We start from the raw sequence: 50504 nt of genomic DNA on the forward strand, positions 1-50504 counted from the left end.
AAGACCGCCGCCAACAAACGACGCCCTCTTGACACCTCACACCCCATACAAGGATGACGGACAGAAAGCTCACCCCTTCCGGTTCCTCGCATTCACCGCGATGGCTGCTGCCGCCGTCCGGTTCTCCACGCCGAGCTTCGAATAAATCTGCTCGAGATGCTTATCCACGGTCCGCGGGCTCAGGCCCAGGATCTGCGCGATGTCGCGGTTGGTCTTGCCCTTGGAGAGCCAGGACAGCACCTCGCCCTCGCGGGTGGTGAGGCCGAGTTCAGAGGAGAATTCAGCCGGCATGTCGCCGCTGGTGTCCTTGGCGAGCCGTAGCAGGAATTCGTTGGGGCCGAGCTTGCCCATATATTGCAGGCGAAGCTGTTCGTTGCCGGGGAACGACGCCATGGTCGCGGTCTTGGTCCCCGATTTGCCTTTCTGCGCCTGGTCGAGCCATTGCGGCATCGGGTCGGGCAGCGCGAAATCCTCGGTGTCGGCTAGCGTGTCGGACAGCAGCCTTTGCGCCTGCGGCGTCGCCCATAAGAGCTTGCCCGCGCTGTTGACCGCAAGCAAATAGCGGCCGGAGACGTCGAGCGCGGCACGCGCGCTCTGGGTCATGCGCGCGTTGGCGAGATGGACGCGGATGCGCGCCAGCATTTCCTCGACCACGATCGGTTTTGTCACATAGTCGACGCCGCCGGCCTCCAGCCCGCGCACGATGTGCTCGGTCTCGGCCAGCCCCGTCATGAAGATGATCGGCACGCCGTCGAGCCCGGCGTCGCGCTTCAGCCGCCGGCAGGTCTCGAAGCCGTCCATGCCCGGCATCACCGCGTCGAGCAGCACGATGTCAGGCGTGATCTGGTCGACGATCCGCATCGCGGAGGCGCCGTCGAGCGCCACCATCACGGTCATGCCGGCGCCGTCGAGCGCGTCGGTAAGCAGACGGAGCGTTTCGGGAGAGTCGTCGACGACGAGCGCGACGTCGCGCTTCTTTTGTTCAATGGTCATAGCTGTGCAATGTCTTCAACGTCGCCATGTATTGGTCGAGATCGAACCGATCGATCAGCGCGCGCATCTGCGCGACGAAATCGGCATGTTCGGGGTGGTCATTGCCGATCTCGTCGAGCTTGAGCTGGATCGCCCTGATATAGCCGAGTTGCCCGAGGCCGATCAGCTCCTCGACATATTTCACCGGCGGCCGCGCGCCGGTGTCCGGCTTCCATTGCGGGGGCGCGACCGGCTCGGCCTCGTATTGCCATTCGATCCTGAGCAATTGGCGGATGGTTTCGAGCAAGCGCGGAATATCGATCGGCTTCATCAGGTAGCCGTCGTGGAACGGCTGCGCCAGCGGCGCACCGTGCGCCTCCAGCGCGCTCGCCGAGATCATCAGGATGCGCGCCTGGTGATGGCCGGCTGCGCGCAAGGTCTCGGCCACAGTCCAGCCGTCCATGCCGGCCATGGAGATGTCGAGCAGGAACAAATCGGGCCGGCAATGCTGCGCCAGCGCGAGGCAACCCGGCCCGTCGGGCGCGCTAAGCAGGATGAAGCCGAGCGGCGCCAGCACCTCGCGCAGGAGGTCGCGGTGGGTCGGATCGTCGTCGGTGATCAGGATGGTCTTGCGCGGGCCGTGATAGCCATAGACGGTCGCGTCGACCGGAGCCTCCCGGCGCGGATTGGTGACCTCGGAGAGCAACAGCTTGACGCGGAACGTGGAGCCGGCGCCGACGGTCGAGGTCACCTTGATGTCGCCGCCCATCACGCCCGCGAGCAGGCGGCTGATGGTTAGCCCGAGCCCGGTGCCGGTCTGCGGCTGCGCAACGCCGAGCGCGCCGCGCTCGAACGGCGCGAAGATGCGTTCGAGATCGTCGGGCTGGATGCCTGGTCCGGTGTCGGTCACCTCGAACTCGGCGACCGGACTGCGATAATGCACGATGAATTGCACGAGCCCGGTCTGCGTGAACTTGATCGCGTTCGACAGCAGGTTGATCAGGATCTGCCGCAGCCGTTTCTCGTCGGCATAAACCACGAGCGGCAGCACCGCCGGCCGCTTGAACACGAAGTCGATGCCCTTGGCCGCGGCCTGCAGGCGGAACATGCCGACGAGCTGGTCGAGGAAATCGCTCAGGCGCACCTCGTCGCGGGAGAGATAGAGGCGGCCGGCCTCGATCTTGGAGATGTCGAGGATGCCGTCGATCAGCCCGGACAAATGGTCGGCGCTGCGGCGGACCACGCGGACCTGATCGCGTGGCCGCGCCTGCAAGCTGGTGTCCTGCTCCAGCAGTTGCGCATAGCCGGATATGGCGTTTAGCGGCGAGCGCAGCTCATGGCTTAAGCCCACGACATAGCGGCTCTTGGCGAGGTTGGCTGATTCCGCGACCTCCTTGGCGCGCTGCAGCTCGGCGTCGGTGCGCTTGTGGGCGTCGATCTCCTGGATCAGCAGCGTGGTCTGCCGCCGCGTTTCGGCCTCTGCCGCGCGCCGGCTCTGCTGCGCCAGGACGAACAGCCACGCCACCACGCCGATGATGAGGATCAGCGCAAAGAACACCTTCCGCAGCACGTCGGCGAGCAGCTCGTCGGCGTGCACGGTCGCCGATGTCTGCAGATAGATCAGGCCGAGCACCAGCCCGACGAGGCCGGCGGAGACCGCGAACACGCCGAGGTAATGGCCGAGCTGCGAGTTGATGCGGGCGTAGATCGGCTGCGGCATCAGCTTGCCCAAGGTCTCCGCCACCTGCGCGCCGATCCGCGCATGCGGCTTGCAGAGGTCGTGGCAGCGCGCGTCGAGCGAACAGCACAGCGAGCAGATCGGGCCGGCATAGGCCGGGCAGGAGGCCATGTCCTCCGGCTCGAACGAGTGCTCGCAGATACAGCACTGGATCGATTCAATGTTCTGCCAGCTCCGCTTCGGCTTGCGCGCGATGTAATACTTGCCGTCGGTGGCCCAGGCGATCAGCGGTGCGGCGATGAAGGCGACCGCGAGCGCGACGAAGGCCGACAGCGCCTTCGCGGTCGGCCCGAACAGGCCGTAGAATGCGCTGATCGAGACGATGGTTGCGATCGTCATCGCGCCGACGCCGACCGGGTTGATGTCGCAGAGATGCGCGCGCTTGAACTCGATGTGCTGCGGGCGCAGGCCGAGCGGCTTGTTGATGACGAGGTCGGCGACCAGCGCGCCGACCCAGGCGATCGCGACGTTTGAATAGAGCGCGAGCGTCTGCTCCAGCGCCTTGTAGACGCCGATCTCCATCAACAGCAGCGCGACCACGACGTTGAACACCAGCCAGACCACGCGGCCGGGATGCGAGTGGGTGAGGCGGGAAAAGAAGTTCGACCAGGCGATCGAGCCGGCATAGGCGTTGGTGACGTTGATCTTGACCTGCGACAGGATGACGAAGGTGCCGGTCAGCGCCATCGCGAGATCCGGCTGCGACAGCACGTAGCGGAACGCCTCGAGATACATGTTCGCCGGCTCGGCGGCGTGCTCGGCGGGGACGCCGTGGCTCAGCGCGAAGAACGCGAGGAAGGAGCCCGCGAGCAGCTTCAGCGCACCGAGCACGATCCAGCCGGGCCCGGCGGAGAGCAGCGCGATCCACCAGGCCTTGCGCGAGGTGCGGCGGTCGCGCGGCAGGAAGCGCAGGAAATCGACCTGCTCGCCGATCTGCGCCACCAGCGCGAACACGACCGAGGCCGCAGTGCCGAACAGCAGGAGATCGAGATGGCCGCCGGCATCGCCATGCTCGCCGGCGAATGTGCGCCACTCCGCGAACGAATGCGGATTGGCCCAGGCGATCGCCGCGAACGGCATGATGTGGAGGATGACCCAGAGCGGCTGGGTCCAGAGCTGGAAGCGGCTGATCAGCGTGATGCCGTAGATCACGAGCGGGATGATTACGACTGCGCTGATCAGGTAGCCGATCGGCCGTGGGATGCCGAAGCACATGTCGAGCGCGCTCGCCAGGATCACGGCCTCGATCGCGAAGAAAATGAAGGTGAAGGAGGCGTAGATCAGCGAGGTGATGGTCGAGCCGATATAGCCGAAGCCGGCGCCGCGGGTCAGCAGGTCGATATCGATGCCGCATTTGGCGGCGTGATAGGCGATCGGCAGTCCGCACAGGAAGATGATGACGCTGACGACGAGGATCGCGGCGGATGCGTTCATCGCGCCGTAGTTCAGCGTGATGGTGCCGCCGATCGCCTCCAGCGCCAGGAAGGAGATCGCGCCGAGCGCAGTGTTGGCGACGCGGGCGGCCGACCAGCGCCGCGCGCTCTTGGCCGTGAAGCGCAGCGCATAGTCTTCCAGCGTCTGGTTCGCAACCCACTGGTTGTACTGGCGTCTGACGCGGTCGATCCGCTGCCGCCCTGCCACTGTGCCTAGCTCCTGATCCGGGATTGCCCGCGTTTGTTGCTGGCAAATCCCGTACCAGAACCTACGTCGCTATTTTGCGGTGCAGTATACGCGATCTCACGTATCAGTGCGCTGCACAAAACTGAGCAATCCTCGCCCCACCAATAAGCGTTGTCGAACCAATGGGGTGCTCATGTCAGACGTATCAAAACCAGGCCTGCAGTCTCCGCTCCGCCGCAAGCTCTTGATGGGAATGGCCGCGCTGCCGGCCGTCTCGATGTTGTCCCGTCCCTCATTCGCGGACGTTCCCGCAACCGCCGTGGTCAATACGACTGGTCTTGCAGTCACAGATAGTGAAGTGACCGTCGGCATCCTCCATTCCGTCACCGGCACCATGGCGATCTCGGAGACCGGGTCGGTGGAGGCCGAGAAGCTCGCGATCGAGCAGATCAACGCCGCCGGCGGCGTGCTCGGCCGCAAGATCAAGTTCATCCAGGAAGACGGCGCCAGCGACTGGCCGACCTTTGCGGAAAAGGCCAAGAAGCTCTTGGTCAACGACAAATGCGCGGCCGTGATGGGCTGCTGGACCTCGGCATCGCGCAAGGCCGTGCTGCCGGTGTTCGAGCAGTACAACGGCATGCTCTATTATCCGACCTTCTATGAGGGTCTCGAGCAGTCCAAGAACGTCATCTACACCGGCCAGGAGGCGACGCAGCAGATCATCGCCGGGCTCGACTGGGTGCAGAAGACCAAGGGTGCAAAAACCTTCTATCTGCTCGGCTCCGACTACATCTGGCCGCGCACCTCGAACAAGATCGCGCGCAAGCACATTGAGGGCCATCTGAAGGACTCCAAGGTCGTCGGCGAAGAATACTTCCCGCTCGGCTCGACCCAGTTCAACTCGGTCATCAACAAGATCAAGCTGACCAAGCCCGACGTGATCTACGCGATCATCGTCGGCGGCTCCAACGTCGCCTTCTACAAGCAGCTCAAGGCGGCCGGCATCGATCTGTCGAAGCAGACGCTGCTCACGATCTCGGTGACCGAGGACGAGATCGACGGCATAGGCGGCGAGAACATCGCCGGCGCCTATGCCTGCATGAAGTACTTCCAGTCGCTCGATAACGCCAACAACAAGGCCTTCGTGCCCGCCTTCAAGAAGATGTGGGGCGAGAAGACCGTGATCGGCGACGTCACCCAGGCCGCCTATCTCGGCCCGTGGCTCTGGAAGCTGACGGTGGAGAAGGCGGGAAGCTTCGACATCGACAAGGTCGCGGCGGCCTCGCCCGGCGTCGAGTTCAAGGGCGCGCCGGAAGGCTATGTCCGCATCCACGAGAACCATCATTTGTGGTCGAAGACCCGCGTCGGTCGCGCCAAGGCGGACGGCCAGTACGAGCTGATCTACGAGACCGCCGATCTCGTCGAGCCGGATCCGTTCCCCAAGGGCTACCAGTGAGAGCGCGCGCTTAAGGCGCGCTCCTCTCCCTCAACGCACCACGGCGTGGACGGCAGCGTCCACGCCCCTGATCAGGCGTCGCGGCATCGTCGCGACGCATGCTCCCGGAATGACGGAGGACCACATGTTCGGTGACTATTCGATCGGCGATCTCGGCGCCATCCTGGCGATGCAGGGATTTGCCGGGCTCATCCTGTTCTCCGTCTACGTGCTGATGGCACTGGGGCTCGCCATCATCTTCGGCCAGATGGGCGTTATCAACATGGCCCATGGCGAGTTCATGATTCTCGGCGCCTACGTCACCTGGATGACGTCGAACGCGGTCCAGCATGTCGCGCCCTGGCTGTTTCCCGGTTACTTCTTCATCGCGATGATCTTGGCGTTCATCGCCTCGGGCTCGCTCGGCATGCTGGTCGAGTGGGGGCTGATCCGTCATCTCTACAAGCGCCCGCTCGATACGCTGCTCGCGACCTGGGGGCTGAGCCTGATCCTGCAGCAAGCCTACCGCTCGATCTTCGGCGCCCGCGAGGTCGGCGTCGAGCTGCCGGAATGGATGATGGGCTCCTGGCAGGCGACCGACTCGATCCAGATCCCGATCAACGGCATGTTCGTGATGGCGCTGACCATCCTGATTACCATTGCAGTTGCGTATGTGCTGTTCTGGTCGAGCTGGGGCAAGCAGGTGCGCGCCGTGGTGCAGAACCGCGTGATGGCGGGCGCCGTCGGCATCAACACCGAGAAGGTCGACCGCTACACCTTCGGCCTCGGCTGCGGCATTGCGGGTATCGCCGGCTCAGCCTTCACCATGATCGGCTCGACCGGGCCGACCGCCGGCCAGCTCTACATCGTCGACACCTTCCTGGTCGTCGTGTTCGGCGGCGCCGCCTCACTGTTCGGCACCATCGCCTCCGCGTTCTCGATCTCACAGACGCAGTCGACGCTGGAGTTCTTCATGTCGGGATCGATGGCCAAGGTCATCACGCTGCTTGCGATCGTCGCGATCCTGATGATGCGTCCGCAGGGGCTCTTCGCGCTCAAGGTCCGCAAGTAGGAACAAGCAGGCTGGTCATGATCATCAACTCGCGCTTCTTCAATCACTCCGAACTGGTCGGCTTCCTTGCGCTCGCAGCTCTCCTGTTTGTGATCCTGCCGCTGTCGCTGGATATCTTCCGCCTCAACCTCGTCGCCAAATACCTGACCTACGCCTTCGTCGGCATCGGTCTCGTGCTGTGCTGGGGCTATGGCGGCATTCTGAGTCTGGGGCAGGGCGTGTTCTTCGGTCTCGGCGGCTATTGCATGGCGATGTATCTCAAGCTCGAGGCGTCGTCGGTTGCGAACACCAAGATCCAGTCGACGCCGGGCATTCCCGACTTCATGGACTGGAACCAGCTCACCGCGCTGCCGTTTTTCTGGAAGCCGTTCCACAGTTTCCCGGTCGCGCTGATCGCGATCATCCTGGTTCCCGCGATCTTCGCCTTCATCATCGGCGCCGCGATGTTCAAGCGCCGCGTCGGCGGCGTCTACTTCGCGATCATCACGCAGGCGATCGCGGCGATCATGACGATCCTGATCGTCGGCCAGCAGGGCTACACCGGCGGCATCAACGGGATCACCGACCTGCGCACGCTGCATGGCTGGGATATCCGCACCGATCACGCCAAGTACATCCTCTATTTCGTCGAGGTGGTATTGTTGTTCGGTTGCATCTTCGCCGCGCAGTTCATCCGTCTGACAAAACTCGGGCGCATCCTGGTTGCGATGAGGGAGCAGGAGGACCGCGTGCGTTTCTCCGGGTACAGCGTCGCCAACTTCAAGATCTTCGCCTTCTGCGCGGCTGCGGTGTTCGCCGCGATCGGCGGGGCGATGTTCACGCTCGAGGTCGGCTTCATGTCGCCGTCCTTCGTCGGCATCGTGCCGTCGATCGAGATGGTGATCTACACCGCGGTCGGCGGCCGGATGTCGATCTTCGGCGCAGTGTGGGGTTCGCTGCTCGTCAACTTCGCCAAGACCGGTCTCTCGGAATCCTTCCCGCAGCTCTGGCTGTTCGGGCTCGGCGCGCTGTTCATCGCGGTGGTGCTGGCCTTCCCGAACGGGCTCTCCGGCATCTGGGCCGATCACGTCCAGCCGCGCATCGATCGCCTGCTCGCGTCACGCAAACCGAAATCGGCGGCCGGCTACGTCGCCGACGGCGCACCGGCGGAATAAGGGGAGGCGATCATGTTCATCGGCCATCAGCCAAAGGACTTCCTGCTCGCCGTAAGCGGCCTCACCGTCTCCTTTGACGGCTTCAAGGCGGTCAACGATCTCTCCTTCTATGTCGAGGAGAACGAGATCCGCGTCATCATCGGCCCGAACGGTGCCGGCAAGACCACGGTGCTCGACCTGATCTGCGGCAAGACCCGGGCCACCTCGGGCTCGATCCAGTTTCGCGGCCAGGAGCTGACGAAGCTCCGCGAGAACGAGATCGTGCAGGCCGGTGTGGGGCGCAAGTTCCAGACGCCGTCGGTGTTCGAGGACCTCACCGTGTTCGAGAACCTCGAAATCTCCTTCCCGCGCGGCCGCACCGTGTTCGGCTCGCTGACCTTCCAGCGCGACGAGGCCGTCAAGCAGCGCGTCGAGGAGGTCGCCGAGATGATCTTCCTGAAGGATCGCCTCAACACCTCTGCCGACCAGCTCAGCCACGGCCAGAAGCAGTGGCTCGAGATCGGCATGCTGCTGATCCAGGACCCGGACCTGCTGATGCTCGACGAGCCCGTCGCCGGCATGAGCGTCAGTGAACGCGCCAAGACCGCCGAGCTGCTCAACCGCATCATCAAGGACCGCTCGGTGCTGGTGATCGAGCACGACATGAAGTTCGTCGAGGACATCGCCCACAAGGTCACGGTGCTGCATCAGGGGCAGATCCTGTCCGAGGGGACGATGGAGCACGTCAAGAACGATCCGAAGGTTGTTGAAGTTTATCTCGGCCATTGAGGGGCGCATCGATGCTGGCAATCTCCGATCTTCACGTCGCCTACGGCCAGAGCGAGGTGCTGCACGACCTCAACGTGTCAGTCGCGCCGAACGAGATCGTCGCGATCATGGGCCGCAACGGCATGGGCAAGACCACGCTGATGAAATCGCTGATGGGCATCCTGCCGGCCAGGAGCGGCAAGGTGACCATGGACGGCACCGAGCTCGGCGCCATGAAGAGCTACGAGCGGGTGGCAAAAGGCCTCGCCTATGTGCCGCAAGGCCGCATGATCTTCTCGACCATGACGGTGAAGGAGAATATCGAGACCGGGCTCGTCGTCTCCGGCGGTTCCGAAGTGCCCGGCGATATCTATGAGCTGTTTCCGGTGCTGTTGGAGATGAAGGGCCGCCGCGGCGGCAACCTCTCCGGCGGTCAGCAGCAGCAGCTCGCGATCGCGCGCGCGCTCGCGACCAAGCCGAAGGTGTTGCTGCTCGACGAGCCGACCGAAGGCATCCAGCCGTCGATCATCAAGGACATGGCGCGGACCTTGAAGCGCATCCGCGACGAGCGGGGCCTGTCGATCGTCGTCTCCGAGCAGGTGTTGAGCTTTGCGCTCGACATCGCCGACCGCGTGCTCGTCATCGAGAACGGCGAGATCGTCCGCGACGATCCGCGCAACAGCGTCGATGCCGCGCAGATCTCGAAATATTTGTCCGTCTGACCACAAACATTCACGCAGCTAGTAACCCAAGGGGAGCATCTCGATGCCAGAGACACTGATCAAGGTCGATCTCACCAAGTCGGCCTACGAAAACGACAAGGTCCATAATCGCTGGCATCCGGATATTCCGATCGTGGCGTGGGTCAATCCGGGCGACGACTTCATCATCGAGACGTATGACTGGACCGGCGGCTTCATCAAGAACAACGATTCCGCCGACGACGTGCGCGACATTGATCTCTCGATCGTGCACTTCCTGTCCGGCCCGATCGGCGTCAAGGGCGCCGAGCCCGGCGATCTGCTCGTGGTTGACCTGCTCGACGTCGGTCCCCTGAAGGAGAGCCTGTGGGGCTTCAACGGCTTCTTCTCCAAGCAGAATGGCGGCGGCTTTCTCACCGATCACTTCCCGCTGGCGCAGAAGTCGATCTGGGACATCAAGGGTCTCTACACCTCGTCGCGCCACGTGCCCGGAGTCAACTTCGCCGCCCTGATCCATCCCGGCCTGATCGGCTGTCTGCCCGATCCGAAGATGCTCGCGACCTGGAACGCGCGCGAGGCCGAGCTGATCGCGACCAACCCGACCCGCGTGCCGGGCCTTGCCAATCCGCCGTTTGCGCCGACCGCGCATGCCGGACAAGCCAGGGGCGACGTCAAGGCGAAAATCGGCCTCGAAGGCGCCCGCACCGTGCCGCCGCGCGAGCACGGCGGCAATTGCGACATCAAGGATCTCTCGCGCGGCTCGAAGATCTATTTCCCGGTCTATGTGCCCGGCGGCGGGCTGTCGATGGGCGACCTGCATTTCAGCCAGGGCGACGGCGAGATCACCTTCTGCGGTGCGATCGAGATGGCCGGCTGGCTGCATTTGAAGGTCGAAATCATCAAGGACGGCGTCGCGAAATACGGCATCAAGAACCCCGTGTTCAAGCCATCGCCGATCACGCCGAACTACAAGGACTATTTGATCTTCGAAGGCATCTCGGTGGATGAAGCCGGCAAGCAGCATTACCTCGACGTCCACATCGCCTATCGCCAGGCTTGTCTCAACGCGATCGAGTATCTGAAGAAGTTCGGCTATTCCGGCGCCCAGGCCTATTCGATCCTCGGCACCGCGCCGTGCCAGGGCCACATCTCCGGCGTGGTCGACGTGCCCAACGCCTGCGCCACGCTGTGGTTGCCGACGGAGATTTTTGACTTCGACATCATGCCGTCGTCGGCGGGTCCAGTGAAGCACATCAAGGGCGACGTGCAGATGCCGATCTCGCCGGACAAGTGATCCCTGCGCGAAGGGTGCGGGACGGCTGCGTTCCTGGCCGCCCCGCATCCATCGCCGGAGGCTCACGCACGAACGCGCAAGGATTGAAAATGCCCGTCTACGAATATCTCTGCAACGATTGCGGCCCGTTCACCGATATGCGGCCGATGGCCGAGTGCGACCTGCCGCAGGACTGCCCGCAATGCGAGGCGACGTCGCCGCGCGTCATCCTGACCGCGCCGGCGTTCTTCTGCATGCCCCAGGACAAGCGCAAGGCGCACGCCACCAATGAGCAGAGCCGCCATGCGCCGAAGACGCTCGATCAGTACAAGGCCGCGCACGCCCCCGGTTGCGGCTGCTGCTCGACCGGCAGGAAGAATCCGGCGCGGTTGACGACCAAGACGAAGAGCGGCGCCAAGGGCTTTCCAACCGCACGGCCCTGGATGATCAGCCACTGAAGTGTAGGTGGGTAAGGCGACAGCGCGCCCACCTTCACACGTGCGGCCAGAAGTGGTGGGCACGGCGCAATGCTCCCCGGCCTACCCTGTTCCCGGAGTTCCCTATCCAATATGGGGTTAACCCGCATGGGTTAATGCACGCTCCGTTGTCCGCAGAATTATGAGTCGGAATTCCGATTGTGCGGCCGTTAAAGTAAGTATTTAAGGTTGCCGTGCGGGGACAGCGTGCGCAATAGGAGGCCACCATGGGGCGGCTGTACCTCGGCATCACTGTTACCAGTACATACGCCCTCGTCACGATGGCGCTGATCCTGGCGTTTATGCGATAAGGCCGCCTCGGTTGGCGGCCTTCTGTTTTTGGCGCTTGTGGCGTTTACGCCATAATACCGCGCGTCTGGCCAATGCCGGCAACGCATACCCGATTCAACGCCCGCGCCGCGCTCGGCGCAGTTCATCCAAAAATGGGTATGTGAAACGTGCCAGCAGCGAGCGATGTCGCTGACCGCACGGATGGCATATAATCGGCATCGAGTTGCCAGTTGGACGTGCCGAAGTCTCCCTTTGATATCAAATGGCAACGACGCATGCCGTCGGCGGGCATCGATCTCGGCCCCGATATCGGGTCCATCCCAATCTTAAAGTGCATCTTCAGACAACCGTGATACGGAGGAGAAAATGCCTTTATTCGTCACCTATGCCTCATATTCCAACGCCGGCATCAAGGGCATCATGGACAAGCCGATCGATCGCACCGAAGCGATCAAGGCAGTCGTGGAGAAGGCAGGCGGCAAGCTCTTGGCCGCCTACATGACGACGGGGCCGCATGACGTCGTCGTCATCACCGAAATGCCCGATGGGTCAGACGCGGTCGCCGTCGGCATGGCCGCAAACGCGAGCGGCGCCGTGGCCAAGATCGAAACGGTACGCGCATGGACGCTCGGCGAATTCAAAGGCATTGCCGAGAAGGCGTCGCGCTATGCGACGGCATACGTTCCGCCGGGGCGTTGATCGCGCGGTAATGTAGGGTGGGCAAAGCGAAAGCGTGCCCACCTTAACGCGCACCGAACGAGAATGGTGGGCACGGCGCAAGCGCGCCTTCGCCCACTGTACATGCGCCTTTGCCGCGACATCGCCTCACACTTCCTTTATGGTCCGCGCGGCTTCCTTGGACGAACGAGGCGATCGTGCAAACAAGAAAATTCGGCGGAGGCGGCCCACAGGTCGCGCTGATTGGGCAGGGCACCTGGTATCTCGACCGCGCCGACCGCAAGGCCGCGGTCGCCGCGCTCAAGCGCGGCATAGATGCCGGCATGACCCATATCGACACCGCGCAGATGTATGGCGACGCCGAGCTCGTGATCGCGGATGCGATCGCGGGCCAGCGCGACAAGCTCTTTCTTGTCTCGAAGGTGCTGCCGAGCAACGCGTCGCGGCGCGGCACCATCGCCGCCTGCGAGCGCTCGCTGAAGCGGCTGAAGACCGATCGTCTCGATTGCTATCTCTTGCACTGGCGCGGCTCCTATCCGCTCGCCGACACCGTCGCGGCGTTCGACGAGTTGATCGCCGCCGGCAAGATCCGCTCCTGGGGTGTCAGCAATTTCGACGCCGACGATCTCGACGAGCTGCTCGATGTCGCGGGCGAGGGCGCGATCGCCTGCAACCAGGTGCTCTATCATCTCAAGGAGCGTGCGATCGAGCACGCGGTGATCCCCTGGTGCGAGGTGCACGGCGTCGCCGTCGTCGCCTATTCGCCGTTCGGCCACGATGATTTCCCGTCGCCATCGAGCAAAGGCGGCGCGCTGCTGCAATCGATCGCGGAGGCGCACAAGGCAACTCCGCGCCAGGTCGCGCTGAGCTTCCTCACGCGTGGTCCCGCGGTGTTCGCGATCCCGAAAGCGTCGCGTGCGGACCATGCGGACGAGAATGCCGCCGCGGGTGATCTGAAGCTCAGCGACGGCGATATCGCCGCGCTCGACAAGGCGTTTCCGCGCGGGCCGAAGCCGCGCGGATTGCCGATGCTGTAGGGGTGATGAGATTAAGTCGAATTGGCGACCGCGACGACACTGCGCTCCCTCCCCCGCAAGCGGGAGAGGTGAAACGAGTCTGCGGACAGATGATTCAACCCATCGCGCGCTAGCTTCACACAGTTCTTAACGAAATGTTTCAATCGCGGCCGCGCGCGGCCTGCGGCAGGCCGTCGCGTGCGCTGATGCATATCGGAGTCCCGTTTTCGGGCATTGTTCTTGCGGCGGAATTGGCGTTGTGTGGAATCTCGCAGATTCGCTTTGTTTTGCCCTCGAGATTGCCGTGACGCCGCCCCCCGCCGCAGCCGCTAGGCTGGACAGCGCACATTTGCCGTTGCCCGAAAAGAAGACCGCCGCTCGCAAGGCGCCCGCGCGCGCCGACCGGCCGTTCAAGGGCATCGCGCTGATCCTGCTGTCGACGGTGTTCCTGGGAACCTCCGACGTCACCGCGAAATATCTCTCGGCCACGCTGCCTTCGATCGAAATCACCTGGCTGCGCTTCCTGGTGTTCGCGCTGATCATGTCGCCGGCCATGATGCCCGGCTCGCCGCTGTTCGCGATGCAGACCAAGCGGCCGGGCCTGCATCTGTTGCGCGGTGCGACGCTGCTCGGCTCATCGCTGTTCTTCATCTCCGGGTTGCGCTTCCTGCCGATCGCGGAGGCCTCGGCCACCGGTTTCGTCGCGCCGCTGTTCGTCACCGCGCTGTCGATCGTCTTCCTCGGCGAGAAGGTTGGCTTGCGGCGCTGGATCGCGACCGCGGTCGGCCTCGTCGGCGTGCTGATCATCTTGCGGCCGGGCACCGGCGCGTTCCATCCGGCGGCGTTCTTCCCGCTGGTCTCGGCGCTGGCCTGGGCCTGCACGCTGATCATGACGCGGATGATGAGCGGCGGTGAACGCTCGCTCACCATCATGGCCTATTCGTCGATCGCGGGCGTTGCGATCCTCACCGCGCTGGTGCCGTTCGTCTGGGTCACGCCGACCTGGCACGACATCATGTTCGGCATCCTGATCGGCGTCGCCTCCACCGCGGGGCAGTGGATCGTCGTGCTCGCGTTCCGCTATGGCGATGCCTCGGTGCTTGCGCCGTTCTCCTACACACAATTGCTGTGGGTCAGCATCCTCGGCTTCCTGATCTTCGGCGAGGTGCCCGACCACTGGACTATCCTCGGCGCCGCCTTCATCGTCGCCTCCGGCCTCTACACCGCGCATCGCGAGCGGATGCGCCGCTCGCAATTGCTCAACGTTCCGGGCGAGCCGTCGCCGAACGCCTGACAGCGCGTATCCTTTTCGCCACAGCCGCCGGGAATCCTTGCAGCTGCAGGGCCGGCGCGGCGGATTATCCGCACCAGTGCACGGACTGAGAAGACGCCCGCAGCGAATTCGGACTGCGTACCGACAAATCGTTTGCGCCCGACGGCGGCGTGCTCACGCTGCGCGGCCGCGCCGCCTGGGACATAGGGTTAACGATGAGCGCGTGCCCTGCGACATCGTGCGCAGATTGCGAAGTCTGCCTTTGCTAGCGTTGCACGGGTACAACAGATGGCCCGGAAAGACTCCGTTTTCCCGTGTTCAAGCAAGGAATTAGCGACTGATTCCCAGGTCACCGGGGGACGCGCATGCTAGGTTGCAGGCTTTAGCGCCGCAGAGCGCGCGAGGTCATTGGGGCGGTAAGGTGCGTTTTCATTTGTTGTTTCGAGGCCGGCTGCAGCGCGGCGTCACGGCGCTGCCGTTCTGCGTCGCGGTCGCGGCAAGCCTGTTGCCGATGGGGTCGGCGCAAGCCCAGTTCTATACCTGGGCCGGCTCCGGCAGCACGTCTGCGACGTCGGACTACAACCTTGGATCCAACTGGTCCAATCCGCCCGCCGGCGCGCCGCCGACGACGAATGGCCAGGCAGCGATTTTCGACGCGACCGGATCGGCGTCGATCGGCGTGACCAGCACGGTCAAGCCCTATTCCTGGACCTTCACCGCGAACTCGCAATCCTATTCTGTGGGCGGCGCCGACATCAATTTCGGGTCGGGGGTCTGGGGTGTCTTCAACCTGGCCAATGCGGGCCAGTTCATTTCGATCGCCAACAACATTGGTGAATCGGCTCCCGGCGCCCAGGTCGGGCAACTCGGCGCGAGCACGCTGATCCTGTCCGGTAACAACACCTATTCCGGCGGGACGTTGATCGCGGCCGGCACGGTGCAGGTCACCAACAACAATTCGGTCGGGTCGGGCGCGGTGACGCTCGACGGCGGTGCGTTCCAGACCAATGGCGCCGGCGGCCTGACCTTCACCAACAATTTCAACGTCAATACCAATGGCGGCACCGTCGACAATAACGGCGTGATGCTGACGCTGTCGGGCATCATTGCCAACGGCAACGGCGCGACCGGCGTGCTGCAGGTGACCGATTCCAGCGGCGGCTTCGGCACCACGGTGCTGTCCGGCGTCAACACCTATGCCGGCGGCACCCTCGTCAGCGGCGCCACGCTGCGGGTCACCAACAACCAGTCGGTCGGCTTTGGTGCGGTGACGCTGGACCGCGGCACGTTCCAGGCCGTCGGCGCGAGCAGCCTGACCTTCACCAACGGTTTCAAGGTCAACACGGGCGGCGGCACGATCGACAGCAACGGCACGGTCTTGACGCTGTCGGGGGTGATCTCCAACGGCAACGGCGCCACCGGCGTGTTGCACTTGACGGATACGACCGGCGGAGGTGGCCTCACGGTGCTGTCGGGCGTCAACACCTATTCCGGTGGCACCAAGGTGACCGGCACCGCGGTGCAGGTGACCAACAACTCTTCGGTCGGCACAGGCACCGTCACGCTCGATAATGCGTTGTTCCTCGCCGATGGCCTGAGCAATCTGACCTTCAAGAATAATTTCAAGATCGACAGCAGCCTCAACGGCAGCGCGATCGACGCCAACGGCACGACGCTGACGATCGCCGGCAATATCAGCGACGGCATTGGCCACGGCAAGCTGACGGTGGCGGACAGCTCTGTCGCCGGTGGCGGCGCCGTGGTGCTGCTGGGCAACAACACCTATACCGGCGGCACGACGATCTGCGCCTGCGCGGCGCTGCAACTGGGCGATGCGACGCATACGGCCTCGCTCGTCGGCACCGTTGATGTCGAAGGCTTGTTCGGCATCGTTAACGCCAACACGGCGGGGATCACCAAAATCGTCAACGATGGCTTGCTTGGACAGGCCACCACGATGTTCCACAACGCCACCACGGCGGGGACCGCGACCATCGTCAACGTCAACGGCGGCCTCACGGTATTCCGCGACACCAGCTCCGCCGGCAATGCCGTCTTCAAGAACACCAACGGCGGCAGGGTGGTCTTTGGTGATGCGCTCGGTCCGCCCGGCGGCTCGGATGCCAGCACGGCGGGCAATGCGGTGATCGACAATTTCAGCGGGGGCGGTGCGGTGTTCCTGGCGCACACCAACGCCGGTCACGCCACCATCACGAACCACAGCAATGGTGGATCGACACTGTTCTTCGAGTCCGCGTCGGCCGCTTCCGCAATCATCGTCAACTCAGCTGGCGGCTTCACCGGCTTCTTCATGAACAGCACGGCGGGCAATGCGACGATCGACAACAGCAGCCTCACCTATTTCGGCACCTCCGGTTTCAGCCGGACGGAAGCGCCGACCGCGGGCAACGCGACGATTATCAACCGGTCCGGCGGCATCCTGATCTTCGACGCCTATGCGACGGGCGGCAACGCCACGATCACCACCGAAAGCGGCGCCAATGTCAGCTTTACCGGCAACTCGACCGGCGGCGCCGCGCAGTTCATTACCAACGGCTCCGGCTTTGTCGATTTCGGCGGCAGCGTCGGGCCGAACGGCGATCGCCGCATCACCGCGGGCTCGATTGCGGGTTCCGGCAGCTACTTCATCGGTGGTGGCAACACACTCGTGGTCGGCGGCAACAATCACTCGACAACGATGAGCGGCGTGATCGCCGACTTCAACCCGTGCGGCTGCGGCCCGTTGGGGGCGGGCAATCTGGAGAAGACCGGCAGCGGCACGCTGATCCTGTCGGGCACCAACACCTATACCGGCACCACCGCGGTCAATGGCGGTATCCTGCAGGTCGACGGTTCGATCGCGTCGTCTGGGCTCACCACCGTGAACGCGGGTGGCTTGCTCACCGGCGTCGGCACCGTCGGCAACACCACGATCGCGAGCGGCGGCATTTTCATGCCCGGCAACGGCACGCCGGGGAGCTTCACAACCGTCGCCGGCGGTATCAGCCCATCATCCTTCGTGAAGGCGCCGTTATCATAGGAGTTGCGGGGGGCAATCTCGCTTTCCAATCGGGCGCGCTCTATCTGGTGCAGCTCGACTCAACCACCTCGACTTTCGCCAACGTGACCGGCACTGCCTCGCTCAACGGCTTGGTTGGCGCGGCCTTCCTGCCGGGTAGCAACGTGACGAAGCAGTACAGCATCCTGACTGCAGCTCGCGGCGTCAGCGGAACGTTCAGCGGCGTCGACCCGCTCGGCCTGCCGTCAGGCCTGGTTGCCAGCCTCAGCTACGACGCAACGCACGCCTATCTGAACTTCACGCTCGATTACGGCGCGAAGTCGAACCTCAACGTCAAACAGCAGAACGTCGCGACCACGCTGCAGAACTTCTTCAACGCCAATGGCGGCATCAGCGCCGTGTTTGCCGGCCTGACGCCGACCGGGCTGACGCAGGCCTCGGGCGAGGGCGCGACCGGTTCGCAGCAGGCGACGTTCAATGCGATGGGCCTGTTCCTCGGGCTGTTGACCGACCCGTTCGTCGCCGGCCGCGATGGCGGCCTCGGTGGTGGTGCGAGTGCTGTGCCGTTCGCGGAAGAGAGCGCTTCGCTCGTCGATGCGGCGCGCAAGACCGATGCGCGCGACGCCTTCGCCAGCATTTATCGCAAGGCGCCGGCACCGCAGCTCGATTTCGACCAGCGCTGGAGCGTCTGGGCGGCGGGCTATGGCGGCTCGCAGACCACCAGCGGCAACGCGGTGATCGGATCGAACAACACGACCAGCAGCGTCTACGGCACCGCCGTCGGCGTCGACTATCGCGTCTCGCCGAACACGATCACAGGCTTCGCGCTCGCCGGCGGCGGCACGAACTTCAGCGTCAACGGGCTCGGCTGGGGACGCTCCGACCTGTTCCAGGCCGGCGCGTTCGTGCGCCACAATATCGGTCCCGCCTATATCAGCGCGGCGCTCGCCTATGGCTGGCAGGATGTCACGACCGACCGCATCGTCACAGCGGCCGGTATCGATCATCTGCGCGCCGAGTTCAACGCCAACACATGGTCGGGCCGGCTCGAGAGCGGCTATCGCTATGCGACGCCGTTGATGGGCGTGACGCCCTACGTCGCGGGGCAGTTTGCGACCTTCAACCTGCCGAACTACGCCGAAGCCGTCGTCTCCGGCGGCGGCGCCTTCGCGCTCAACTACACCGCCAAGAGCGTCACCGATACCCGCAGCGAGCTCGGCCTGCGCACCGACAGGTCGTTTGCGCTCGACTCTGGCCTGTTGACGTTGCGCGGCCGGGTCGCCTGGGCGCATGATTTCAATCCGGACCGCAACATCGGCGCGGTGTTCCAGGCGCTGCCGGGCACCGCCTTTGTCGTGAACGGCGCGGCGCAGGCGCGCGATTCCGCGCTGACCACGGCCTCCGCCGAGATGAAGTGGCGCAACGGCTGGTCGGCCGCCGCGACGTTCGAAGGCGAATTCTCCGGCGTAACGCAATCCTACGCCGGCAAGGGTGTTATGCGCTATTCGTGGTGATCCCCTGTGCTATGACTGGGCAAAACCCAGTCAGGAGGAACCATGCGCGCAGCCATCTTCAGGAACGGCGAGATCGTCGTCGACACCATGCCGGAACCCAAGCCGGGCGCCGGCCAGGTGCTGGTCAAGTCGCTCGCCTGCGGCATCTGCGGATCCGACCTCCATGCGCGCAAGCACGCCCACCGCATGGTGGAAATGTCGAAATTCTTTCCCGGCCGCAAGCCGATGGATCTGTCGCGCGACGTCGTGTTCGGCCACGAGTTCTGCTGCGAGATCCTCGACTATGGTCCTGACAGCGCCCGCAAGCTGAAGCCCGGCACTAGGGTGTGCTCGCTGCCGGCGCTGGTGACGCCGACGGGGCCGCAGGGCATCGGCTATTCCAACGACAATCCCGGCGCCTATGCCGAGCGCATGCTGCTCAGCGAGCCCCTGCTTCTGGAGGTGCCGAACGGCCTTGCGGCCGAGCATGCGGCGCTGACCGAGCCGCTCGCGGTCGGTGTGCACGCGGTGGCGAAGGCCGATATCAGGGGCGGCGAGGTGCCGCTGGTGATCGGCTGCGGCCCGGTCGGGCTCGCTGTCATCGCTGCGCTGAAGATCAAGGGCCTGCATCCGATCGTCGCCGCCGACTACTCGCCGACGCGGCGCCGGCTCGCGGAGAAGATGGGCGCCGACATCGTCGTCGATCCCGCGAAGACGCAGCCTTACGCGAGCTGGGCCGAGCACGCGCAGATGTCGGATGCGGAAAAGGCCGCGCGGCCGCCGTTCCAGGCCCATCTGCCGGCGCTGAAGCCCGCGCTGATCTTCGAATGCGTCGGCGTGCCCGGCTTGTTGCAGCAGGTGTTCGAGGGCGCGCCGCGCGATGCGCGCATCGTGGTGGTCGGCGTCTGCATGGAGACCGACCGCTCCGAGCCGATGCTCGGCATCATGAAGGAGCTCAACGTGCAATATGTCCTCGGCTACACGCCGGAGGAGTTCGCCTGGTCGCTGCGGCTGATTGCGGAAGGGCAGGTCGATGCGGCGTCGCTGATCACCGGCCGTATCGGCATCGAGGGCGTCGCGCAGGCGTTTACCGACCTCGCCAATCCCGAGGCGCACACCAAGATCCTCATCGAGCCCTGGCGGTGAGTTGAGCTCAGCTCTGCGTCCACGCCGGTTTGCAATTCGCAGGCGTGAACCTATAGTTCACCGTCATCGAGAGCACAGACGTCACTCAGGTTTATGCGAGTTTCCATCATCACCGGAGGCGGCTCCGGCATTGGCGCAGCGGTTGCGCGCCGGCTGGCCGGCCCCGATCAATGCCTGATGCTGCACGGGCAGGGCGCGGACGCGGCCGGGCTCGAACGGCTGACGGCGGTCGCCGAGGCGTGCCGGGGCGCCGGTGCCCGCGTCGAATGGCGGACCGGCGATCTGGCGAAGGCCGGCACCGGCGCCGATCTTGTCAGCGCAGCGCGCGCCGCGTTCGGACCGGTCGATGCCATCGTGCACGCCGCGGGCTTTGCCGACCGGCGCGATTTTGCCAGCCTGCCGCGCGAGGGCCTGGAGCGCGCTTTCGCTGTGATGGCGGCGGCCTTCCACGAGATGGCGGCGGCCGCGCTGCCGGATCTCACGCGTAACGCGCTCGCGCGCGTCGTTGCAGTCTCGAGCTTCGGTCCGCATCGCTTCGTGCCCGGCGCCACCTATCCGGGCTCGGCCGCGGCGAAAGCCGCGCTCGAAGTGCTGGTCAAGTCGCTCGCGATCGAGCTTGCCGCGTCGTGCTCAACCGCGAATGCCGTGGTGCCCGGCTACACGCGCAAGGATCCCGGCCTGTTCGGCGCGCTTGATACGCAAACCTGGGAGCGGGTTGCAAAAACCAATCCGATGCAGCGCCTCGCCGAGTCCGGCGAGGTCGCCGCCGTGATCGCCTTTCTGCTGTCGCCCGAAGCCGGTCATATCACCGGCGCGATGCTGCCGGTCGATGGCGGCCTGACCTTGATGTGATCGCATGACCGTATCAGCGCCAGGACAACAGGCCGATGTCGTCGTGCTCGGCGCCGGCATGGTCGGCGTGTCGACCGCGATCGCAGCGCGGCAGCGCGGCCTGTCGGTCATCGTGGTCGACCGGCGCGAGCCCGGCAGCGAAACTTCCTATGGCAATGCTGGCATCATCTCGTCTGGCTCGATCCTGCCGCTCAACACGCCCGCGCTCTGGAAGAACCTGCCGAAATATCTCACCAACACGCATCCGGCGCTGCGCTGGAACATTCCGTGGGCGATCGCCAATGCCTCCTGGGTGATCCGCTTCCTTGCAGCCGCGACGCCGTCGCAGACCCGGCCGCGCGCCGCGGCATTGGCCGGCCTGATCGGGACGTCGATGAAGCTGCACCGCGACTGGATCGTGCAGGCCGAGGCCGGCCACCGCATCCGTGAAACCGGCTGGCTGAAGGCCTGGCGCGGTGATGGGCTTGCCGCCGCGAAGGCCGAGCAGGCGGCGCTCGCCGAGTTCGGCATCAGGAGCGAGGTGCTCGACCGTCAGGGCATTTCCGCGCTCGAGCCCAACATCATCCCGGCCTACAGCGTCGGCCTGTTGCACAGCCAGACCGCATCGGTCGATTCCCCCGGCGCCGTGGTCAAGGCCTACGCGAAGATGCTCGCCGCGAACGGCGGCGCCGTCAGGCAGTCCGAGATCAAGCAGGTCGCAGCGCTGGACGATAGTTGGCGCGTTGAGCTCGCCGACGGCGAGATCAATGCGCGCCACGTCGTGGTCGCGCTCGGGCCGTGGTCGGCGGAACTGCTGCGGCCGCTCGGCTATCGCGTGCCGCTCGCAACCGAGCGCGGCTACCACCAGCATTTCGTGCCGAACCCGGCACGCAAATTGCTCCGCCCGATCCATGATGCGGAGGGCGGTTTCCTGATGACGCCGATGGAGCAGGGCATTCGCGTGACCAGCGGCGTCGAATTGACCGCGCGCGATGCGCCATCGAACTACGCCCAGCTCGAGGCTGTGGTGCCGATGGCGCGCAGCGTAGTCGAGTTTGGCGAGGCGGTCGGCGAGCGCTGGCGCGGCTCGCGGCCGACGCTGCCCGACAGCCTGCCGATGATCGGGCCGGCGCCGCGCCATCGCGGCCTCTGGCTCGCCTTCGGCAACCAGCATATCGGCTTCACCACCGGCCCCGGCACGGGCGCCGCGATCGCGGCCATGATCGGCGGCGAGGCGCCGCCGTTCGATACATCAGCGTTTTCCCCAAGCCGCTATATCGCGTGACTCGCTCCCGCTCGCCTGCGATGCTGGGACGTCGTGGCGGGCGGCGCGGCAATTTCCGGTAACCGAGGGGCAGGATGAATTACGTTTGGGACTTCGCGATCCTCGGCAAGTACAGCCATCTGTTCTGGCTCGGGCTCGGCTGGACCATTGCCTACACGATCGGCACCATCATCCTGGGGACCTTGATCGGCCTGATCGTCGGCATGCTGCGCCTGAAGCGCATTCCGGTGATCGACTGGCTGCTGGTCGCCTATATCGAAGCGTTCCGCTGCACGCCGCTGCTGGTGCAGATCATCTGGTTTTACTACGCCTTTCCGGTCGTGATCGGCGTCAACATCCCGGCGCATGTCGCGGCCGTCAGCGTGCTCTCGCTCTATGGCGGCGCGTTCTATGCCGAGATCGTGCGCGGCAGCATCGAGAGCGTGCCGATCGGGCAGTGGGACGCCGCCAAGGCGCTCGGCTTCCGCGGCTGGCGCCTGATGCGGCTCGTCATCCTGCCGCAGGCGATGAAGCCGATGATGGCGCCCTACGTCAACCAGTCGGTGACGCAACTGAAAAACACCTCGCTGGTGTCGATCATCGCGGTGCCGGATCTCGTCTACAACGCGACCCTGATCAACGCCGACACCTACCGGCCGCTCGAGGTCTACACCATCGTGGCGCTGATCTATTTCGCGATCCTGTTCCCCTCGACGCTGGCGGCACGCCGCCTCGAGCGCGGCCTGACCTACGACAAGGTGTGAGCTTTCTTACCTCTCCCGCTTGCGGGGGAGGTCGCAACGCATCGAAGATGCGATGCGGGTGGGGGCTCTCTCCACTCGAAGATTCTGACTCGCGGCGGCACCCCCACCCCGGCCCTCCCCCGCAAGCGGGAGAGGGGGCATAATTCCGACGCGGCGCGCTCTCACGTCAGATATTCAACTCCACCGGCACGTCCTCGGCCTTGACGCCCGCGAGCGCGAGGCCCTTGACGAACCATTCGCGCATCTGGCCGACGCCGCGGTTGTAGTCGATCCACACCGACAGGAAGTCGCGCCAGCGCTTGTCCGGCTCGCGCCGCACCGCGGTGCCGCTGGCGATCGTCACCGACGGCGATTGCAGGATCTTGTAGGTGCCGAGGTTCGGGTTCTTGGCAATCGCGGTGAGCCCCAGCACCAGCGCGTTGACCACGCAATCGACGCGGCCTGACGACATCTCCAGCATCACCTCGTCGCGTGACTTCAGCGACTTGATGGTGGCGTTCGGCGCAAAGCGGCGGGCGACCGCCTCGTTGGCAGAGCCGACGTCGACCGCGATCTTCACCTCGGGCTTGTTGATGTCAGCCCAGGTCTTCGCCTCCAGGCCCTTCTTCAGCATCGCGCCGAACGGATGCGGGAACACCAGGCTGGTGAAGTCGACCACCAGCGCCCGCTGCGGGGTCGGGTTGAGCGCAAAGCCGAGGTCGATCTTGTTGGCCTGCAAATCGAGGATCGAATTGCCGTAGGTCGACTCGACATATTCCAGCTTGACGTCGAGCAGTTTTGCCAAATCGTTGGCCATCTCGATCGAGAAGCCGGACCAGGTGCCGGTGGCGAGGTCCTTGTTGAAATAGGGCAACTCGCCCGGCAGCACGGCGATGCGCAGCACCTTGTTGGCCCTGACACGGTCGAGGGTGTTGTCGGCGGCCTGCGCCTGGGCAGATGCCGGCGTTGTCAGCGTGGCGGCCAGCGCGGCGCCGCTGCCGATGCCGAGCGCATAGCGCAGCGCGTCGCGGCGGTCTTCTGAAATCTTCACGTCGTCGGATTGAGTCACGAGGGCCTCCCTGCACCAAATCGGACGGAGCCTAGCGTCGGTATCCGATGGCAGCAATAGTGATCGCCTGCGCCATTAGTAGGCGAGGTGAATGCACAATTGCCCAAGTGTTGAACCGTTAAAGTGTTGGACTGTCATCGCGTGCGCGACCGTTTCACACTGCCGCCGGGACTGTGCTAACAAGCGCCAACAAGAGCAAAGGGAGATGCCGATGATTTCGCTCACGCCGAGAGACGTCCTGCCGGAAGACGCGACCGCCGGCACGCTGGTCGGGCGGGTCTGGCTGCCACAGGCCGGCGGTCCGGCCGTGGTTGCGGTGCGCGATGACGGCGTGTTCGACGTCACCGCGCGTTTCCCCACCGTGAGCGCGCTGTGCGAGGAGCGGGATCCGGCGGCGGCATTGCGCGCGACCAAGGGCGAGCGGATCGGCGATCTCGATGCCATCCTGGCCAATACGCCGCCGGACGGCCGCGACAGCACAAGGCCGTATCTGCTCGCACCGGTCGACCTGCAGGTCTTGAAGGCCGCCGGCGTCACCTTCGCGATCTCGATGCTGGAGCGCGTCATCGAGGAGCGGGCGCGCGGCAATCCGTCGTCGGCGGAGGCGATCCGCAAGGAGGTGGTGCGCCTCGTCGGCGACGATCTCTCGAAGTTGAAGCCGGGCTCGGCGGAGGCAGCGAGGCTGAAGCAGGTGCTGATCGAGCAGAACGCCTGGAGCCAGTATCTCGAGGTCGGCATCGGCCCCGATGCCGAGGTCTTCACCAAGGCGCCGACATTATCGTCGGTCGGCACTGGCATGGACGCCGGCCTGCATCCGAAATCGACCTGGAACAATCCGGAGCCGGAGGTCGTGCTCGTGGTGTCAAGCACAGGCCAAATCGTCGGTGCCGCGCTCGGCAACGACGTCAACCTGCGCGACTTCGAGGGCCGCTCGGCGCTGTTGCTGTCGAAAGCCAAGGACAACAACGCCTCCTGCGCGATCGGCCCGCTGCTCCGCCTGTTCGACCAGACCTTCTCGCTCGACGACGTCAGGACAATGGATGTCGGCCTGACCGTGACGGGGGCGGACGGCTTCGTGCTCGAGGGCCATTCCTCGATCAGCAAGATCAGCCGCGACCCGACCGACCTCGTCGCCCAGACCATCGGTCCGGTGCATCAATACCCTGATGGATTTGCGCTGTTCCTCGGCACGATGTTCGCGCCGGTCAAGGACCGCGACGCGAAGGGCGAGGGCTTCACCCACAAGCGCGACGACATCGTCACCATCGCTGCACCCCAGCTCGGCAAGCTCGTCAACCGCATGCGGGGTAGCGACGAATGCGAGCCCTGGACGTTCGGCGTGAGCGCGCTGATGAAGAGCCTTGCGCAGCGGAAGGTGCTTTGAGGCATCGCGTCGTCATAGTGAAGCGGTAGGGTGGGCAAAGCCAACGGGTCGCGCGAACGCGCGCCCGATGACAGGCTCCGCGTGCCCACCATCGCGAGCAGAATGTTAGATGGTGGGCACGCTTCGCTTTGCCCACCCTACACATCTTCATCACACGTAGCTCGCCGTCACGCTGCCGAACGGCCCGAAATCCGCGACATACGTCTCGCCCGGCTTCGGGCGCAGCATGCCGGTCAGCGTGCCCGTCGAGATCAGCTGCCCGGCCTTCAGCCCGATGCCGGTGCGTGACAATTCATTGGCGAGCCAGGTGAGCGGCACCAGCGGATGGTCGAGCGCCTCGGCCGCGGTGCCCTTGCGCCGCAAGGCGCCGTTGCAGCTCAGCGTCACCTCCTGTCCGGCGACGTCGCGCGTTCGCCAGTCCGCAATCGCAGGCCCGTAGACGATGCTGCCGGCGCCTGCGCCGTCGGCGAGGATCGCGTTCAGGGGCGGAAACGCCGCATCGTGCACGAAGCGGCATTCGGCAAGCTCGATGCCCGGATGCAGCGAGGCCACCGCCTCGGTCACCTCGTCGACGGTGTACGGCCTGTCGCGCGGCGGCAGGTCCGCGCCGAGCCGCGCCTGGTATTCGACCTCAGGGATTGGGCTGCATTGTTGTGCGTGCGCGACGCTGGCCGGCGCCTCGCGGATCTGTGGCGCGAAGACGCGGCCGTAGATCGGGGAGTCGGTGCGCAATTGCGCCTGCAATCCGGCCTTCATCGCCGCGATCTTCCAGCCCGCGACCGGGCGGCTCAATTCGTCCTCGACCATCCGCGCGACGCGATAGGCGGTGTCCTTGTCCGGCCGCACCAGCCCCGGATCGAGCCCGCTTTGCTGCCGGCCGTCGCGGCGGAGCGTGGCGAGCAGACGCGCAAGTTCGCGCTGGCGGGCAATATCCATGGCAGACCTCGGGAGCGGCGGACGTTCGTCGCCACCGCAGCGGCCGCGAACCAGGAGGTGGATAGGGTTGCGTCGAGCTCACGGCAAACGATTTATCTGCGCGCCGATTGAGTCATACTCAATAGATGTCCTGGCGTCGTCTTCCTCCGCTCCATGCCGTTCGCGCCTTCGAAGCCGTCGCGCGTCACCTCTCGATGACCCGTGCCGCCGAAGAGCTCGGTGTCACGCCGGGCGCGGTGAGCCGGCACATCCGCGCGCTGGAGGAACATCTTGAGAAGGCGCTGTTCCTGCGCCAGGCGGGCGGCCTCGTCCTGACCAGCGCCGGCGAGGCGCTGGCGCAGGCGACGCGCGAGGGGCTCGACCGCATTGCCGACGGCGCAAGAGGCGTGAAGCTGGCGCGGCTGCGCCGGCTGTCGATCGGCGTCTACGGCTTCGTGGCGTCGCGCCTGTTGCTGCCGATCTGGCATGATCTCCGATCGGCGCATCCCGATCTCGCGATCGACCTGCACACCAGCCCCAATCCGCTCGATCTCTTGCCCGGCCGCTACGATGCGGTGATCGCCGTCTCCGACGCCGCGCCGCGTCCCGGGCTGGTGACGCATCCGCTGCTGCCGATCGCCACCGTTCCGGTCTGCGCACCGCGCTGGCTGAAGCGCGGGCCGCTCGATTTCGCCGCCGTTCCGCTGCTGCATGCGCGCCCGCGCCCGGACGATTGGCGCCGCTGGCTCGATCACGCCGGCCTCAGTCATGTGCCGGCGCAGACCGGCAGCAGCTTTGAGAGCGTCGGCCTCGCGATCGAAGCCGCGGCCGCCGGCATGGGCGCGGCCATCGCGATCGAGGCGCTGCTGGCGCCGGACCTCGCGCGCCGCAAGATCGTCATCGCGCATCGCAAGGTCCGCCAGACCCGCCGCCACTTCGTGCTGCAATACGAGGCGCGGCTCGCCGACGAGCCGGCGCTGGCCGCGTTCAGGGACTGGATTGTCGCACGGCTGGCGAAGGCGGCTGCCGCGCGGTGAACGGCGCGGTCGGCATCAGTCGGCGAGGAATATGACCGGAGTGCCTTTGGACACCCGCTCGGCGACGCGTTCGGCATCCCAGTTGGTGAGACGAACGCAACCGTGCGATTGGGTCTTGGACACCTTCCCAGGCGAAGGTGTGCCGTGGATGCCGTAGCCCTCCGCGGACAGATTGATCCAGACCGTGCCGACCGGATTGTTCGGTCCGGGCCTGATCGTGAACGGCCTGCGCGAATGGACGCCTTTGAAATGATATTTTGGATCGTAGCGATAGGTCGGATTGCGGTTGATCTCCGTCACCTTCAGCGTCCCTGTCGGAGAAGGCTTCTCCTCGCTGCCGACGGTTGCGGGATAGAAGCCGATCGGCGTGCTGGTCTTGTCGAACAGTCTGACGGTTTGCCGCCGCTTGTCGACTTCGACCCGGTCCGCTTTCTCTGACGTCTTCGCCTGTCCGGCGCCGGTGTCGATCACGGCGATGACATCTCCGGCACGGTCGAAGCGCTGTCCCGGATTGAGCGCCGACAGCAGCTGCTCGCTCATGTGAAACTTCTCGGCCAGGCCCTCGCGCGAGCTGGTGTAGCTCAGCTTCGGAATATCCTTCATCTCTTCCATTCTGGCGGGAAGCTTGCGCAGGAACGGCCCTGCGACGTCCTTTTCCGCGATGGTGTAGTTGGCGACCACCGGCCGGTCGTCGGCTTGCAACCGCTTCCAGACATCGTCGGTCACCTCGTCCGTAACAGGCAGTTGCTGCGCCTCGGCGTAGGCGCGCAACGCCTTCTTAGCGTTCTCGCCGAACCTGCCGTCGATCTCGCCCGGCGAGAAGCGGGCGCGGTCCAGCAGCACCTGCAACCGGACCCCTGCGGGCGTCGGTTTGTCGTTCGACAGCGTTTTCCGTGATGGCTCCGCGGCGTTGATCGTCGCCGGATTGATGTCGGCCGCGTAGGCGGTGCTCGTCACAAGGACGAGGACCAAGCTGACATAGACGCACCTCGTATGCCTTTGCGTCATGTTGCAACGAGCCCCGCTCGCGCTTCCGGACAGGGCGGATAAGCCAAGGAATGAACGTGCGTCGCGAGCGTGTGTTCCTGTGAAACCGGTTCCTGCCGCTGCGCCAACCTGTCCCGTCTTTGGGATGCGGACGATGCGATACCCTCGCGCAAAATCCAGGGAGGGAATCATGTTGGCGAAGCCTGATCGCCGTCGTTTCATCACTGCCGGCGCGACGGCTGCCGCGACACCAACCGTCCTAGACAGAGAAGGCGGCCGGGGCGCCTGTTCGGGCGCCTAATCCAGCAATGCGCTCGCGTAGAGCGGCGCGGCGCCGGGCCTGCTGACGCACTGGGAGGAATACCTTGTGCACCACGGTGTGTAAGTAATTCTCAATCGTGAGTGTGCGGCCGAACATTCGTCGCGCGTCGCGTTCGATTTGTTCGTCCCCGCTGGTGCGGACGCGCACCAGCTTGACATTCTTGGTGGCTCAACGCCCGTGCTCTGAGCAAATGAAGAGCCGCTGAGTGTCAGGCCAAGCAGAATCAATCCAGCCGACCACGAACGTGCAAGCCGTGTTGTGCTTCTGACCACGTCGGTACTCCTCATCAAAGTGAATCGCTGACTTTCTCGAAACGGGAGTTCAAGCCCATGCAGGCTTGCATCGCCTTCCTGAGTTCCTCAGAAGGCTGGCCATCCAACGGGGTCTCAGGGAATCCGTTCTGGCGAAGAAAGACCTGCGCCTTCAGGAGAGTGCGACGGCCACCCACGCTCAAGGCATTGACGGCATCCGCGGCAGCTTCGGCGAACCGTTTCAGCCGGACCGAAACCAGGGCGCGCTGCATTTGATATTTGGCGAGCTTGTCCCCGCTGATGGCGTAGTTCGGTTTGCCACCGATCGGGCCGAGAAGGGCGTCGTAGTCGGCCAGCGCCGCGCTGTCGTCGCCGAGGATCTCGTTGGCTGCGGCGCGGGTGGTCAGAAGATGAAAGCTGTCTGGATCGTCGTTCAAGGCCTCGGTGAGGTCGGCCACGGCCTCTTTGGGATGGCCAGCCGCAATGTGCGCCTTCGCGCGAAGCGAGAGCAGGCTGGTCTCGCGCCGATCACCGGCGAGGAGGACATCCAGATCGGCTACGGCCTCGTCGGGCAGACCGAGCGCCAGTCGCAGTCTGGCCCGCGACTCCCGCGAGAACCTGTGATCCGGGTGCGCCGACAGAACCTGATCGAACAGACGCAGCGCCTCGTCGTACCTTGTGTCCAGCAGGCGCGCCGCATTGGTCGCTTGCAGGTTGGCGTCGTCAGGTCGCTGCTGCAGGGCGGTCTTGATCTCGGGCTCGGCGCGCTTGAAGTCCCCGGTCGATAGCGCCAGGCGCGCCACGAGGTGGCGGGTATCCACATTGTTCGGATCGAGCTTCAGCGCTTCGTCGGCTTCCGCTAGCGCGTTCTTGAGGTCTCCGACGTCGATGTAGAACGTCGCGCGGGCCGTCCTCGCGGCCGCCTGTTGCGTCGAATCCGCTCCCTCGGCCAGCGCCGGCAACGGACAGGGCTGTTTTCCGCTTTGTGTCGCAAGCATGCACGGCGTGGTGCGCACGGCGATGACGCCGGCCCCGGGCTGCGGCGCCTCGAGCGCCAGCGCGGACGGCGCGGCCACCAGGATCATTGCGATACATCCGATACCCGCGAGGCGACGCATCATCCGCAATCCTCATCCAGCATGCAGGCCCGCACCGCGTCCATCAGCGCGGGTCGCGGATCGGTATCGGGCGGGATGGCGGCGAGGTACCCGCGTTTTTGCAGCACGCCGAGCTTCTCCTCCATGAAGCCCGGGTCGACGTTGAACGACGTGATCGCCTCGGCGGCGGCTTCCTCACCTCGTCCGAGCTTTCGCAAGGTGATTGCATACTTCCATCGCATGGTCCCGTTGATGGGATATCCCTTGAGGGCCCGGGCATATTCCTCGGCGGCCAATTCGTATTGATGCCCGATGAAATGGACGTGTGCCTGCTGGTTCAGGCTGAACCAGTAGTCGGGGGCCAGCGCCAGCGCCTTGGTGAGGTCGTCCTGAACGGCGTCCAGCGACGGCGGCGGAGCTCCCGGAATGTATGCAGCTTGCGTGAGCCTGAATTCCGCGCGCCAGGCGAACGTCTGCGCGTCGGGATCAAGTTCGATCGCTCGATCGTAGGCCTGACGGGCTTCGTCGATTCGTCCGACCGTTCTGAGCAGGAGCGCACGCTCCATTGCAACGGCGATCCGGTATGTCGTGGACCGCAAATAGCTCGTGACGGCGGACGGCCTGGTGATCAGGGGTTCCGGCAAGGCGAGGATGGCGTCGGCCTCCTGAATAGCTTCCTGATGGAAATCGTTGCGCTTGAGGAGCCAGAGGCGATTGAATCGATGCAGCGGTTCGAGCGGTTGCAGCCGTATTGCTTCGTCATAGGCCACCTTGGCCTGCGCGAACTTCTCCGGTCCGCCCAGACTGAGCGCGGCTCCGATCAAGCCGTACACGTCCGCATATCCGGGTTTGAGCTTCAGCGCGCCGTGGGCTTGAGCGAAAACCGTGTCGAAGTCTCGCTGGTCGTATGCCGTCCAGCCACGGCGCAAGTGCAGCTCTGGATCATCGGGCGCGATACTGAGCGCTTTCTCATAGTCCTTGATCGCCTCGTCAAGGCGCCCCATCCTGTGCAGCGCGCGAACACGTATCTTCAGGGCTTCTGCATGGGCGGCCTTCGTGAGCCGGCCGCCGTCCAGGACCGCGGTGCAGTTCTTCGCGGCCTCGCCGGCATTGGTCTCAAAGACAGTTACCGAACATTGGTCGTCGGCAAAAGCATGGCCCGAACCAGCCGTCCAACAAAACAGAATGAATGTTGTGATGATGCCGCTACGCTGAAGCACGGGAACCGCCCTGTGGCCGAAGCGGGGCGACCTTGCTGCTCTGGGTGGTAAGATCGCGTCAAGACAATCTGGGCAATTTTAGTGAGTTCGCCGTTTTGGTGAGCGTCCTTAGCGAGGTGTTTCGCCGATCCGCGCAGACTGCCCGGACCACAATGCGTGCCGTCTTGTGGCGCCTTCAGCGTGGAGCTGTATCGCCGATCCTCGCGTGTCATGGCTGACCGCAACGCGGATCACTGATTTGCCCGTCGTGATAAATGTCCTCGCGAAATATTTCCGCTTCCGTCCAGAGCGGGTGGTGCTGCGGCGTGCAGTTCATATTTCATTCTGATTTTCAGAATTTCTATTGACGCGGAGCCCAAATCAGCACTAAGACTCCGTCCGTCTCACCCGACACGAGGGGCGGCTCGCGATCGTCACGAACGTGGTGTGGGATGCGGTGGACGCTGATTGCGTGCCTGACGAGCACGCGAGAAGCGGACGGCGAAGTCGTGTGGTCCTGACGCCCCAGTGGCAGGTCTCTCCTCGCAAGGCGCGACGCGCCTTTGCGAAGACGGTGACAAACAAGCCCGGTCTCGCCGGGGAGAGCACGAGATAAGCCGTAACCCATCGCGCAGGGAAAGCCGGAGTGTTTCGGGTTTCACCTGTGGTCCTACCCCGGTGCTTTTTGTTGCACCGGACCCAGCAATCGGCACCCGGCTTTCCCTGCGCCCTCTGTTCGATGCGAGGGCGGAACGAGATGCAAAGCTCGGACAAATCATGTCGCGAGAATGCGAACCTATATCCTTCGCCATTGCGAGGAGAAGCGACGAAGCAATCCATCGTCCGGCATATGCTGACGCATGGATTGCTTCGCTTCGCTCGCAATGACGTGGAGAGAACTGCGCCTCAAATTCGATGTCGTCCCGGGCTTGACCCGGGATCCATAACCACCGCTCGCAGCCGGTTTGCGCGCTGGAGCCACGTCCTGTCTCAACAATGCAATCCTGTGGTTATGGCTCCCGGCGTTCGCCGGGACGACATCGAGGTTTTGGCGCCACTGAGGCGACGACTACACCGGCAGCGCAATCGAGTACTTCACCTGGCTCAGCGCAAAGCTCGACTCGATCGAGGCAATGCCGTCGAGCCGCGTCAGCTTGTTCTTCAGGAACGCCTCGTAGGAGGAGAGGTCGGCGGCGACGACGCGCAGGAGGTAGTCGCGATTTCCCGTCATCAAATAGCACTCCAGCACCTCGTCCCATTTCGAGATCGCGCGGGCGAAGCGGTTCAAATCTTCCTCTTTCTGCCGTGCGAGCTTGATCGAGATGAAGACAGAGACGTGAAGCCCGAGCGATTTCTGGTCCACGGTCGCGACGTAACGCGTGATCACGCCGCGCTCCTCCAAGAGCTTGACCCGGCGGTGGCACGGCGAGACCGACAGCCCGACCTTGTCGGCGAGTTGCTGCATGGTCATGCGGCTGTCGGTCTGGAGCAGACTCAGGATCTTGCGGTCGATGGCGTCGAGGGCAGGCATTGGGATGAACTCGTCGATTGGGAGTACTTCGTGGGAAGTTATCCCAATTTTCCCTGTGTTGTCGCGAGGATTTGAGATTTATGGATGCGGCGCCGGCAGTAACATCTGACGATATTTCTCCGGAGCATCGCCATGGGAATCGAGCCTGCACGCCTCGAATTGCTGTCCGCTTTGGCCCGCAAGGTGCTGTGGCTGTCGTCGTGGACGATCCATCACGCCAACCATGTCAGGCCGAACACCGACGGCCTGAAGGTCGGCGGCCACCAGGCATCGTCGGCTTCGCTCGCCAACATCATGTCGGCTCTCTATTTCTCGGTGCTGCGGCCGCAGGACCGCGTCGCGGTGAAGCCGCATGCAAGTCCGGTGTTCCACGCGATCCAGTATCTGTTCGGCCACCAGACCCGCGACAAGCTGGAAAACTTCCGCGGCTTCAAGGGCGCGCAATCCTATCCGTCGCGCACCAAGGATGCCGACGACGTCGATTTCTCCACCGGCTCGGTCGGCCTCGGCGTTGCGCAGACCCTGTTCGCCTCGCTGGTGCAGGATTACGTCCAGGCGCACGGCTGGATGAAGGAGCGTCCCGAGGGGCGCATGATTGCGCTGGTCGGCGATGCCGAGATGGACGAGGGCAACATCTTCGAGGCGTTGCTGGAAGGCTGGAAGCACGGCCTGCGCAACACCTGGTGGGTGGTCGACTACAACAGGCAGTCGCTCGATGCCGTGGTGCGCGAGGGTCTGTGGGCGAAGTTCGAGACCATGTTCCGCAATTTCGGCTGGGACGTGGTGATCGTGAAATACGGCAAGCTGATGCTTGAGGCGTTCGCTGAGCCCGGCGGCGAGGCGCTGCGGCGCTGGATCGACAATTGCCCCAACCAGATGTACGCGGCGCTGTGCTTCCAGGGCGGCGCGGCGTTCCGCAAGCATTTGCGGGACGACATCGGCGACCAGGGCCCGGTCTCTGCCCTGATCGACCGCCGCAGCGATGACGAGCTGCTCGCGCTGATGTCCAATCTCGGCGGCCACGACATGGCGAGCATGATCGAGGCGTTCGAGGCTGTTGATCACGATCGCCCGGTCTGCTTCATCGCCTACACCATCAAGGGCGTCGGCCTGCCGTTCCAGGGCCACAAGGACAACCATGCCGGCCTGATGACGGTTGCGCAGATGGAGAAGTGGCGCACCAGCCAGAACATACGGCCCGGCCATGAATGGGACCGGTTCGAGGGGCTGACGCAGGATACCGCTGATCTCGAGGCGTTCCTCGCGGACGCGCCGTTCAACCGCGAAGGACGCCGCAGATTGTCGGCGCCCGTCATCGACGTGCCGGAGCGGCTCGCGTTCAAGGCGTCGGCGCAGATGTCGACGCAGCAGGGCTTTGGCATCGTGCTCCACGAGCTCGCACGCGGCGACAGCGCTCTCGCCTCGCGCATCGTGACCGCATCGCCCGACGTCACCGTGTCGACCAATCTCGGCGCCTGGGTCAACCGGCGCGGGCTATTCGCCAAGGCGGAGAACCACGACCTGTTCCGGCAGGAGAAGATCCCGTCCGCCTACACCTGGGAATACTCGCCGAAGGGACAGCATTTCGAGCTCGGCATCGCCGAGATGAACCTGTTCATCCTGCTCTCGGCGCTCGGCCTGTCGCACCAGATCAATGGCGAGCGGTTGTTGCCGGTCGGCACGCTCTACGATCCCTTCATCGAGCGCGGGCTCGATGCGCTCAATTATGCCTGCTACCAGGATGCGCGCTTCATGGTCGCGGCGACGCCGTCGGGCATCACGCTGGCGCCGGAGGGCGGCGCGCATCAGTCGATCAAGACGCCGCTGATCGGGATCGGGCAGGACGGGCTCGCCTCGTTCGAGCCGGCCTTCGTCGATGAACTTGCCGTGATCATGGGATGGGGCTTCGCCCACATGCAGCGCGAGGGCGCCGAGGGCGGCTCGGTCTATTTGCGGCTTTCCACCCGCACGCTGGAACAGCCGCAGCGGATCATGACGCCCGACCTTGAGCGCGACATCACCGAGGGCGCCTACTGGCTGCGCAAGCCGGGCCCGAACTGCGACCTCGTGGTGGCCTATGCCGGCACGGTGGCGCCGGAGGCGATCGAGGCGGTCGGCCTGATTGGCGAGAGCCACCGCGATGTCGGCTTGCTGGCCGTGACCTCGGCCGACCGGCTCTATGCCGGTTGGTCCGCCGCACGGAATTTGCGCCGTGACCGTCGCGCTGTGCAGCATTTGAGTCATATCGAGCAGTTGCTGGCGCCGCTCGGCCGGGACTGCGGCATTGTGACTGTTCTCGACGGCCATCCTGCCGCACTCGGCTGGCTCGGCAGCGTGCGCGGCCACCGCGTCGAGGCGCTCGGCGTCAGCCATTTCGGCCAGACCGGCACCATTGGCGACCTCTACCGCCACCACGGCATCGACGCCAACGCCATCATCGATGCGGCGGAGGGGCTGTCCGTCGGCGCGCCGGTGCGGCATCGCAAGATGGCGGTGTAGCCGTTGCCGGCTCCACATCGTCGTCCCGGCCTTCGCCGGGACGACATCAGTACCTTGCCACCCGCTCGCCTCGGGCCTTATATCCCGTGTGCGCGCACGAGCCGCGCCCCGCATATGGCGGGTTCTATTCCCGGGGCTTTCGTGCAAGGATGCCTGCCGAACGCTTCCGTTCCCCTTTCCATACGCCCCGTACAAGAGGTTTCCGATGGTCAATCGCATGCAATTCTACATCGACGGCGCCTGGGTCGATCCGGTCGTCAAGAAGTCCACCCCCGTCGTCAATCCGGCGACCGAAGAAGCGATGTATGAGGTTGCGCTCGGCTCCAAGGCCGATGTCGACAAAGCGGTCGCCGCCGCCAAGCGCGCGTTCGAGACCTATTCCCAGACCAGCCGCGAGGAGCGCGTCGCGCTGCTCGCCAAGATCGTCGAGGTCTACAAGGGCCGCATGAAGGAAATCGGCGCCGCCGTCTCCGACGAGATGGGCGCGCCGCTGCCGATGGCGGAGAAGCTGCAGGCCGGTGCCGGCCTCGGCCACCTCATGAACACCCTCGAAGTGCTGAAGAAGTACGAGTTCGAGGAGACCATGGGCACTGCGGTCGTGGTGCGCGAGCCGGTCGGCGTCGTCGGCATGATCACGCCCTGGAACTGGCCGCTCAACCAGATCGCCTGCAAGGTCGCGCCCGCGCTCGCCGCCGGCTGCACCATGATACTGAAGCCGTCGGAGTTCACCCCGACCTCGGCCTTGATCTTCGCGGAAATCCTCCATGAAGCCGGCGTGCCGAAGGGCGTGTTCAACCTGCTCAACGGCCTCGGCCCCGAGGTTGGTGCCGCGATGAGCGAGCATCCCGACATCGACATGATCTCGTTCACCGGCTCGACCCGCGCCGGCGTCGATGTTGCCAAGCGCGCGGCGCCGACCGTGAAGCGCGTCAGCCAGGAGCTCGGCGGCAAGTCGCCGAACGTGATCCTCGATGGTGCCGACCTCACCAAGGCGGTGACCGGCGGCGTGATGCACATGTTCAACAACTCGGGCCAGTCCTGCAACGCTCCGTCGCGCATGATCGTGCCGCTGTCCAAGATGAAGGAAGTGGCCGCGATCGCGAAGGGCGTCGCCGACAAGACCAAGGCGGGCGATCCGCGCGCTGCCGACACGACGATCGGCCCCGTGGTCAACCGCGGCCAGTGGGACAAGATCCAGGCGCTGATCCAGAAGGGCATCGACGAGGGCGCAACGCTGGTTGCCGGCGGTCCGGGCCTGCCCGAGGGCGTCAACAAGGGCTTCTATGTCCGCCCGACCATCTTCGCCGACGTCACCAGCGAGATGACGATCGCCCGCGAGGAAATCTTCGGACCGGTGCTGACCATCATCGGCGCCAAGGACGAGGCTGATGCCGTGAAGATCGCCAACGACACGCCCTATGGTCTCGCCGGTTACGTCTCGGCCGATACCGTGGAAAGCGCGCGCCGCGTCGGTCGCCAGATCCGCGCCGGCAACGTCAACCTGCAGGGCGTGCCGAACGACCGCTCGGCGCCGTTCGGCGGCTACAAGCAGTCCGGCAACGGCCGCGAGTGGGGCCGCTACGGTCTGGAGGAATACCTCGAGGCAAAGGCCGTCGCGGGCTACAACGCGGCGTAAGCTGTCGTACGAGAGACAACATTTTTGGCGCCGGGGCGGATCACCGCCCCGGCGTCGGACTTTTGGAGACCATATCTTGTATTTTTGTCTTCCCCCGACGGGGAGCGAGAACAACTAACCGCCGAGCGCGCCTTGGGTATTGACATAGAGCGCATAGATCGACTGGCTCGCGGCCATGAACAGGCGGTTGCGCTTCAAGCCGCCGAAGCACAGGTTGGCGCAGCGCTCGGGCAGCGCGATGCGTCCGATCATGACGCCGTCGGGCGCGAACACGACCACGCCGTCGAGCTCGGGATCGCCCATGCCCCAGCCGCACCACAGATTGCCGTCGATGTCGCAGCGCATGCCGTCGGGCGTGCCGGGACCCGCGTCGATGAAGACGCGCTTGTTGGAAATTGTCGTGCCGTCGACGGAGACGTCATAGGCGAGGATCTTGCGGTTCGGCACACCGCGGGATTCCACGACGTAGAGGATCTTCTCGTCCGGCGAGAAGCACAGCCCGTTCGGCCCGAGCACGCCTTCAGCGACGATGGTGGCCTTGCCGGTCGCGGGATCGAGCCGGTAGACGTTGGGATCGATCTCGGGTTCGGCCTTGTAGCCCTCGTAATTGCCGAGCAGGCCGAACACAGGATCGGTGAACCAGATCGAGCCGTCGGATTTGACCACGACGTCGTTCGGCGAATTCAGCCGCTTGCCGTCAAAGGAGTCGATCAAGACGGTGATCGAGCCGTCATATTCGGTGCGCACCACGCGGCGGCCGCCGTGCTCGCAGGTGATGAGCCGGCCCTGGCGGTCGCGGGTGTTGCCGTTGGCGAAATTGGACGGCTTGCGGAAGATGCTGACCGCGCCGGTCTCTTCCTCCCATTTGATGATGCGCTGGTTCGGAATGTCGCTGCACAACAGATAGCGCCCGTCGCCGAACCACACCGGGCCCTCGGCCCAGCGCAGGCCGGTGGTCAGCCGCTCCACCGCGGACAGCTTCAGCCAGTATTTCTCGAAGCGCGGATCGAGGGCGTGAATCGCGGGATCGGGATAACAGGTCGCCGGACGCCAGCCCGCGGAATGAGCATCGGACATTTGCTGTTCTCGTTGTTGTGTTGCGGTGGTGTTTCCTTGGCCGGTTGGTTTGCTATCATTATCGGCCTGCGACCGCAATTCGAGCGCGGCCAGAGGGAAGAGCGAGGAACAGAATGCCACGCATATTGATGACCGGCGCGTCGGGGGGAATCGGCACGAGCTTGCGCAAATTGTTGCCGCCAATCTATCCGGACCTCGTGCTCAGCGATCTGAAGCCGCCGGCCGATCTCGGCAGCCGCGAGACCTTCAAGCCGGCCGATCTCGCCGACCTCGCGCAGGTCGAAGCGATCTGCGAGGGCGTCGACGGTATTTTGCATTTCGGCGGCTATTCGGTCGAAGGTCCCTGGGATCCAATCCTGCAATCCAACATCATCGGCGGCTACAATCTGTTCGAGGCAGCGCGGAAAAAGGGCGTCAAGCGCATCGTCTTCGCCTCCTCCAACCACGTGGTCGGCTTCTATCCGCGCCATCATCGCATCGGCACCGACGTCACGGCGCGTCCGGACAGCCGCTACGGCGTGAGCAAGGTGTTCGGTGAGGCGCTCGGTGCGCTCTACGCCGACAAGCACGGGCTGAAAGTCACCTGTCTCAGGATCGGCAATTTCGGCGAACAGCCGCTCGATCATCGCAGGCTTTCGATCTGGCTCAAGCCGGAGGACCTCGTGCAGCTCTGCCGCATCGGGCTCGAGCATCCCGACATCCTTTTCGAGATCCTCTATGGTGCCTCCTACAACGAGCGCGCCTGGTGGGACAATCATCGCGCCTACGACCTCGGCTATCGCCCGAGCGGCCGCGCTGAGGATTTCCGCGAGCATGCGATGGCCGAACAGGCGAAGCTGCCGCCCGATCCGATCGGCGACTTCTACCAGGGCGGAGCGTTCTGCGGCATGGAGTTCGATGGGGACAGGAGCAGGATCATCGACTGGAGCAAGCGCTAACGTGCGGCGGCGTCGCCCGCGATGCGGGCCAGATAGTCGGCCTTGCTGTACTGCATGTGATCGACGCAGAGCTGCGCCAGCGCCCAGCTATCGCGGCCGTTCAAGAGCTCGATCATCAATTCATGCTGCCGGCGCGACAACGCCAAGCCTTCGGCGTCGGCGAGGTTTTTCGCACGCATCGGCAGCGTCAAGTTCATGTAGTCCTGCAGCGACCGGACCAGATACGGGTTGCCGCAGGCCGAGAACAGCGCGAGGTGGAACGCATCGTTGGTCTCGTGGATGCCACGCATATCCTGCGCGTCTGCCTTGGCGCAATATTGCCGCTGCAACTCGCTCAGCTCCGCGATCAGGCCAGCAGGCGCGGGCAGGGCGATCATCAGCGCGGCCTGGCGCGTCAACATTTCCCGCACCTCGTAGATCTGCCGCACCTCATCGGCCGAATAGAACCGCACGGTGGCGCCGACATTCTTTTCCCGTAGCACGATGCCCTGGCGCTCGAGCTGGAACAGCGCCTGCCGCACGAAATGCCGGCTGGCGCCGTAGCGCTGCATCAAGGTGTCCTCGACGAGCCGCAAGCCGGGCGCGAAGCGGCCGAAGATGATGTCCTCCTCCAGCCGGCGGATCACCTCCGCCTGTTCTTCCTCTCGCGAGGAAACTTGGACATCGGGTGTTGCCGCCTGGACTTTCATGCGCACTCGCTTTGGATCGACGCCAGACGACACCACGATGCCATAGCCATTGTCAATAATGGGGGCGATTTCGCCGCAGCTCAGGTATCTTCGAGATCGGATTATCTCATATTGACAATAATTCAGGCCCCCTCTTTAAGTGCGGGCGAGCAACGAAGGGGAATAAGAAAATGGCCGACGGACTTCGCAAGGGACTGACGAGCTACGGCGACGCTGGCTTCTCGCTGTTCCTGCGCAAGGCATTCATCAAGGCGATGGGCTATTCGGACGATGCGCTCAACCGCCCGATCGTCGGCATCACCAACACTTACAGCGACTACAATCCCTGTCACGGCAACGTGCCCGACATTATCGAGGCCGTGAAGCGCGGGGTGATGCTGTCGGGCGCGATGCCGTTCGTGTTCCCGACCATTTCGATCGCCGAAAGCTTTGCGCACCCGACCTCGATGTACCTGCGCAACCTGATGGCGATGGACACCGAGGAGATGATCCGCGCCCAGCCGATGGATTCTGTCGTCGTGATCGGCGGCTGCGACAAGACGTTGCCAGCGCAGATCATGGCCGCCGTCAGCGCCGACCTGCCGACCGTCGTGATCCCGGTCGGACCGATGGTCGTCGGCCACCACAAGGGCGAGGTGCTCGGCGCCTGCACGGACTGCCGCAGGCTCTGGGCGAAGTATCGCGCCGGCGAGATCGACGACAACGAGATCGAGGCAGTGAACGGCCGGCTCGCGCCGTCGGTCGGCACCTGCATGGTGATGGGCACGGCCTCGACCATGGCCTGCATCACCGAGGCACTCGGCCTGTCGCTGCCGATGAGCGCGACGATTCCGGCGCCCCACGCCGAGCGCTTTCGCTCCGCGGAAGCGAGCGGCCGCGTCGCCGCGGAGATGGCGAAATCCAAGGGGCCCAAGCCGAGCGAGATCCTGACCCCCGCCTCGTTCCGCAACGCTCAGGTTGTCATGCAGGCGATCGGCGGATCGACCAACGGGCTCATCCACCTGACCGCTATCGCCAGCCGTACGCCGTACAAAATCGATCTCGAGGCCTTCGACAAGCTTGGCCGCGAGGTGCCTGTGCTGGTCGACCTTAAGCCGTCGGGTGAGCATTACATGGAGCACTTCCATCATGCCGGCGGCGTGCCGAAGCTGATGGCACAACTCGGCGACCTTATCGATCTCGACCAAATGACCGTCACCGGCCAGACGCTGCGCGAGGTCGTTGCTGGTGCGGAGGAGGTTCCAGGGCAGGACGCGATCCGATCCAAGACCAATCCCATCAAATCCGAAGGCGCGATGGCGATCCTGCACGGCAACCTCGCGCCGCGCGGCGCCGTGATCAAGCAGTCGGCCGCGAGCCCGAAGCTCTTGCAGCACACCGGCCGCGCCGTGGTGTTCGAGTCGGTCGAGGACATGACGTTGCGGGTCGATGACCCGGCGCTGGAGGTCACGGCCGACGACGTGCTGGTCTTGCGCAATGCTGGCCCGAAGGGCGCGCCGGGCATGCCGGAAGCCGGCTACCTGCCGATCCCGAAGAAGCTCGCGCGCGCGGGCGTGAAGGACATGGTGCGCATTTCCGATGCGCGGATGAGCGGCACCGCGTTCGGCACCATCGTTTTGCACATCACGCCGGAAGCCGCCGTCGGCGGGCCGCTGGCGCTGGTGAAGAACGGCGACATGATCCGGCTCGACGTCGCAAAGCGCAGCATCGAACTCCTCGTCGACGAGGCCGAACTGGCCAAGCGCGGAGCGGCGCTTGAACCGGCCAAAGCGCCTGATTGGGCCAAGCGCGGCTATGCGCATCTCTTCAACGAGACGATCCTGCAGGCCGACGAAGGCTGCGATTTCGATTTCATGCGCGCCAAAGGGAACTAGGCGACGTCGTTTTGAATTGTCGATAATTGATCTCGAGCCGGCGCTCCTGGCTGCCAAAATGTGCCTAGCTTTCCCTGTTTTATTGACAATCCCGCAGAACTGATGGGATGATCAAGCCAATCAAAAACAGGGGGAGCGTCGCGATGGGCAATCCAGCCAAAATCGTCGGGGTCGCCATGGCTGCGGCAGCGGTGCTGCTGTCCGCAGGCGCCTGGGCGCAGGAGGTCAAGCATTATCGCTTTGCCTACGACCAGCCGCGCAACACCGGCTATTCGATCGCGGGCGATCTGTTTGCTGACAAGCTCAAGGAATTGAGCAAGGGCACGATGATCATCGACCAATATCCCGGCGCGCAGCTCGGCCAGGAGCCGCAGGTCCTGCAGCTTGTGAGGTCCGGTGACGTCGAGTTTGCGATCATTTCCTCGGCGAACACAGCGACGATCTCGCCGCAGGCCGGCGTCATGTCGTTGCACTTCCTGTTCCGCGACGAAAATCATGTGATCAAGGGATTGGCCGACCCCAGGGTGTTTGAAACGCTCAGGACGATGATCGACGAGACCACGCAGGGCCTCCACGTGATCGCGACCGGCTCGCAGGGCGTGCGGCACATGTACAGCAAGAAGGAAATCCACGGTGTCGGCGACATCAAGGGACTGAAGGTCCGTGTCCAGGCGACCGCGACCGAGGACACCATGTTCCCGGCCTATGGCGCGCAGACCGTGCATATGCCGTTCGGCAGCGTCTACACCTCGCTGCAAACAGGCGTGGTCGATGTCGCCGAGAACAGCATCAACGTCTATCTCGTCAATAAGCATTATGAGGTGGCGCCGGTGCTGAACATCACCGAGCACGAAGCCAACAACGCGCTGGTGTTTGTCAGCGACAAGCTGTGGCAGAGTCTGTCTCCAGAGCAGAAGCAGTGGGTACAGACGGCGGCGAACGAGATCAGCGCCAAGGAGCCGGCCAAGGCCTTTGAGCTCGAAAGGACCGCTGCCGCCAAGCTGAAGTCGATCGGCGTCAAGATCGTCGGCGACGTCGACAAGAAGAGCTTCACCGTGGTCGCCGACCCCTATCTCGACAAGCTCGCAAAGGAGCTCGGCCCGCATGCGGAGAAGATCAAGGACCTGATCCGCTCGATCAACTAAACGCCCCGTCCGCGTCGTCCCGGCGAAAGCCGGGACCCATACGCCGCGGCCATAGAGCGGTGCAATCCGGCAGCCGCCTTTCCGTAAGCAGCTCACGCCGGTGGTTATGGGTCCCGGCTTTCGCCGGGACGACGGAAGGTTTGATCCATGGCCATCGCCGACAAACTGGTGGTGCAGCGGCAGCGGCATCTGAAATGGCGGGCGTTGGACAGGCTCGAACTGATCCTGATGATGCTTTGCGGCCTCTTGTGCTTCGGCTTCTCGCTCTCCGTCACCGCCGACATCGTCACCCGCACCATCGGCCACCCTTGGCTGTGGCTGCAGGAAGTCACCTCGACGCTGTTCATCTACGCGATCTTCATCGGTGCGGCGGTCGCAACACGGCGCAACGATCATCTCTATCTCACCGCGATCTCGGAGGCGATGCTCGGCACGCCGCGGCTGATCGTCGAGATCGTGATCCGGATCGTGGTGCTGGGCGTGGCGTTCTGCTTGATCTGGTATGGCTATCTGAACTATCTCCGCGGCTTCGGTAGCTTCCGCTTGCCGTCGGGCACGCCGATCGCTTCGCTGTATGCCGTGATCCCGCTGTCCGGCACCCTGATCGGCCTGTTCACGATCGAGCAACTCGTCAACGGCATCCGCAACGGCTTTGACCATCCGGAGCCGCTGGACGACGACCTCGCGATCCCCGTGATCAACACCGACGCGACGACGGGAGCGCGGCCGTGAGCGCGCCTGTTATCCTTGCGCTGATGTCGTTTTGTTTCCTGTTCTTCGGCTATCTCGGCGTGCCCGTGCCGTTCTCGCTGATGGCCGGCGTGTTCATCGGCGCACTGCTGGCGGACGTGTCGCTCGCGGCGATCATCCAGAAGATCTTTGACGGCGTCGATTCCGAGGCCCTGCTGGCGATCCCGTTCTTCCTTTTGGTCGGCGAACTCATGAGCTCGGCAAATGTCGTGGTGCGCATCGCCAATCTTTCGGTGTCGCTGGTCGGCCATATCAGGGGCGGGCTGTCGCAGGTCGTCGTGGTCTTCAGCATGTTCTTCTCGGAAATGTCGGGCTCGACCACCGCCGACGTCGCTGTCATGAGCCGGGCGCTGGGCGGGCCGATGCGGCGGGAGGGTTATGAGCCGGCTTTCATCGCCGCGATCATTGCGTCCGCGTCGACCATCGCCGCGCTGGTGCCGCCGAGCATCACCGCGGTGGTCTATGGCGCGGTCGGCAACGTCTCGATCGCGGGCCTGTTCATGGCGGGCGTGGTGCCGGGGCTGATGATCGGCTTCGGGCTGATGATTTATTGCTATTTCTTCGGGCCGTCCGGCCTGCGCAAGCCGCGCGCGCCGCTCAAGCAGATCGCGTTCGCCGCCGGCGACGCGGCACTGCCGCTGATGATCCCGGTGATCCTGCTCGGCGGCATCCTGACCGGCTGGTTCACGCCGACCGAAGCCGGCGTCGTCGCGGTGGCCTGGATCATCGTCGTGGTGATCCCGGCGCTGAACCGCGGGCACCTGAGGAAAATTCCTTACGATTTCTGCCTTGCCGGGCTGATCTTCTCGCTGCCGCTGATCACGATCGGCGCCGCCAATGCCTTCGGCTGGATGCTCGCCTACCTCCGCGGCGCGATCTACATAGCGGACTGGATCACCTCGATCGCCGGCAACGACCCGCACCTCATCATGCTGTTGATGGTGCTGCTCTTCACCGTGGTCGGCGATTTCATCGAGCCGGTGCCGACCATCATCATCTTCATGCCGCTGGTCAACGCGCTGACGCAGGCCGGCGACATCAACGGCGTCCATATGGGCGTCGTGCTGATTGCAACGCTCGCCTTCGGCCTGATCACGCCGCCTTACGGCCTGGTGCTGCTGATGGCGTCGAAATTCGTCGGCATCAGCTTTGCAAAGGCGTTGCGCGCGGCGCTGCCGATCTATGTCGTGTTCCTGGTCACCATCTGCTTCACGATCTACTTCCCGAAGGTCGTGTTGTGGCTGCCCAAGCAGATGATCCCGGAATCGGTCGGCTGCTTCAAGGCACCGGGCGGCACAGGTTACATCTGTCCGAATTAGCCGGTCTCCGTGCTCCGTTACTTCGACTTGCTCGTGAATTTCTTCACGGCGACGCGGAACTCCTCGGTGTTCATGCAGCCGATGATGGCGTCGCGCTCGGCGTCGAGCTGCGCCTCGATCGGCGTGGTCGGCGCCTGATGGATCAGCGCCTTGGTGGCGGCGAGCCCGGCCGGCGCATTCTGCGCCAGCCGCAGCGCGAATTCGCGCGTCGCGGCCTTCAGCTCGGCCGCAGGCACCACCTTGGCGACGAGGCCCCATTGCTGCGCCTGCTGGGCGGTAAAACTGTCCTCGGCGAGGAAGATCTGCAGCGCGCGGCGCGGGCCGACGCTGGCTGCAAGGCCGACGGTGCCGCCGCCATCGGGCGAGACGCCGATCTTGGCGTAAGCGGGCGTGAAGCGGGCATCTTCGGCGGCAATGCAGAGATCGGCGACGAAGGCGAGCGACAGGCCGGCGCCGGCGGCCGAGCCGTGCACGCTTGCGAGCACCAGCTTGGGCATTCGCCGCAGTGCGGTGATGAAGGCGTGATAGTGCTGCAGCATCTCGCCGACAACAGGCGCGATGGTGTTCGCTTGGGCGGCGGCACCGATGGTCTGCAAATCGCCGCCGGCGCAGAAGGCGCGGCCTTCGCCCTCGATCACGAGCACGCGGACAGCCTTGTTGGCCTCGACCTCGGCGCCGAGTTGCTCGAGCTTCTTGGCAATCGACATGTCGATCGCGTTGAACGCGGCCGGCCGGTTCAGCGTGATGGTTGCGACGGGGCCGTCGATCCGGAGCAGGGCCGGGTCGGCGGCGGGGGCGGTGGTGGGTTCGGGCATGGCTGATACCTTGGGCTTGATGTTTTCAGGCATTTAAATCGTTGCGGGGAGGCGTGACAATCCCGTCCGGTTCTGCAACATTTGGCCCCACTCCTGGTTCGGGGCGGTCTTGCATGCCGTCGATCCATGAGGCCAAATAGATCGCCCTTCGTTCGGGACGCGGACACGAGCGCCGTTCTCCTGATGTCGCGGCGAGCAAGCCAAAATCGGCAGTGAGAGGAGACGACATGGGTCATTCCTGTGCGCTTGCGGTCGGGCTGTTCCGATGACGACAGGACCGGTCATTATTGTCGGCGCGGGGCACGCCGGCTTCCAGCTCGCGGCGTCGTTGCGCCAGGGCGGCTTCGCCGAGCCGATCGCGCTGCTCAACGACGAAGGCCATCTGCCGTACCAGCGGCCGCCCTTGTCGAAAGCCTATCTGAAGGGAACCGGCGGGCCCGACAGCCTGATGTTCCGCCCGGACAAGTTCTACCACGACAACAGGATCGAGCTGATCACCGACCGCGCCACCGCGGTCGACCGCAATGCGCGCAAGGTTGCGCTCGCCTCCGGCAAGTCGCTCGACTACGGCCACCTGGTGTTTGCGACCGGCGCGCGGAACCGGATGCTCGATATCCCCAACGCGAAGCTCGACGCGGTGCGCTACCTGCGCACGCTCGACGAGAGCCAGGCGCTGCGCGACCTGATCGCGCCGGGCAGGCGCGTGGTCGTGATCGGCGCCGGCTTCATCGGGCTCGAATTCGCCGCCACCGCGCGCGGCAAGGGCCTCGAGGTCGACGTGGTCGAGCTTGCGTCCCGCGTGATGGCGCGCGCCGTGACCACGGAGATCTCCGAGTTCTCGCAGTCGCGGCATGCGGCGGCCGGCATCCGCATTCATCTCGGCGTGCAGGTCACCGGTATCGAGGCCGACGGTGCCAAGGTCACCGGCGTCAGCCTGAGCAACGGCACGCACGTTCCGGCCGATCTCGTCGTGGTCGGCGTCGGCGTGCTGCCGAATGTCGAGCTCGCCGCCGAAGCGGGTCTGCCGGTCGCCTCGGGCATCATCGTCGATGACCATCTTTCGACCGCCGATCCCAACATCTCCGCGATCGGCGATTGCGCGCTCTACACCAGCAAGCGTTTCGGCGGATCGCTGCGGCTGGAATCGGTGCAGAACGCGACCGACCATGCGCGTTGCGTCGCCGCGCGGCTGACCGGCAAGGCCGAGGTCTATGACGGCCTGCCGTGGTTTTGGAGCGACCAGGGCCCCGACAAGCTGCAGATGGCCGGCCTCACCACCGGCTACGACCGCGTCGTGGTGCGCGGCGACCGCGCGCAGGGGGCGTTCTCGGCGTTCTGCTACAAGGGCGACAGGCTGCTCGGCATCGAGTCGGTCAATCGCGCCGGCGATCACATGTTCGGCCGCCGCCTGCTCGGCGCCGGCGGCTCGATCACGCCGGAACAGGCGGCTGACGCCAGCTTCGATCTGAAGAGCGCGCTGAAGTGAACGCGCAGGCGCGTAGGGTGGGCAAAGCGACAGCGTGCCCACCATTCCTTGCGTTGCCTGTGATGGTGGGCACGGCGCCTGCGCGCCTTTGCCCACCCTACGTAGCGAGCGCATCCTCGACCTCTTTCGTAGTCGGCATCGACGGCGCGGCGCCCATCCGTTGTACGCAGATCGAGGCGGCGACGTTGGCGTAGGCGAGCGCATCGCGCAGCGGACGGCCGCAGGCCAGCTGCGAGGCGAGCGCGCCGACGAAGCAGTCGCCGGCACCTGTGGTGTCGACTGCCTTCACCTCACGGCCGGGCACGAGCAGGTGCTGTCCTTCGACCAGCGCCAGCACGCCGCGCTTGCCGAGGGTGACGCAGACGACCTTGCCCTGCGCCAAGGTCTGGGCCGCCTCGATGAAGCGTTCCGGATCGTCGCTGTCGCGCAGCTCATGACCAGTCAGGAAACCAAGCTCGGTTTCGTTGAGGATCAGGATGTCGACGAGATCGAGCAACTCGGGGTCGGCTTGCTTCGCCGGCGCCGGATTGAGGATCGTGGTCGCGCCGGCCGCGCGGGCGCGCCTAAAGAAGGCTGCGATGGTCGGCAGCGGAATCTCGAACTGGCTGACCGCGACGTCGCCCGTGGCGAGCATGGGGGCGGCGACATCGTCGGCGTCGACGCGCGCATTGGCGCCGGGCACGACCACGATGGTGTTGTCGGCATTGGCGAGGGTGATGATCGCCGTGCCGGAATGCGTTCCGGCCGTGTCCTTGACCAGAGCAAGGTCGACGCCCTGAGCGGCCAGGAACCTGCGTAGCTCCTGCCCGAAGGCATCTGCGCCCAAGCGCCCGATCAGCGTGGTCGGCGTGCCGAGCTTTGCAGCCGCCACCGCCTGGTTGGCGCCCTTGCCGCCGGGGAAATAGAGCACGGCCTCGCCGGCAACGGTCTCGCCGATGCGCGGGTGGCGCTCGGCGGTCGCCACCACGTCCATGTTGATGCTGCCTGCGACGAAAACGCGCCCCATCGCTAGCCCCGATCGGTTCGGTCAGACCGCGGCGGCAAACTCCTGCTTGACCGCCTCGATGTCGGCGAGCGTCGGCAGGCCGGCCTCGTTGCCGAGCTTCTGGATCTTGAAGGTCGATGCGGCGCGCGCGAACTCGAAGTGCTCATGCCAGCCTTTGCTCGGGTTTGCGAGATAGGAATAGATGTAGGCGCCGTGGAAGACGTCGCCGGCGCCATTGGTGTCGATCACGCGCTGGCGCGGGATCGGCAGCGCCGGCAGGGTGCGTACCGCGCCCGCCTCGTCATACCAGAGCAGGCCGCGCTCGCCCATGGTGACGCCGCCGACCCGGCAGCCGCGGTCTTTGAGATAGTCGAGCATCTGCTCGGGCGTCTTGTCCATCTGCTCGCAGAGCCGCTCGGCGACAATCGCGACATCGATGAACTCGAGCAACTCATGGGTGTTGGTGCGCAGGCCGCCGCCGTCGAGCGAGGTCAGGATGCCGTCCTCGCGGCACAGCTTCGCATAATGGATCGCGGCGTCCGGCTGGTGGCCGTCGATGTGGAGCGCGCGGCAGCCCTTGAGGTTGAGCAGTGGAAAGGGGTGGATGTGCTGGTCGTCGCGGCAGCGCACGATCGCGCGCTTGCCGTCATTGGGCATGATGAAGGACAGCGAGGAGGAGTTGACTTTGCGCGGATGGACCGAGATTGCGTATTTCGCGGCCATGTCCCAGAACATCCGCCCGAGCCAGTCATTGGCCATGGTGGCGATCAGGTCCGGCACGATGCCGAGCTTGGCGCAGCAAAATGCCGCGGTGACGGCGTTGCCGCCGAACGACACTGCATAACGTTCGGCGACGTGTTTCTCGTCGCCAACTGGCATGTGGTCTGTGATGAAGGTGACGTCGATATAGGTCTGTCCAATGAAGAGGGCCTGCATTCGCTTTCCGTCGTGGCTAGGGGTGGTCCCGGCCGGCGATCCAGACTAGAGCCATTTCCGTTCCGATGGAATCGGAACGGGGCTCTAGTTTCTTGTTTAGACGCGTTTTCTTTACGCGAACCGGTATCCACTTCGCTCGAAAACGCTCCAGCACTGCTGGTCGGCCGATATCGCTGAAATTATTCGCAACCCTGCTTGGTTTGCGGCTAGAGAAGAGGGGAGGGACGCGAGCAGCGACCGTTCGGGCGCTGGCATAACGGCCTGTGGCGGTCTGGGGTTCCTGACGGCACCTGAGGGGAAGCACAATGACGGCAGAATCCGGGACGAGATGGTCATGATTACCGGGCTCGATCACGTCGTCGTCCTGACCGGCGACGTCGCCGCGGCCGCGGCCGCCTACGAGACGCTGTTCGCGCGGCAGCCTTCCTGGCGCTACAGCGGCGCGGGCGCAGAGCGGGTGCTGTTCACGCTCGACAACACCACGCTGGAATTGGTGGCGCCGCATGGCGATGATGCCGCTGCACAGCATATCCGCAGCACGCTTGTCGCGCAGGGTGAGGGGCTCGCGAGCCTCTGCTTCCGCACACCCGACATCGCGAAGCTGCACCGCCGGCTCGACCGACTGACGCTGAAGCCCGAGCCGGTGGCCGAGGTCGAGAGCCGGGACGATATCAGCGGCGCGAGCCTGTCGTGGAAGCGCACCCGCGCAGCGACCGAGGCGACCCGCGGCGTGCGCATGTTCTTCCTCGAGCGCGAGGCGGAGCGGCCGCTGTCGGTGCGGACCTCGCCGGCTTCGATCACCGCGATGGATCACGTCGTGGTCTCTACTGCCGATCCCGAACGCGCCGCCGCGCTCTACGGCGCGCGGCTCGGACTCGACATGGCGCTCGACCGCTCGCATCCCGATTGGGGCCGGCTGATGTTCTTCCGCTGCGGCGATCTGATCGTTGAGGTCACGCACAAGCCCGGCAAGGAAAAGAACAAGGCGGGCGCCGACGCGCCCGACCGGCTGCGCGGCATCTGCTGGCGCGTCGCCGACATCGACGCCACCCACGCGCGGCTGGTCGCCGCCGGCGTCGACGTGTCCGAGGTCAGAACCGGCCGCAAGCCCGGCACCCGCGTGATGACGGTGCGCAACGGCACCTGCGGCGTGCCGACCCTGCTGGTGCAGCCGTCGACGGGGAAAGGTGAGTAGGAATCGGCTTCCGCGGCTGCCTGACCCGTCATCCTCAGGAGCTCGCGCAGCGAGCCTCGAAGGATGCAAGGCCCCAATGTGCCAGCACGGAAAAGCGTCGGGCCGTCGTGCTTCGAGACGGCCGCTGCGCGGCCTCCTCAGCATGACGGTGATAATGATGAGCGTGGGGTTCTCTCCACGTCATTGCGAGCGCAAGCGAAGCAATCCATGCGCTTCAAGCACAAGGTCAGGCGACGCAGGGGCGGGACCTATCCACTCTCGCACCTCTACGGGTACTTCGGGCTCGTACGCCTAACCGCGCTTGGGCGCGACATGCCGTGGGCGAAGGCTTGAAGTCTTGTCCGAGAGCCGGATGCGGGAAATCTGCACCGTCTTCGCAAAGACGCTTTCGCGTCTTGCGAGGAGACACCTGCCACTGGGGCGTCA

Annotated in this window: 40 protein-coding genes and 1 pseudogene; 28 read left to right on the forward strand and 13 right to left on the reverse strand. The window is 64.7% G+C overall.

Features of this window, described 5'->3' with window-relative positions; genetic code table 11:
• Nucleotides 1-69 precede the first annotated feature (69 nt).
• Nucleotides 70-993 carry a response regulator gene (locus ACFFWD_RS16015; RefSeq protein WP_376966720.1) on the reverse strand — a complete coding sequence of 308 codons (924 nt, stop codon included), beginning with the start codon at nucleotides 991-993 and terminating at the stop codon, nucleotides 70-72.
• A complete protein-coding gene (locus ACFFWD_RS16020) occupies nucleotides 983-4351 on the reverse strand; it encodes a hybrid sensor histidine kinase/response regulator (protein WP_376966722.1) in 3369 nt (1122 codons plus the stop codon). Before ACFFWD_RS16020 ends, ACFFWD_RS16015 begins: the two co-directional genes overlap by 11 nt.
• Before the next feature lie 226 nt (nucleotides 4352-4577).
• Here ACFFWD_RS16020 and urtA point away from each other — a divergent pair, with 226 nt between their 5' ends.
• The 17 genes and pseudogenes from urtA to ACFFWD_RS16105 all read left to right on the forward strand — a co-directional run bounded on the left by urtA (nucleotide 4578) and on the right by ACFFWD_RS16105 (nucleotide 22963).
• Nucleotides 4578-5786: an urea ABC transporter substrate-binding protein gene (urtA, locus tag ACFFWD_RS16025; RefSeq protein ID WP_376966834.1), complete on the forward strand. Its 1209-nt coding sequence runs from the start codon at nucleotides 4578-4580 to the stop codon at nucleotides 5784-5786.
• Nucleotides 5787-5910: 124 nt separating this feature from the next.
• On the forward strand, nucleotides 5911-6837 hold the full coding sequence (urtB, locus tag ACFFWD_RS16030) for an urea ABC transporter permease subunit UrtB (RefSeq protein WP_376966724.1): 927 nt from the start codon (nucleotides 5911-5913) through the stop codon (nucleotides 6835-6837).
• A 17-nt stretch (nucleotides 6838-6854) separates the two neighbouring features.
• Nucleotides 6855-7991 (forward strand): urea ABC transporter permease subunit UrtC, encoded by a 1137-nt coding sequence (urtC, locus tag ACFFWD_RS16035; protein WP_376966726.1) that lies wholly within the window; start codon nucleotides 6855-6857, stop codon nucleotides 7989-7991.
• Between the two features lie 12 nt (nucleotides 7992-8003).
• Nucleotides 8004-8759, forward strand: coding sequence for an urea ABC transporter ATP-binding protein UrtD (gene urtD / locus ACFFWD_RS16040; RefSeq protein ID WP_376966728.1), 756 nt, complete (start codon nucleotides 8004-8006; stop codon nucleotides 8757-8759).
• A gap of 11 nt (nucleotides 8760-8770) precedes the next feature.
• Nucleotides 8771-9460: an urea ABC transporter ATP-binding subunit UrtE gene (urtE, locus tag ACFFWD_RS16045; protein ID WP_376966729.1), complete on the forward strand. Its 690-nt coding sequence runs from the start codon at nucleotides 8771-8773 to the stop codon at nucleotides 9458-9460.
• Between the two features lie 43 nt (nucleotides 9461-9503).
• Entirely contained in the window at nucleotides 9504-10733 is a 1230-nt protein-coding gene (fmdA, locus tag ACFFWD_RS16050) for a formamidase (RefSeq protein WP_376966731.1), read from the forward strand.
• Nucleotides 10734-10822: 89 nt separating this feature from the next.
• Nucleotides 10823-11170, forward strand: a complete 348-nt coding sequence (locus ACFFWD_RS16055) for an FmdB family zinc ribbon protein (RefSeq protein ID WP_376966733.1) — start codon at nucleotides 10823-10825, stop codon at nucleotides 11168-11170.
• A 675-nt stretch (nucleotides 11171-11845) separates the two neighbouring features.
• Entirely contained in the window at nucleotides 11846-12178 is a 333-nt protein-coding gene (locus ACFFWD_RS16060; protein WP_376966735.1) for a GYD domain-containing protein, read from the forward strand.
• A gap of 176 nt (nucleotides 12179-12354) precedes the next feature.
• Entirely contained in the window at nucleotides 12355-13194 is an 840-nt protein-coding gene (locus tag ACFFWD_RS16065) for an aldo/keto reductase (RefSeq protein ID WP_376966737.1), read from the forward strand.
• Between the two features lie 283 nt (nucleotides 13195-13477).
• Nucleotides 13478-14467 carry a DMT family transporter gene (locus ACFFWD_RS16070; protein ID WP_376966739.1) on the forward strand — a complete coding sequence of 330 codons (990 nt, stop codon included), beginning with the start codon at nucleotides 13478-13480 and terminating at the stop codon, nucleotides 14465-14467.
• 92 nt (nucleotides 14468-14559) lie between these two features.
• A pseudogene (locus ACFFWD_RS16075) lies at nucleotides 14560-14646 on the forward strand (autotransporter outer membrane beta-barrel domain-containing protein); the annotation flags it as partial.
• Between the two features lie 221 nt (nucleotides 14647-14867).
• Nucleotides 14868-17486, forward strand: a complete 2619-nt coding sequence (locus tag ACFFWD_RS16080; RefSeq protein ID WP_376966741.1) for a beta strand repeat-containing protein — start codon at nucleotides 14868-14870, stop codon at nucleotides 17484-17486.
• Nucleotides 17487-17533: 47 nt separating this feature from the next.
• Nucleotides 17534-18979 carry an autotransporter outer membrane beta-barrel domain-containing protein gene (locus tag ACFFWD_RS16085; RefSeq protein WP_376966743.1) on the forward strand — a complete coding sequence of 482 codons (1446 nt, stop codon included), beginning with the start codon at nucleotides 17534-17536 and terminating at the stop codon, nucleotides 18977-18979.
• Between the two features lie 42 nt (nucleotides 18980-19021).
• Entirely contained in the window at nucleotides 19022-20104 is a 1083-nt protein-coding gene (locus ACFFWD_RS16090; protein WP_376966745.1) for a zinc-binding dehydrogenase, read from the forward strand.
• A 93-nt stretch (nucleotides 20105-20197) separates the two neighbouring features.
• Nucleotides 20198-20956 (forward strand): SDR family NAD(P)-dependent oxidoreductase, encoded by a 759-nt coding sequence (locus tag ACFFWD_RS16095; RefSeq protein ID WP_376966747.1) that lies wholly within the window; start codon nucleotides 20198-20200, stop codon nucleotides 20954-20956.
• Nucleotides 20957-20960: 4 nt separating this feature from the next.
• A complete protein-coding gene (locus ACFFWD_RS16100) occupies nucleotides 20961-22220 on the forward strand; it encodes an NAD(P)/FAD-dependent oxidoreductase (RefSeq protein ID WP_376966749.1) in 1260 nt (419 codons plus the stop codon).
• Nucleotides 22221-22294: 74 nt separating this feature from the next.
• Nucleotides 22295-22963, forward strand: a complete 669-nt coding sequence (locus ACFFWD_RS16105; RefSeq protein WP_376966751.1) for an amino acid ABC transporter permease — start codon at nucleotides 22295-22297, stop codon at nucleotides 22961-22963.
• A gap of 166 nt (nucleotides 22964-23129) precedes the next feature.
• Here the strand turns inward: ACFFWD_RS16105 and ACFFWD_RS16110 are convergent, their stop codons facing one another.
• Nucleotides 23130-24011 (reverse strand): transporter substrate-binding domain-containing protein, encoded by an 882-nt coding sequence (locus tag ACFFWD_RS16110; RefSeq protein ID WP_376966753.1) that lies wholly within the window; start codon nucleotides 24009-24011, stop codon nucleotides 23130-23132.
• Nucleotides 24012-24222: 211 nt separating this feature from the next.
• On the opposite strand from ACFFWD_RS16110, the gene ACFFWD_RS16115 reads away from it, so the two are divergent.
• Nucleotides 24223-25395, forward strand: a complete 1173-nt coding sequence (locus ACFFWD_RS16115) for a fumarylacetoacetate hydrolase family protein (protein ID WP_376966755.1) — start codon at nucleotides 24223-24225, stop codon at nucleotides 25393-25395.
• 150 nt (nucleotides 25396-25545) lie between these two features.
• Here ACFFWD_RS16115 and ACFFWD_RS16120 read toward each other — a convergent pair whose 3' ends face one another.
• A complete protein-coding gene (locus ACFFWD_RS16120) occupies nucleotides 25546-26331 on the reverse strand; it encodes a 2-keto-4-pentenoate hydratase (protein ID WP_376966757.1) in 786 nt (261 codons plus the stop codon).
• A gap of 125 nt (nucleotides 26332-26456) precedes the next feature.
• Between ACFFWD_RS16120 and ACFFWD_RS16125 the strand changes: the two genes are divergently transcribed.
• Complete coding sequence (locus tag ACFFWD_RS16125) at nucleotides 26457-27347, forward strand: LysR substrate-binding domain-containing protein (RefSeq protein WP_376966759.1); 891 nt, start codon at nucleotides 26457-26459, stop codon at nucleotides 27345-27347.
• A gap of 15 nt (nucleotides 27348-27362) precedes the next feature.
• On the opposite strand, the gene ACFFWD_RS16130 is transcribed toward ACFFWD_RS16125, so the two are convergent.
• From ACFFWD_RS16130 to ACFFWD_RS16145, 4 genes are all read right to left on the reverse strand, one after another.
• Nucleotides 27363-28319: a L,D-transpeptidase family protein gene (locus tag ACFFWD_RS16130; protein WP_376966761.1), complete on the reverse strand. Its 957-nt coding sequence runs from the start codon at nucleotides 28317-28319 to the stop codon at nucleotides 27363-27365.
• Nucleotides 28320-28942: 623 nt separating this feature from the next.
• A complete protein-coding gene (locus ACFFWD_RS16135; protein ID WP_376966763.1) occupies nucleotides 28943-29992 on the reverse strand; it encodes a tetratricopeptide repeat protein in 1050 nt (349 codons plus the stop codon).
• A 32-nt stretch (nucleotides 29993-30024) separates the two neighbouring features.
• Nucleotides 30025-31224, reverse strand: a complete 1200-nt coding sequence (locus ACFFWD_RS16140) for a tetratricopeptide repeat protein (RefSeq protein WP_376966765.1) — start codon at nucleotides 31222-31224, stop codon at nucleotides 30025-30027.
• A 1048-nt stretch (nucleotides 31225-32272) separates the two neighbouring features.
• Complete coding sequence (locus tag ACFFWD_RS16145) at nucleotides 32273-32734, reverse strand: Lrp/AsnC family transcriptional regulator (protein WP_376966767.1); 462 nt, start codon at nucleotides 32732-32734, stop codon at nucleotides 32273-32275.
• Nucleotides 32735-32866: 132 nt separating this feature from the next.
• Between ACFFWD_RS16145 and ACFFWD_RS16150 the strand changes: the two genes are divergently transcribed.
• Entirely contained in the window at nucleotides 32867-35233 is a 2367-nt protein-coding gene (locus ACFFWD_RS16150) for a thiamine pyrophosphate-binding protein (protein ID WP_376966769.1), read from the forward strand.
• A gap of 205 nt (nucleotides 35234-35438) precedes the next feature.
• The gene (locus tag ACFFWD_RS16155; protein WP_376966771.1) at nucleotides 35439-36869 is read left to right on the forward strand and encodes an aldehyde dehydrogenase family protein; all 1431 of its coding nucleotides are present in this window, start codon (nucleotides 35439-35441) and stop codon (nucleotides 36867-36869) included.
• A gap of 114 nt (nucleotides 36870-36983) precedes the next feature.
• Here ACFFWD_RS16155 and ACFFWD_RS16160 read toward each other — a convergent pair whose 3' ends face one another.
• The gene (locus ACFFWD_RS16160; protein ID WP_376966773.1) at nucleotides 36984-37946 is read right to left on the reverse strand and encodes an SMP-30/gluconolactonase/LRE family protein; all 963 of its coding nucleotides are present in this window, start codon (nucleotides 37944-37946) and stop codon (nucleotides 36984-36986) included.
• 113 nt (nucleotides 37947-38059) lie between these two features.
• Here ACFFWD_RS16160 and ACFFWD_RS16165 point away from each other — a divergent pair, with 113 nt between their 5' ends.
• Nucleotides 38060-38884, forward strand: a complete 825-nt coding sequence (locus ACFFWD_RS16165) for an NAD-dependent epimerase/dehydratase family protein (protein WP_376966775.1) — start codon at nucleotides 38060-38062, stop codon at nucleotides 38882-38884.
• On the opposite strand, the gene ACFFWD_RS16170 is transcribed toward ACFFWD_RS16165, so the two are convergent.
• Nucleotides 38881-39573, reverse strand: coding sequence for a GntR family transcriptional regulator (locus tag ACFFWD_RS16170; RefSeq protein ID WP_376966777.1), 693 nt, complete (start codon nucleotides 39571-39573; stop codon nucleotides 38881-38883). The genes ACFFWD_RS16165 and ACFFWD_RS16170 overlap by 4 nt on opposite strands.
• 170 nt (nucleotides 39574-39743) lie before the next feature.
• On the opposite strand from ACFFWD_RS16170, the gene ACFFWD_RS16175 reads away from it, so the two are divergent.
• From ACFFWD_RS16175 to ACFFWD_RS16190, 4 genes are all read left to right on the forward strand, one after another.
• The gene (locus ACFFWD_RS16175; protein WP_376966779.1) at nucleotides 39744-41447 is read left to right on the forward strand and encodes an IlvD/Edd family dehydratase; all 1704 of its coding nucleotides are present in this window, start codon (nucleotides 39744-39746) and stop codon (nucleotides 41445-41447) included.
• A 143-nt stretch (nucleotides 41448-41590) separates the two neighbouring features.
• Entirely contained in the window at nucleotides 41591-42592 is a 1002-nt protein-coding gene (locus tag ACFFWD_RS16180) for a TRAP transporter substrate-binding protein (protein ID WP_376966781.1), read from the forward strand.
• A gap of 147 nt (nucleotides 42593-42739) precedes the next feature.
• On the forward strand, nucleotides 42740-43324 hold the full coding sequence (locus ACFFWD_RS16185) for a TRAP transporter small permease (protein WP_376966783.1): 585 nt from the start codon (nucleotides 42740-42742) through the stop codon (nucleotides 43322-43324).
• Entirely contained in the window at nucleotides 43321-44661 is a 1341-nt protein-coding gene (locus tag ACFFWD_RS16190) for a TRAP transporter large permease (protein WP_376966785.1), read from the forward strand. The genes ACFFWD_RS16185 and ACFFWD_RS16190 overlap by 4 nt, the downstream gene beginning before the upstream one ends.
• A 17-nt stretch (nucleotides 44662-44678) precedes the next feature.
• On the opposite strand, the gene ACFFWD_RS16195 is transcribed toward ACFFWD_RS16190, so the two are convergent.
• Nucleotides 44679-45476, reverse strand: a complete 798-nt coding sequence (locus ACFFWD_RS16195) for an enoyl-CoA hydratase/isomerase family protein (protein ID WP_376966787.1) — start codon at nucleotides 45474-45476, stop codon at nucleotides 44679-44681.
• 265 nt (nucleotides 45477-45741) lie between these two features.
• Between ACFFWD_RS16195 and ACFFWD_RS16200 the strand changes: the two genes are divergently transcribed.
• Complete coding sequence (locus tag ACFFWD_RS16200; RefSeq protein ID WP_376966789.1) at nucleotides 45742-46962, forward strand: NAD(P)/FAD-dependent oxidoreductase; 1221 nt, start codon at nucleotides 45742-45744, stop codon at nucleotides 46960-46962.
• 97 nt (nucleotides 46963-47059) lie between these two features.
• On the opposite strand, the gene rbsK is transcribed toward ACFFWD_RS16200, so the two are convergent.
• Both rbsK and ACFFWD_RS16210 read right to left on the reverse strand, forming a co-directional pair.
• On the reverse strand, nucleotides 47060-47968 hold the full coding sequence (gene rbsK, locus ACFFWD_RS16205) for a ribokinase (RefSeq protein WP_376966791.1): 909 nt from the start codon (nucleotides 47966-47968) through the stop codon (nucleotides 47060-47062).
• A 21-nt stretch (nucleotides 47969-47989) separates the two neighbouring features.
• A complete protein-coding gene (locus tag ACFFWD_RS16210; protein WP_376966793.1) occupies nucleotides 47990-48883 on the reverse strand; it encodes a sugar kinase in 894 nt (297 codons plus the stop codon).
• A gap of 334 nt (nucleotides 48884-49217) precedes the next feature.
• On the opposite strand from ACFFWD_RS16210, the gene ACFFWD_RS16215 reads away from it, so the two are divergent.
• Nucleotides 49218-50078, forward strand: coding sequence for a VOC family protein (locus tag ACFFWD_RS16215; RefSeq protein ID WP_376966795.1), 861 nt, complete (start codon nucleotides 49218-49220; stop codon nucleotides 50076-50078).
• The last annotated feature ends 426 nt before the right edge of the window (nucleotides 50079-50504 follow it).

Source organism: Bradyrhizobium erythrophlei (genome assembly GCF_042430365.1).
Classification (GTDB): Bacteria; Pseudomonadota; Alphaproteobacteria; order Rhizobiales; family Xanthobacteraceae; genus Bradyrhizobium; species Bradyrhizobium erythrophlei.

What these genes read in the sequence shown, in the direction of transcription:
- ACFFWD_RS16015 (WP_376966720.1), bottom strand. Translation starts at nt 993, where the DNA reads ATGACCATTGAACAAAAGAAGCGCGACGTCGCGCTCGTCGTCGACGAC.
- urtA (WP_376966834.1), top strand. Translation starts at nt 4,578, where the DNA reads ATGGGAATGGCCGCGCTGCCGGCCGTCTCGATGTTGTCCCGTCCCTCA.
- urtB (WP_376966724.1), top strand. Translation starts at nt 5,911, where the DNA reads ATGTTCGGTGACTATTCGATCGGCGATCTCGGCGCCATCCTGGCGATG.
- urtC (WP_376966726.1), top strand. Translation starts at nt 6,855, where the DNA reads ATGATCATCAACTCGCGCTTCTTCAATCACTCCGAACTGGTCGGCTTC.
- urtD (WP_376966728.1), top strand. Translation starts at nt 8,004, where the DNA reads ATGTTCATCGGCCATCAGCCAAAGGACTTCCTGCTCGCCGTAAGCGGC.
- urtE (WP_376966729.1), top strand. Translation starts at nt 8,771, where the DNA reads ATGCTGGCAATCTCCGATCTTCACGTCGCCTACGGCCAGAGCGAGGTG.
- fmdA (WP_376966731.1), top strand. Translation starts at nt 9,504, where the DNA reads ATGCCAGAGACACTGATCAAGGTCGATCTCACCAAGTCGGCCTACGAA.
- ACFFWD_RS16055 (WP_376966733.1), top strand. Translation starts at nt 10,823, where the DNA reads ATGCCCGTCTACGAATATCTCTGCAACGATTGCGGCCCGTTCACCGAT.
- ACFFWD_RS16060 (WP_376966735.1), top strand. Translation starts at nt 11,846, where the DNA reads ATGCCTTTATTCGTCACCTATGCCTCATATTCCAACGCCGGCATCAAG.
- ACFFWD_RS16090 (WP_376966745.1), top strand. Translation starts at nt 19,022, where the DNA reads ATGCGCGCAGCCATCTTCAGGAACGGCGAGATCGTCGTCGACACCATG.
- ACFFWD_RS16095 (WP_376966747.1), top strand. Translation starts at nt 20,198, where the DNA reads ATGCGAGTTTCCATCATCACCGGAGGCGGCTCCGGCATTGGCGCAGCG.
- ACFFWD_RS16100 (WP_376966749.1), top strand. Translation starts at nt 20,961, where the DNA reads ATGACCGTATCAGCGCCAGGACAACAGGCCGATGTCGTCGTGCTCGGC.
- ACFFWD_RS16105 (WP_376966751.1), top strand. Translation starts at nt 22,295, where the DNA reads ATGAATTACGTTTGGGACTTCGCGATCCTCGGCAAGTACAGCCATCTG.
- ACFFWD_RS16115 (WP_376966755.1), top strand. Translation starts at nt 24,223, where the DNA reads ATGATTTCGCTCACGCCGAGAGACGTCCTGCCGGAAGACGCGACCGCC.
- ACFFWD_RS16120 (WP_376966757.1), bottom strand. Translation starts at nt 26,331, where the DNA reads ATGGATATTGCCCGCCAGCGCGAACTTGCGCGTCTGCTCGCCACGCTC.
- ACFFWD_RS16125 (WP_376966759.1), top strand. Translation starts at nt 26,457, where the DNA reads ATGTCCTGGCGTCGTCTTCCTCCGCTCCATGCCGTTCGCGCCTTCGAA.
- ACFFWD_RS16135 (WP_376966763.1), bottom strand. Translation starts at nt 29,992, where the DNA reads ATGATCCTGGTGGCCGCGCCGTCCGCGCTGGCGCTCGAGGCGCCGCAG.
- ACFFWD_RS16145 (WP_376966767.1), bottom strand. Translation starts at nt 32,734, where the DNA reads ATGCCTGCCCTCGACGCCATCGACCGCAAGATCCTGAGTCTGCTCCAG.
- ACFFWD_RS16150 (WP_376966769.1), top strand. Translation starts at nt 32,867, where the DNA reads ATGGGAATCGAGCCTGCACGCCTCGAATTGCTGTCCGCTTTGGCCCGC.
- ACFFWD_RS16155 (WP_376966771.1), top strand. Translation starts at nt 35,439, where the DNA reads ATGGTCAATCGCATGCAATTCTACATCGACGGCGCCTGGGTCGATCCG.
- ACFFWD_RS16160 (WP_376966773.1), bottom strand. Translation starts at nt 37,946, where the DNA reads ATGTCCGATGCTCATTCCGCGGGCTGGCGTCCGGCGACCTGTTATCCC.
- ACFFWD_RS16165 (WP_376966775.1), top strand. Translation starts at nt 38,060, where the DNA reads ATGCCACGCATATTGATGACCGGCGCGTCGGGGGGAATCGGCACGAGC.
- ACFFWD_RS16170 (WP_376966777.1), bottom strand. Translation starts at nt 39,573, where the DNA reads ATGAAAGTCCAGGCGGCAACACCCGATGTCCAAGTTTCCTCGCGAGAG.
- ACFFWD_RS16175 (WP_376966779.1), top strand. Translation starts at nt 39,744, where the DNA reads ATGGCCGACGGACTTCGCAAGGGACTGACGAGCTACGGCGACGCTGGC.
- ACFFWD_RS16180 (WP_376966781.1), top strand. Translation starts at nt 41,591, where the DNA reads ATGGGCAATCCAGCCAAAATCGTCGGGGTCGCCATGGCTGCGGCAGCG.
- ACFFWD_RS16185 (WP_376966783.1), top strand. Translation starts at nt 42,740, where the DNA reads ATGGCCATCGCCGACAAACTGGTGGTGCAGCGGCAGCGGCATCTGAAA.
- ACFFWD_RS16195 (WP_376966787.1), bottom strand. Translation starts at nt 45,476, where the DNA reads ATGCCCGAACCCACCACCGCCCCCGCCGCCGACCCGGCCCTGCTCCGG.
- ACFFWD_RS16200 (WP_376966789.1), top strand. Translation starts at nt 45,742, where the DNA reads ATGACGACAGGACCGGTCATTATTGTCGGCGCGGGGCACGCCGGCTTC.
- rbsK (WP_376966791.1), bottom strand. Translation starts at nt 47,968, where the DNA reads ATGGGGCGCGTTTTCGTCGCAGGCAGCATCAACATGGACGTGGTGGCG.
- ACFFWD_RS16210 (WP_376966793.1), bottom strand. Translation starts at nt 48,883, where the DNA reads ATGCAGGCCCTCTTCATTGGACAGACCTATATCGACGTCACCTTCATC.
- ACFFWD_RS16215 (WP_376966795.1), top strand. Translation starts at nt 49,218, where the DNA reads ATGATTACCGGGCTCGATCACGTCGTCGTCCTGACCGGCGACGTCGCC.